Source organism: Vreelandella venusta (assembly GCF_007989605.1).
In the GTDB taxonomy this organism is placed as follows: Bacteria; Pseudomonadota; Gammaproteobacteria; order Pseudomonadales; family Halomonadaceae; genus Vreelandella; species Vreelandella venusta.
Window position 1 is genome coordinate 1 of sequence record NZ_BJUL01000005.1, and the last position, 57,671, is coordinate 57,671.

Annotated in this window: 44 protein-coding genes and 1 tRNA gene (1 of these 45 running past the window's edge); 26 read left to right on the plus strand and 19 right to left on the minus strand. The window is 52.4% G+C overall.

What is annotated here, in order from left to right; all coding sequences use genetic code 11:
• Nucleotides 1-103: 103 nt before the first annotated feature.
• Genes HVE01_RS06760 through HVE01_RS06780 form a run of 5 tightly spaced genes read right to left on the minus strand, consistent with a single transcriptional unit; the run spans nt 104 to nt 5,406 of the window.
• On the minus strand, nt 104-1,099 hold the full coding sequence (locus tag HVE01_RS06760; protein WP_125749762.1) for a Csu type fimbrial protein: 996 nt from the start codon (nt 1,097-1,099) through the stop codon (nt 104-106).
• 14 nt (nt 1,100-1,113) lie between these two features.
• Nucleotides 1,114-3,480, minus strand: a complete 2,367-nt coding sequence (locus HVE01_RS06765; protein ID WP_146943128.1) for a fimbria/pilus outer membrane usher protein — start codon at nt 3,478-3,480, stop codon at nt 1,114-1,116.
• 8 nt (nt 3,481-3,488) lie between these two features.
• Complete coding sequence (locus HVE01_RS06770) at nt 3,489-4,244, minus strand: fimbrial biogenesis chaperone (protein WP_146943130.1); 756 nt, start codon at nt 4,242-4,244, stop codon at nt 3,489-3,491.
• 41 nt (nt 4,245-4,285) lie between these two features.
• Complete coding sequence (locus tag HVE01_RS06775; RefSeq protein ID WP_146943132.1) at nt 4,286-4,807, minus strand: Csu type fimbrial protein; 522 nt, start codon at nt 4,805-4,807, stop codon at nt 4,286-4,288.
• A gap of 8 nt (nt 4,808-4,815) precedes the next feature.
• Nucleotides 4,816-5,406: a Csu type fimbrial protein gene (locus HVE01_RS06780; protein WP_125749746.1), complete on the minus strand. Its 591-nt coding sequence runs from the start codon at nt 5,404-5,406 to the stop codon at nt 4,816-4,818.
• A gap of 493 nt (nt 5,407-5,899) precedes the next feature.
• Here HVE01_RS06780 and gdhA point away from each other — a divergent pair, with 493 nt between their 5' ends.
• On the plus strand, nt 5,900-7,252 hold the full coding sequence (gene gdhA / locus HVE01_RS06785; RefSeq protein WP_146943134.1) for an NADP-specific glutamate dehydrogenase: 1,353 nt from the start codon (nt 5,900-5,902) through the stop codon (nt 7,250-7,252).
• Between the two features lie 128 nt (nt 7,253-7,380).
• A complete protein-coding gene (gene rnk, locus HVE01_RS06790) occupies nt 7,381-7,794 on the plus strand; it encodes a nucleoside diphosphate kinase regulator (RefSeq protein ID WP_125749740.1) in 414 nt (137 codons plus the stop codon).
• Between the two features lie 188 nt (nt 7,795-7,982).
• On the opposite strand, the gene HVE01_RS06795 is transcribed toward rnk, so the two are convergent.
• Nucleotides 7,983-8,660, minus strand: coding sequence for an IclR family transcriptional regulator (locus tag HVE01_RS06795; RefSeq protein ID WP_125749738.1), 678 nt, complete (start codon nt 8,658-8,660; stop codon nt 7,983-7,985).
• Between the two features lie 204 nt (nt 8,661-8,864).
• Here HVE01_RS06795 and HVE01_RS06800 point away from each other — a divergent pair, with 204 nt between their 5' ends.
• Together HVE01_RS06800 and HVE01_RS06805 are read left to right on the plus strand one after the other, a co-directional pair.
• A complete protein-coding gene (locus HVE01_RS06800; RefSeq protein WP_146943136.1) occupies nt 8,865-11,240 on the plus strand; it encodes a cytochrome P450/oxidoreductase in 2,376 nt (791 codons plus the stop codon).
• Between the two features lie 87 nt (nt 11,241-11,327).
• On the plus strand, nt 11,328-12,389 hold the full coding sequence (locus HVE01_RS06805) for a TRAP transporter substrate-binding protein (protein ID WP_146943138.1): 1,062 nt from the start codon (nt 11,328-11,330) through the stop codon (nt 12,387-12,389).
• A gap of 41 nt (nt 12,390-12,430) precedes the next feature.
• Here the strand turns inward: HVE01_RS06805 and rfaH are convergent, their stop codons facing one another.
• The 7 genes from rfaH to HVE01_RS06840 are packed head-to-tail and all read right to left on the minus strand — an operon-like array spanning nt 12,431 to nt 27,411.
• Nucleotides 12,431-12,952: a transcription/translation regulatory transformer protein RfaH gene (rfaH, locus tag HVE01_RS06810; protein ID WP_146943140.1), complete on the minus strand. Its 522-nt coding sequence runs from the start codon at nt 12,950-12,952 to the stop codon at nt 12,431-12,433.
• Between the two features lie 3 nt (nt 12,953-12,955).
• A complete protein-coding gene (locus HVE01_RS06815; protein WP_146943142.1) occupies nt 12,956-14,290 on the minus strand; it encodes an aminotransferase class I/II-fold pyridoxal phosphate-dependent enzyme in 1,335 nt (444 codons plus the stop codon).
• The gene (locus tag HVE01_RS06820; RefSeq protein ID WP_146943144.1) at nt 14,287-21,603 is read right to left on the minus strand and encodes a type I polyketide synthase; all 7,317 of its coding nucleotides are present in this window, start codon (nt 21,601-21,603) and stop codon (nt 14,287-14,289) included. The genes HVE01_RS06815 and HVE01_RS06820 overlap by 4 nt, the downstream gene beginning before the upstream one ends.
• Nucleotides 21,600-23,240, minus strand: coding sequence for an LTA synthase family protein (locus HVE01_RS06825; RefSeq protein WP_146943146.1), 1,641 nt, complete (start codon nt 23,238-23,240; stop codon nt 21,600-21,602). The genes HVE01_RS06820 and HVE01_RS06825 overlap by 4 nt, the downstream gene beginning before the upstream one ends.
• A gap of 1 nt (nt 23,241) precedes the next feature.
• Nucleotides 23,242-24,057, minus strand: a complete 816-nt coding sequence (locus tag HVE01_RS06830; protein WP_146943148.1) for an SDR family NAD(P)-dependent oxidoreductase — start codon at nt 24,055-24,057, stop codon at nt 23,242-23,244.
• A complete protein-coding gene (locus HVE01_RS06835; protein ID WP_146943150.1) occupies nt 24,054-25,289 on the minus strand; it encodes a capsule biosynthesis protein in 1,236 nt (411 codons plus the stop codon). Before HVE01_RS06835 ends, HVE01_RS06830 begins: the two co-directional genes overlap by 4 nt.
• Nucleotide 25,290: 1 nt before the next feature.
• Nucleotides 25,291-27,411, minus strand: coding sequence for a capsular polysaccharide biosynthesis protein (locus tag HVE01_RS06840; RefSeq protein WP_146943152.1), 2,121 nt, complete (start codon nt 27,409-27,411; stop codon nt 25,291-25,293).
• Between the two features lie 325 nt (nt 27,412-27,736).
• Here HVE01_RS06840 and HVE01_RS06845 point away from each other — a divergent pair, with 325 nt between their 5' ends.
• The 18 genes from HVE01_RS06845 (at nt 27,737) to HVE01_RS06930 (ending at nt 45,605) form a co-directional block, all read left to right on the plus strand.
• On the plus strand, nt 27,737-29,734 hold the full coding sequence (locus HVE01_RS06845) for a sensor domain-containing diguanylate cyclase (RefSeq protein ID WP_146943154.1): 1,998 nt from the start codon (nt 27,737-27,739) through the stop codon (nt 29,732-29,734).
• 138 nt (nt 29,735-29,872) lie between these two features.
• Complete coding sequence (locus HVE01_RS06850; RefSeq protein WP_125749705.1) at nt 29,873-30,820, plus strand: AEC family transporter; 948 nt, start codon at nt 29,873-29,875, stop codon at nt 30,818-30,820.
• Nucleotides 30,821-30,870: 50 nt separating this feature from the next.
• Nucleotides 30,871-30,947, plus strand: a tRNA-Arg gene (locus HVE01_RS06855).
• Between the two features lie 132 nt (nt 30,948-31,079).
• Nucleotides 31,080-32,321, plus strand: a complete 1,242-nt coding sequence (locus HVE01_RS06860; protein ID WP_146943155.1) for a tyrosine-type recombinase/integrase — start codon at nt 31,080-31,082, stop codon at nt 32,319-32,321.
• 248 nt (nt 32,322-32,569) lie between these two features.
• Complete coding sequence (locus HVE01_RS20160) at nt 32,570-32,752, plus strand: ogr/Delta-like zinc finger family protein (protein ID WP_422822486.1); 183 nt, start codon at nt 32,570-32,572, stop codon at nt 32,750-32,752.
• A 108-nt stretch (nt 32,753-32,860) separates the two neighbouring features.
• Complete coding sequence (locus HVE01_RS06870; RefSeq protein WP_146943159.1) at nt 32,861-33,427, plus strand: AAA family ATPase; 567 nt, start codon at nt 32,861-32,863, stop codon at nt 33,425-33,427.
• Between the two features lie 198 nt (nt 33,428-33,625).
• Nucleotides 33,626-33,931 carry a helix-turn-helix transcriptional regulator gene (locus tag HVE01_RS06875; protein WP_146943161.1) on the plus strand — a complete coding sequence of 102 codons (306 nt, stop codon included), beginning with the start codon at nt 33,626-33,628 and terminating at the stop codon, nt 33,929-33,931.
• Entirely contained in the window at nt 33,928-34,155 is a 228-nt protein-coding gene (locus HVE01_RS06880; protein ID WP_146943163.1) for a hypothetical protein, read from the plus strand. The genes HVE01_RS06875 and HVE01_RS06880 overlap by 4 nt, the downstream gene beginning before the upstream one ends.
• 139 nt (nt 34,156-34,294) lie before the next feature.
• The gene (locus tag HVE01_RS06885) at nt 34,295-34,852 is read left to right on the plus strand and encodes a hypothetical protein (protein WP_146943165.1); all 558 of its coding nucleotides are present in this window, start codon (nt 34,295-34,297) and stop codon (nt 34,850-34,852) included.
• Nucleotides 34,845-35,162: a hypothetical protein gene (locus HVE01_RS06890; RefSeq protein WP_146943167.1), complete on the plus strand. Its 318-nt coding sequence runs from the start codon at nt 34,845-34,847 to the stop codon at nt 35,160-35,162. The genes HVE01_RS06885 and HVE01_RS06890 overlap by 8 nt, the downstream gene beginning before the upstream one ends.
• Complete coding sequence (locus HVE01_RS06895; protein ID WP_146943169.1) at nt 35,155-36,147, plus strand: toprim domain-containing protein; 993 nt, start codon at nt 35,155-35,157, stop codon at nt 36,145-36,147. Before HVE01_RS06890 ends, HVE01_RS06895 begins: the two co-directional genes overlap by 8 nt.
• Entirely contained in the window at nt 36,140-37,930 is a 1,791-nt protein-coding gene (locus HVE01_RS06900; RefSeq protein ID WP_146943171.1) for a DUF927 domain-containing protein, read from the plus strand. Before HVE01_RS06895 ends, HVE01_RS06900 begins: the two co-directional genes overlap by 8 nt.
• Nucleotides 37,927-38,580: a hypothetical protein gene (locus tag HVE01_RS06905; protein WP_146943173.1), complete on the plus strand. Its 654-nt coding sequence runs from the start codon at nt 37,927-37,929 to the stop codon at nt 38,578-38,580. Before HVE01_RS06900 ends, HVE01_RS06905 begins: the two co-directional genes overlap by 4 nt.
• Complete coding sequence (locus HVE01_RS06910) at nt 38,580-39,557, plus strand: hypothetical protein (RefSeq protein WP_146943175.1); 978 nt, start codon at nt 38,580-38,582, stop codon at nt 39,555-39,557. The genes HVE01_RS06905 and HVE01_RS06910 overlap by 1 nt, the downstream gene beginning before the upstream one ends.
• Before the next feature lie 864 nt (nt 39,558-40,421).
• A complete protein-coding gene (locus HVE01_RS06915; protein ID WP_146943177.1) occupies nt 40,422-41,882 on the plus strand; it encodes a HEPN domain-containing protein in 1,461 nt (486 codons plus the stop codon).
• A gap of 94 nt (nt 41,883-41,976) precedes the next feature.
• Entirely contained in the window at nt 41,977-42,939 is a 963-nt protein-coding gene (locus HVE01_RS06920; protein ID WP_146943180.1) for an SIR2 family protein, read from the plus strand.
• Nucleotides 42,940-43,181: 242 nt separating this feature from the next.
• Nucleotides 43,182-44,756, plus strand: coding sequence for a hypothetical protein (locus HVE01_RS06925; protein WP_146943182.1), 1,575 nt, complete (start codon nt 43,182-43,184; stop codon nt 44,754-44,756).
• Nucleotides 44,757-45,125: 369 nt separating this feature from the next.
• On the plus strand, nt 45,126-45,605 hold the full coding sequence (locus tag HVE01_RS06930) for a CreA family protein (protein WP_146943184.1): 480 nt from the start codon (nt 45,126-45,128) through the stop codon (nt 45,603-45,605).
• Between the two features lie 6 nt (nt 45,606-45,611).
• On the opposite strand, the gene HVE01_RS06935 is transcribed toward HVE01_RS06930, so the two are convergent.
• The gene (locus HVE01_RS06935) at nt 45,612-46,175 is read right to left on the minus strand and encodes a CAP domain-containing protein (protein WP_146943186.1); all 564 of its coding nucleotides are present in this window, start codon (nt 46,173-46,175) and stop codon (nt 45,612-45,614) included.
• Between the two features lie 387 nt (nt 46,176-46,562).
• On the opposite strand from HVE01_RS06935, the gene HVE01_RS06940 reads away from it, so the two are divergent.
• The 3 genes from HVE01_RS06940 to csiR all read left to right on the plus strand — a co-directional run bounded on the left by HVE01_RS06940 (nt 46,563) and on the right by csiR (nt 50,298).
• A complete protein-coding gene (locus tag HVE01_RS06940; RefSeq protein ID WP_125749462.1) occupies nt 46,563-48,008 on the plus strand; it encodes an NAD-dependent succinate-semialdehyde dehydrogenase in 1,446 nt (481 codons plus the stop codon).
• 40 nt (nt 48,009-48,048) lie between these two features.
• A complete protein-coding gene (gene gabT / locus HVE01_RS06945) occupies nt 48,049-49,320 on the plus strand; it encodes a 4-aminobutyrate--2-oxoglutarate transaminase (protein ID WP_146943389.1) in 1,272 nt (423 codons plus the stop codon).
• Nucleotides 49,321-49,587: 267 nt separating this feature from the next.
• Entirely contained in the window at nt 49,588-50,298 is a 711-nt protein-coding gene (gene csiR, locus HVE01_RS06950; RefSeq protein ID WP_146943188.1) for a DNA-binding transcriptional regulator CsiR, read from the plus strand.
• A 98-nt stretch (nt 50,299-50,396) separates the two neighbouring features.
• On the opposite strand, the gene HVE01_RS06955 is transcribed toward csiR, so the two are convergent.
• From HVE01_RS06955 to dctP, 3 genes are all read right to left on the minus strand, one after another.
• Nucleotides 50,397-51,716, minus strand: a complete 1,320-nt coding sequence (locus HVE01_RS06955; protein ID WP_125749456.1) for a TRAP transporter large permease — start codon at nt 51,714-51,716, stop codon at nt 50,397-50,399.
• 107 nt (nt 51,717-51,823) lie between these two features.
• A complete protein-coding gene (locus tag HVE01_RS06960; RefSeq protein ID WP_125749453.1) occupies nt 51,824-52,366 on the minus strand; it encodes a TRAP transporter small permease subunit in 543 nt (180 codons plus the stop codon).
• Nucleotides 52,359-53,378: a TRAP transporter substrate-binding protein DctP gene (gene dctP / locus HVE01_RS06965; protein WP_146943190.1), complete on the minus strand. Its 1,020-nt coding sequence runs from the start codon at nt 53,376-53,378 to the stop codon at nt 52,359-52,361. The genes HVE01_RS06960 and dctP overlap by 8 nt, the downstream gene beginning before the upstream one ends.
• 667 nt (nt 53,379-54,045) lie before the next feature.
• On the opposite strand from dctP, the gene alr reads away from it, so the two are divergent.
• Nucleotides 54,046-55,305 (plus strand): alanine racemase, encoded by a 1,260-nt coding sequence (alr, locus tag HVE01_RS06970; protein ID WP_146943193.1) that lies wholly within the window; start codon nt 54,046-54,048, stop codon nt 55,303-55,305.
• A gap of 116 nt (nt 55,306-55,421) precedes the next feature.
• Here the strand turns inward: alr and HVE01_RS06975 are convergent, their stop codons facing one another.
• Both HVE01_RS06975 and hutH read right to left on the minus strand, forming a co-directional pair.
• Nucleotides 55,422-56,768, minus strand: a complete 1,347-nt coding sequence (locus HVE01_RS06975) for a Na+/H+ antiporter family protein (protein WP_125749444.1) — start codon at nt 56,766-56,768, stop codon at nt 55,422-55,424.
• Between the two features lie 107 nt (nt 56,769-56,875).
• Nucleotides 56,876-57,671: the 3' portion of a histidine ammonia-lyase gene (hutH, locus tag HVE01_RS06980; protein WP_146943195.1), read on the minus strand. Its footprint extends 755 nt past the window's final position; the window shows 796 of its 1,551 coding nt (coding positions 756-1,551); the start codon falls outside the window, past its right edge; its stop codon occupies nt 56,876-56,878.

The window sequence follows — 57,671 nt, forward strand, 5'->3', positions numbered from 1 at the left end:
ACCGCGCTACGGTAGGTGCCGTAGGCTGATTTAGCGGGTTTTGTAGCGCGGTGTAAGCGCCAGCGCACCCGCGGGGGAATTTGGGGTTCGAAAAGCACCTTGGCTAAAAAATAACATCGACCACAATCATATCGGTGTAGGTTCCTGCGGGTGGTGTATTTTGTCCCGGTAGAATGTCGCCTCGGTAAGTGAAGCCCTGGCTTGTTATGCCACTAGGCGTGCCGGGGTTGGTGTCGGCGAGGGAGGAGGGGCGTCGCTCGCTGCCGGTATTGCCCCAGCGATCGTTACCGGCAGTGCCTTTGTAAAGTTGGTATTCCAGGTAGTGACCATTGTTCTCCATGCGGCGGATGTTGGCAGCAGGATGCTGACCATCACTCAATCCTACTGAGTAGTCGCTGCCTTTTGTGCAGGTAATATCGATGGTTTGCGTTACTGGGTCGAACCCGGCGATCAGTGGGGAGCTTCCAAAGTTCAGGTCGGGCGCTTGAATGGCGCAATCAGGGGTGACGGTTAGATTTAAATTAATCGTACTGGTGCCTGAGCCAGTGCGAAAGTTTAGACATACAAGTGCGCCTAGATTACAGATGCGCCAGTTCCAGTTAACAGACAACGTATCCGTGTACGTCCCAGCGGCTATATTGGCCGTAGGTAGGGTGCGAAACTCCATGGGGATATTAGCGCTTTGGCCGCCAAGCAGGCCGAGCAGGTCGATAAGTACAGGGTTGAAATAGTTGTAGGTGGTGTTGAGAAAGATCTCTTCATTCTCTGAGGCCAGCGCGAAGATGCGAAAAGGAACGGTATCACCACTAGCGGCATTGACCAGCTCTCCTTGATTAGCGCTAGTGACCGTTGCGCGAATCCATTGGTTAGACACAACTGCGAGCCCTAACACAGATCCCTGGCAAACCGCACCGGCATTGGGTTGGGCGGAGGTGTCGTGTGGAGTATTTGCAATGGCAAAGGAGCTGATGTTGCCAAAGTTAGCGCTGGTGCTTGGGCTTATTGTGCATGCCCAAGCCGTCGGCGTAACCCATAGTAAAGCCAGTAATGTAGCTCCGGCCAGCCAGCGGTGATAGCAGCGAGCAGTGGAGAGTGGCATTGGTTGGCGCTCCTCTAAATACAGGGGTGAGACCCTAGCTGCTGGATATCATCGATATGGGTATCAATAGATAGGCTAAGCGCGCACGCGCTACCATTGGGCATTGTCACGTGTAGTTGGTTGTCACTCTGCAGGCCTTCGAGATACGTCAGTCCGTCCCAGCCCACCAGCGCGGTTGCACCGCTGTCAGTGATAACGCGAGAGCCTAATGGCAGTGGCTTGCCTTGTTTGTCTAGAATGGCCAGAGTGGCGGCAATAACCCGTTCAACTGGGAAGCGTAACAGGTAGCCGCTACCCGGGCTTACCGCTACGCGCTGCTCAACGGTTGGGACATTGAGGTTGGCGGAAAGAACCAGTGGGTCGATCTCGTATTTACCCGCGTAATAGGCACGGGCCCAGGGAACGAGCAAGTGGCCGCTGCCACGGGTATGGCCAACGAATTGATTTTCGTAGCGAACTGGCACGCCTGCCTGACCATCGGTACTGACGACGACAAATCCATCGCGCACGTAATTGGTCGCGAACCATTGGTTGTCCATGTGTACCAGCGATCCTCTAGCATCGACATAGCGTGTGTCATTGCCGCCGGTGCCGAAAATGCCACCGCGCAATTCAGTGGAAGCTCCCCGCCAAGCCACTTCAGCCTGACGGTAGCTGCTTTCGGTGTCGCGGTGTTCATAGGCGAGGTTCCAGCCCCAGCCACCTTGTATCGGTGGAGAGTGGGCATATTGGACTCTGCTGGCCATTTCTCCGTTATTGTCGCGGCGTACGCTAGTGCTTAATGTGCCGGGATGACTGCTTAGCGGCACCGTTATCTGAGCTAGGGTGTTCCAGCCGCCACCTATCTCACGGTTGGCAGTGAGCGAGAGGTGCGTGCGATTCCATAGAGGGCGGTTGTAAGACAGGTTAAACAGCCGAGTACGGCCGTCGTCGCCGGTCTTAATATCAAAGTAACCGCCAGCAAGTGACCCATGTGAGCCAAGGCTAAACCCTCCGGTGAACTGGGTAACTTTCCGCTGCGTATTTTCACGTGTCGCGTTGTGAATGTGGCGAGATAGATCAGTGAAATCAGCTTGTTCTAGTTGATGGCGCAGGGCGATGTTAAAGCGGCGACTCCGATAGCGGTATCCCGTTGTGTAGGCGTCACCGGTGACGCCTTCGCTGCGGCTTTGGCGGTAGGCTGTTTCTAGTGTTCCTAGCTGCCATAAGCCAAACGTGCCGCCAGCGCCTGCCGTGGTTAAATCGTCGCTGGCTTCGGTTTGTAATTCCAGGGTGAATTGATTGTTGATGCCGCGCCGATAGCTACCGGTGGCGGCCATTCCGCTATAGGCAAAATCACGCTGGCCAAAGTGGCGGCGCGGGGCACCTGCACTGAAACTGAAGGTGCTTAAACCAGGTTGAAGCAGTTCGCTGGAAACGTAAAACGGCAGGCGAGTGGAAACTCTGCGACCCAGGCTATCGGTGGTCACAATGGTGGCTTCGCCAGCACCAGTGACCATGGGCATATTGGTGACCGTGAAAGGGCCCGGTGCTAGCTCCATTGAGGATTGCTGCGCGCCATCAATGAACAGATCGAGGGTAGTGGGAAGCGCGACTTCGCCGCTGAATTCCGGTAGCGGGTGGGTGATGATATCGGGACGAAGGGCAAAGTTTCGAGAAATCTGGATGCCGCCAAGGCGCACTGCATTAGTCCAACCCAGTGGCCTTGTGATGACGTCTCCTGCACTGTACTGAATCATCCGCTGTTGATCTGCATACTCCCAGCGGGTGTCGAAACGCCGGTAGCCGTTGTCTTGGCCACTCTCTCCTGTCACTACCTCACGGTAAATACCTGAGGTGCTGAGTGTTCCCGCTGCACCAAACAGTCGCGCTTCGTGCCCTAAGCTGGCAAGTGTCGCGCCACCCTGAGTGTCACTGATATAAGCGTCGTAGTTAAGCAGTGCGCCAGGACTGGTGTTGAGTGCGAATGCTTCGTTTGGGGATAAATTAGTGTGCAACTGATGAGGTAGCCAATGGGGAGGGACTTCCAGGTAGAGCCGTTGGCTGGGACTATGATAGTGCACCTCTAAACCATTTAATTGGCTGATATTAATAATGTTATCTGACTGGTCCAGGTGTTCATTAGGAAAGCCTAGCTGTTGGAGTACCTCACGCTTGATGAACAGTTCGCCATTCTGTTGAGTAACGTGCTCGATACGCTGGGTAGAGCGTTGATTGACGATGACCTCTAGATAGAGTTCTGAAATTGCCTGAAAATCACCCGCGCGTGGCGGTGGCGGTAATGCCTGGCCGATAGCAGGAAAAGGCACCGCCGCTAAGAGCAAAGCGCAGCTGCTTAGCATTAGCCATGTCGGGAGATGCCAATGGATCCGCGGGAGCATGTTGGCGCCTACTCAGCCGCAATGCGATGGCTGACCCCCGAAATATGAGCACGCAGCTCGCCAGTAGGCCTTATGTGTTGTGGTAGTGGCCAGCGTCGTGCCTGCCTGGGCAACACATAGCCAAGCAGCCCGTTGGTGACTTCGTTGCGTTGTCCTGGTTGTGCAAAGATAACTTGGCTTAGGCGCACATGATGCTGACCCATGTTGCGTATTTCTAGTTGCGATTGCCCTTCATTTGTTACCAGTCTCCAGGTTAGACCAGGGTAAGGTATGTTACTGGAAGCGATACGTTCAGGGGGCAGTGCTCCTTCACCATAAACAAACAACGGTAGTGAGTAGCGCATTTGTAATTGCACCGCGGCGCGAGGCAAATTTTGACCTCTATCACTGGGTGCCAAGGTTGGAATTTCATCAACAATAACGCGATACGCTTGTTCTTGGCCGGAAGGTACTGGAGCTTGGCGAATCAGACGTACTAGCTGGCGCTCACCAGGAGCAATCGCCATCATGGGGGGGCTGCCGACAACGCCTTGTTGGGGGCGGTAGTGATTTTCTCCTCCTACCTGAGACCAAGCAAAAATCCGCACCTGCATGTTGACCGTTTCGCTACCTCGGTTTTCTAACCAAAGTGCGCTCGCCTGTTGATGGCTTTCGATCATCGGGTAAATGGGCCAAATCAGCAGAGAGTTAGCTGAGGAAGGTCCAGCAAGAAGGCTTAGCAGGGTGAAAATTGCAATGATGTGACCGAAGCGCCTTTCCCGCATGGCTATTCTCCTAAGTCGAACTTGTGCCCTTCGCTGCAGTGTTACCACTCCAGGGTTAGTACGAGTTCGTCGCGGTAACTACCTGCTGGGCGGTTGCCTGGCAGCGTTAACCTGCCCCAGATGGGGAGGGTAATATCATTAGGACTGGTCGTGGTATCTAAGGTGATGGGTTGGTCAATGCCAATCGCGTTCTGTGACGTGGCATCCTGGTAGAGTTGGTAGGCTAGCGTTTCGCTGCCATTTTCCCGCTTGAGCTGTCGATCACTATCTGGCTGAAGCCCGCCATCAATACGCATATTGAGTGTAATTCCTGGTGTACAGCTGAGCGTCAAAGAGCCAGAGGCCAGCAGCGCTACGTTGCGCGTTTCCTGGGAAAGTGCTGAGGCGGTGCCAAAGGCTAAGCTTCCCAGCACTCCAACTTGGGTGCCTTCAGGAGGAACGTCGTTATTAATTAGGCAGCCAGGTGTAATGGTCGCTGACACCATGAACGTGGCGGTGGGAGAGGCCTGTGCCAGTCCCGCCGCTATGATCATCGGGGCGACGAGTCGCAAGCGGCGAGCCATTCGAGAAGCTACCAGGACAGTTCAACATTTAGAGTGTCTTCGTAGGTGCCCGCCGGTAGGTTTCCAGGGTCACCAAAGGCACGCCCGTATAGATCGATTGCCTGCGGAGTGTTGGCGAATGCGCTGAGTACGATAGTGTCATTTACAGCCAGTGCCGTCGTTCGTGCTGAATCCGTATACAAGGTGTAGCCGACAAATGCCGTTTCGGCAGTATCTTGCATGGCATGGACAGCGGGGGAGGCTTGGTTGTCATGCAGGCCGCTGAGCAGAGTAAAAGTGGGGGCTACTCCAGGAGAGCAGAGTACTGAGATGCCGCCAGCACCAGCTACTTGAGCATCTGACTCATCGAACAGCGCAGAGTGGGTGCCGAATGCCAAGCTGCCGAAGTCGACTGCCGAGCCTTCCTCGTTATTAATTGAGCAGGCGTCTTCAAGAGTAATTGAAGCGTCGATAGTTCCGGTAACGGTCTGGGCTTCTAGTGGGGCAGAAGAGAAGGTGAGTGCAGCAATGACAGTGCTTAATCCGGTGATTCGAGAGTGGCTTGTGCGAGAGTAGTTTGTTTGAGAGTAGCTTGTGCGAGAGTAGCTTGAGGTCAGCATAATAAACTCCTTAGAGATTAACTGCTTACAGCATTGCCCATAGGAAAGAGCATTTCGCTTATTGACTCAAGGCCTCACTTAAGATCTGTCTCAAACACTAACTCAAGACCTAGCTAGATCTAACTCAAGGCCTAAAATGCTCAGTAGAATTTGGTAAAATTCACGCCTATTTTTAAGTTAGCACGTAATACTAAAAAAGCACTGCGAGTATTAAGAAGTTAAAAAGTGGGGGGGCAACATCAACTGTGTTTAAACACTTTTTGAACTGGCACCCAAGCGTGCGTAGCTATTTAAATACGTTTATTTTTCGTTTATTAGTGTTCGTTAATTGCACCAAAACGGGGCGATAAGGCTACCACTTTAGTCTATTTTTAATGTGTTTCTTGCCTATACCGAACCGGCATAGGGTATGCAGGTTTGCGTGCTCGCAGTTAAATACGTCATCGCTCTGGCCAGCAAATCGACGTTTTTAACTATAAAAGGGTATCTATATATGCCTTATGTTCACGATACGCTGACACGTTTAGCGAAAAGTAGCCCTGCACAAACTGAGTTTTATCAAGCCACTGAGGAAGTGCTTGAGTGTCTTCGCCCACTGTTCGAACGTGCGCCGCATTACCATCAGCACAGTATTATTGAGCGCATTGTTGAGCCGGAGCGTCAGGTCATGTTCCGGGTGAGTTGGGTGGATGATGCTGGTCGTGTACAAGTCAACAAAGGCTATCGCGTGCAATTTAATTCGGCGCTTGGCCCTTATAAAGGCGGTTTGCGTTTTCACCCCAGCGTGACGTCGGGCACCATTAAGTTTTTAGGATTTGAGCAAATCTTTAAAAACGCGTTAACGGGATTGCCGATTGGCGGTGGTAAAGGCGGCGCTGACTTTGACCCAAAAGGGAAGTCTGACAACGAAATCATGCGTTTCTGTCAGGCGTTTATGTCGGAGCTGTATCGTCATATTGGGCCGCATACCGATGTGCCCGCTGGAGACATTGGCGTTGGTGGACGAGAAATAGGCTATCTATTTGGTCAATATAAGCGCTTAACGGGACGTTACGAGGGCGTGCTGACGGGGAAAGGTCTAAACTGGGGTGGTTCCCTCGGCCGTAAAGAGGCCACTGGCTACGGTGCGGTTTATTTTGCCGAAAACATGCTAGAAGCCAAAGGCGACGCCTTGCGGGGTAAAACCTGCTTGGTATCTGGTGCGGGTAATGTGGCGATTTATACGATCGAGAAGCTCTATGAGCTGGGTGCCAAGCCCGTTACCTGTAGTGATTCCAAAGGGACTATTCACGACCCTAGCGGTATCGATTTAGGTTTGCTAAAACAGTTAAAAGAAGTCCAGCGTGACTCGTTGGAAAGCTACCTGCATGAGCACCCGGAAGCTCACTATATTGCGGCTCGGGATTACCCGCAGGATGGTCACGCGGTTTGGCGTATTGAAGGCGAGGCAGCATTCCCTTGTGCGACGCAAAACGAGCTGACCGAAGCTGATGCCAAAACACTGTTGGCGAATGGCGTTACCTGTGTGAGCGAGGGGGCCAATATGCCTTCCACTAAAGAGGCGGTAGATGTCTTTTTGGAAGCTAAGATTGCCTATGGCCCCGGCAAGGCGGCAAATGCAGGTGGCGTGGCGACGAGTCAGTTGGAGATGGCCCAAAACAGCAGTATGGAGCAGTGGCCGTTAGACAAAGTTGATCAGAAGCTTAAACAAATTATGGCGGATATTCATCGTCAGTGTGCAGATGCGGCAAGTGAGTTTGGTGAACCTGACAATCTTGTATTGGGCGCTAACATTGCCGGCTTCCGCAAAGTGGCCGATGCGATGATTGAACAGGGCGTTATCTAATCGCTTTTATTAGCTAAACCACATACACTGTCGTAATACAGTCCTTTCCCTCTGGGGAAGGGCTGTTTTCGTTGGTGCGTTTTATGCTCACTGACATCACTATTGATTGCTTTCCGAGGAGAGTAGAAATGGGGCAGCGTCCTCCTATTATCATTAATCGTCTTGATGCTGAACGACTTCAGCGCTTGATTGATAATGCAGCTGAAAAAGACATGATGGTGGCGGAGTTACTGGAAGAGGAGTTGACACGCGGAGAGATACTTGACCCTCAGGACATTCCTGAAGATGTGGTTAGTATGAATAGCCAGATACGTTTTACTGACCTGACCCGCGAACGGCAGATGATTCGAACGCTGGTATATCCTCATGCGCTTGAAAGTGTTGAGGATGGAATTTCGGTGATGGCGCCAATAGGCGCAGCGTTAATTGGCTTGCGCGTGGGAGATGTCATTGAGTGGCCGCTACCCAACAACACCGAAGTGCGCCTACGTATCGATGCGATTTTCTGGCAGCCCGAGCGGGAGAAGCAGTTTCATCGCTAAGTAGATAGTGACAAGTAGGTAGTGACAAGTAAGTAGTGGCAAGTAAGTAGTGATGACTCTCCGTTCTGGAGAGGAGTGCTGCATTACCGCTTTCAAGTACGAACCGATGCCTAATGGCGAACGGGTCGCAAAGCGTGCCAGTTCGCCGTGTCCTTATCACGTCTGTCCTTATACTACTGGTCTTATCACTACTGGCCTATCAGCTCAGCTAGCTGTATCGCGGAAATCTTTACCTCGCGAATTGCTCGCTCACTATCCAGGTCATCCATCGCGACGACCCCAACACACGCTTCCATGCCACTACGAGACCGGGTAGTCGGAATGTGGCTGGCTACGCCAACCGCACCGCGTTGCAGTTGCCCCCGCGTGAGGCTATAGCCATCAGCGCGGGCTTGCTTAACCTCAGGGCTGTCCTCTTCCTGGGGTGCTCGTCCTGCCAGAATTGCGATACCCGCCGCACCTAGTGTTAATGGATGGCGGCTGCCAACACGGTAGCCCACACGCAGCATTCCCTCTTCAGGCTCAGCGACCAGCGTCACCATGCACTCTTCCCCTTGGGCTAGCGAAATAAACGCGGTCGCGCGTGTTGCTTTGGCCAGGGTTTTTAACAGTGGCAGGGCGACCGTATGGAGCTGGGGTTCAAAACGAGAAGCTAGCAAGGTAATGCCTGCGCCCAACCTAAGGGTGCCTCCCTGTGTGCGGGTAAGCAGGGCATGTGACTCGAGCGTAGCGACGATGCGGTAGGCGATAGTCCTGTGTACTTCAAGCTCCTCAGCAAGCTTAGCAATGCTGATACCTTCATTATGCTCGGAAACTATTTTTAAGGCGAGCAGGCCGCGATCAAGCGTTTGAAGCGTGGACGACATCAGTAAAGAACCTCGAACAGACGTTTGCGTATGGACAATGAAGGATCGACAAGTATGGCGCAGTACCTTGGGGCTGCAAACATGTATTGACGGTGCGCGACTCTTCATCTATTTTTTTGTCTCTATAATAGATTATAGTTGTGCGTTAATAGATACAAAAAATAAAACAAGCATCTTGTTGAGCGTTCCCCCCTTGGAGACATCATGACCACACCTGTACGCCAGCCCGATGGAATGGCAGAAGGCTGTCCTTTTCATCAGCCCGCTCAAGCAACTAGCCATGGAGCTAGCCAAACAACGCTGACATCACCGACGGGGTGCCCCGTTTCGCGTGATGCTGCTGCCTTTGATCCTTTCGGCGCGTCTTACCAGCTTGACCCCGCCGAGGCGCTACGCTGGTCTCGCGAGCAGGAGCCGGTATTCTTCAGCCCCAAGCTTGGTTACTGGGTTGTCAGCCGCTATGAAGAGGTAAAAGCTGTTTTTCGTGACAATCTGACCTTTTCTCCCGCTATCGCGTTGGAAAAATTGACGCCAGCGCCACCCGAAGCGGTAAAAATTCTCGAAAGCTATGGCTTTGCAATGCGCCGCACCATGGTCAATGAGGATGAGCCAGACCATATGGAGCGCCGCCGCCTGCTGATGGAGGCTTTCTTGCCTGAAAACCTCGAGAAGCATGAGGCATGGGTTCGTGAGTTAGTGCGTAGCTATATGGATCATTTCATCGATAAAGGCCGCGCGGATCTGGTAGAGGAGATGTTTCGGGAAATTCCCATGACCGTGGCGCTGCGCTTTCTGGGGGTGCCCAGCGAAGATGCCAAAGAGCTTCGCAAATTCTCGGTCGCCCACACGCTTAACACTTGGGGGCGCCCCTCGCCAGAACAGCAGCTGAAGATTGCTGAAGACGTAGGGCAATTTTGGAAAACGGCGCAGACTATTCTCGATCGCATGCGTGAAGATCCAACCGGTGAGGGGTGGATGTATGATTCGATTCGTATGCACAACCAGCACCCCGAGGTTGTACCTGAGAGTTACCTGCGCTCAATGATGATGGCGATTTTGGTAGCTGCCCATGAGACGACAGCTTTCGCCACCACGAACGCTTTCCGCATCCTGCTATCGAACCGTGCTTCTTGGAATGATATCTGTGAGAACCCGACGCTAATTCCTAGTGCCATTGAGGAGTGTCTCCGGGCCGCTGGCTCGGTGGTGGCTTGGCGGCGTATCGCTACTGAGGATGCTGACGTAGGGGGTGTGACGATCCCTAAAGGCGGCAAACTGTTGTTGGTACAAGCGTCGGCAAACCGTGATCCACGAAATTTTGAAAACCCTGACGAGTTTGATATCTACCGCCATAACTCAGCAGAGCATTTCACCTTCGGTTATGGTGCGCATCAATGTATGGGTAAAAATATTGCTCGTATGGAAATGCGGATTATTCTAGATGAGTTTGTCCGCCGTTTACCCCATATACATCTTATTGAGGATCAAGCGTTCGAGTACCTGCCCAATACCTCTTTCCGGGGACCAACCTCGCTTTGGGTGGAGTGGGATCCTGAGCAGAACCCTGAGCGTCGTAACCGGGCGGTGCTTGAGAACCCGACACATTTCCATATTGGTGCGCCTATTAAAGAGGATATTGTGCGCCGGGTTTTAGTCGCTGAGGTAGAGCGTGAAGCCGAGGAAGTCGTTCGGATTGATCTTGTCGACCCCTATGGCCGTGAGCTGCCGGACTGGTCACCTGGCTCACATATCGAGCTGGTCTCAGGCGAATGGCGGCGCTATTACTCGCTGTGTGGCAAGCGCAATGACCGGCATCGTTTGTCTATTGCTATTCTACGTGAGCCGACGGGGCGTGGTGGTTCATTGTATTTTCACAGCACGCTCAAGCCCGGTGACATACTGCATATTGCTGGCCCGAAGAACCATTTTCACCTGGACCTGACTGCTGAGCGCTATACCCTCATCGCTGGCGGTATTGGTATTACGCCGATTCTTACCATGGCGGATCAACTTAAGGCATTAGGCAAGCCTTACACACTTCACTATTGCGGCGCCGGGCGGCAAACCATGGCCTTTTTGGAGCGCGTCGAGCGTGATCACAGCGCAGCGCTAACCGTTCATGCAAGCGATGAGGGCTGCCGGCTTGATATCTCAACCGCACTGAGTAGTGTAGCCAAGGGTGATCAGGTCTACTGTTGCGGCCCTGAACGAATGTTAGAGGCGCTCGAGGTATTAGTGCAGGGCTGGCCTGAAGGCGTCTTACATGTTGAGCATTTTTCGGCTCGCTCAAACATCCTTGATCCTGAACAAGAGCATGCCTTCGAGGTAGTACTTAGCGACTCTAACGTGACGCTTCAGGTCGGGAATGATCAGACCTTGCTTGAAGCACTGACGGCGTTTGGCGTTGATGTGCCCAGTGACTGCTGTGAGGGTTTGTGCGGTACTTGTGAAGTCGCTGTTGTCGAGGGGGATATTGATCACCGTGACTTGGTACTCAGCCGTGCTGAGCGGGCTGCCAGTGATCGGATGATGGCCTGCTGTTCGAGAGCTAAAGGGGAGCGTCTTGTTCTCGCTCTCTGACCGCTAGCAATTTACAAACAGCAACTAACAATATTAAAACGCATTACGTTGCACGCTAATTCTGTAATCAAAGAGAGGAAATTAATAATGAAAAAAATCGCCACACTGACAACCTTTTCTGCCTTGATGTCATTAGGCGCTTTACAGCATGCCATCGCCGCGACTGAACTGCAGATTAGTACTTGGGCAGGCCCTAATCACGGCGTGAACACTATTGTTTGGCCAACATGGGGAAGTTGGGTAGAGGAAGCAACCGAAGGGCGCGTCACTGTTAACGTTGTTCATGATATGGGCCCACCAGGCTCGCAAATGGAATTAATCGCAGATGGCGTGGCCGACGTTACCTGGCTTTTTCATGGATTAATGCCGGGTCGTTTCGAGCTGACCAAACTGCCCGAACTGCCCACGTTTGAAGACTTCTCGTCCGAGTCTGCGTCGGTGGCTTATTGGCGCACCCATAACGAGTTCCTAGCCGAGGCTAATGAGCACCGTGGGGTTGAGGTGATTGGGGTTGGGGTACATGGGCCGGGTGCGCTTTATCTTGGCGAAGAGATTGATAGCCTTGATGATCTAGACGGTAAGCGTGTTCGTATTGGTGGCGGTATCATGGCAGACATCTCGAATGCACTTGAGCTTACCGGCGTAGCACTACCTCCCGCCAGCACTTATGAGGCTGCTACACAGGGGGTTATTGATGGCGCGATGCTAACACTTGAAGGGCTCAAAAGTTTTCGTCTAGCGGAAGTGCTGCCCTACACCGTTCAGATGCCGGGTGGTTTTTATCGGGGCAGTTTCTCGCTGGTTATCAACCCTGATACATGGGCCTCGCTTTCTGAAGAGGACCGCACAGCCATTGAAAGCGTGTCGGGAGAACGACTTTCTCGTTTGTTTGGCTACATGATGGATGTGGTGGATGAGCGTGGCGTCGAGTTCGCGCAACAGCAGGGCAACACGTTTGTGGAACTGCCCGCCGAAGAGCTTGAGCGTTTCCAACAAATCGCCGCAGATCTGCCAAGTCAGTGGGAGGCCGCGGCTAATGAGCGTGGTGTTAACGGTGAAGCCGCACGCAGCTTCTTCCTGGAGCAGCTCGACGTGGTAGATAGTGAAGAGGGGTTGAGTGCTGAGGAAGTGGTTGACCAGAGCATGTGATGTGTCCCTGCCCGAGGCGCTGTTGTGCTTCGGGCAGCGGGTTATTTTTTCTGTAGATTATCGACAGAGATCTCAACATCCTGAGGGCGTTGTAGCACGTTAAGCAGCACGATAGCGCGCTCTTCGCCTTTGCAACGTTTAAAAACGGCTTCTAAATCTTTGAAGGGGCCGTCGGTGATCGTCACTTTTTCCCCAGCGCAGAAGTAGCTGTGGCTGCCTTCTTGATGATGCGGCTGTGCGCGAAGGGTATCTACCAGGGCATCCGGCACGGCGATGGGCGTGTTGCCAAAGGTGAGTAGTCGCAGCACGCCGCGGGTAGAGCGAATTGGCCGCCAGTTGCTGACGGTCTGATCCAGCCGAATAAACAGGTAATAGGGGAAAAGCGGCTCGGATACCAGCGTGAGTTTGCCTTGGCGCTTACGTTTAGCATTAAGCACAGGATGGAACACCTCATAGCCTTGGTTGGTGAGGTGCTCTGCGGCGCGAAATGATTCGCCGCCTTTGCATTGAATCACATACCAGCAGGGAGTAGCCCGCTCGGCTTGGGTTCCCAATTCCTCCATAAATCACCCTTTGGCGTTTGCAAGCAGTAGCGCGAGTGCATCCAGCGTTTGGTCAACGTGATCCTTGGTGTGCTCACAGGAAAGAAAAAAGCGTAGCCGAGCACTTTTTTCAGGGACCGCAGGATACAGAATAGGCTGCACGTTAATGTGCTGTGCAAACAGCGCATGGGAGAGGTGTGCCGCGAGCGGCGAGCTGCCCACAATAACGGGTACAACGGCAGAGCCAATGCTATGGCCGGTATCCATTCCCCGCGCTTGCGCCTGCTCCAGGAAGTAGCGCGAAATTGCCTGTAGCTGGGTAACGCGTTCGGTTTCCTGGGGCATTAATTCCAGTACTTTAAGCGAAGGTGCAGCCACTTGGGCGGGCATGCCGACACTGTAAAGAAAACCGGGTGCAAAGTAGCGCAGTGTTTCGACCAGCGCTTTATTGCCGGCAATATAGCCCCCGCAGCCTGATAGCGTTTTGCTCATAGTGCCCATCCATATATCAACATCGGCTGGGTCAATCGCAAAGTGTTCTCGTAAGCCTAGCCCGGTGTCGCCCATGACGCCAAACGAATGCGCTTCATCGACCATCAGCCACGCCTGATGGCGCTGCTTTAGCTCAATAAAGCGGGGCAGATCGGGGATATCGCCATCCATGCTGTAAAGCCCTTCAATGACGACAAGAACGCGTTCAAATTGATGGCGATGGCGGCTTAATAGGGCGTCTAGCGCAGCGGGATCGTTATGGCTGAAAGACATACGCTTGGCGCCGGAAAGCTGCGCGCCGACCAACGAGCTGTTGTGGATGTACTCATCATGCAGCACAAGATCTTTCGGGCCTAATAGATAGCCAAGGGTCGACACATTGGTTGCGTGACCACTGACAAAAACAACCGCGTCTTCAACCCCATAGATATCGGCGATCGCTTGCTCTAGTTGACCGTGAATAGGTCGTTCACCGGAGACTACGCGACTGGCGGAAACGGAGGTGCCGTAGTGAGCCGCTGCGTCGGATGCCGCTTGAACAACCCGCGGGTCACCGGAGTAACCCAGGTAGTTATAGCTGGCGAAATTAATGCACTCATGGCCATCAATCACGCTGGTGGCACCGGCGAGGCCGTCATGGACTTTAAAAAACGGATCAATCAGCCCGAGCTGTTTTGCGCCCTGGCGCATCATGACTAGCTGTTGATAGCCCGGGTGGGCATCAAATCGTGTAAAGCGCTCGGGAACAGTCCGAGTGGCTTCGGCGCCTGATATAGCAGGCGCCTGGGTGCTGGCGGCACGGGGCGTTGGGCGCTTGCGTGCCTGTTCCAGCAGCTGTCGTTTCAGTTCAGAGCGCTTTACGGTCATGGTGTCTCGGTGGTAGATGTTGAAGCCGGCTCATTATTGAGTCCGTCCGCCCCGTGGCGAGCGGCCAGAGAGGCTAACGCATCTTGTGGCGCTTCTTCAACATCATTGTCATGCTGATGTAACTTTTGAATCAGCACACCGGCCAGTTTGTGCAGCGTAGACGCTTCACTCAACACCATCACCGGTACTTGTACGTTCAGGCGATTCTCGATGGCGGTCATCAATTCAACGCCCATAAGCGAGTCAAAGCCCATATCGTATACTGAGCGATGAATGTCGATTTTCTCTTCATCAATCAGCAGGATACTGGCTAGCTCTGCGCGCAATAGATCGGTAATGGTGCTATGCAGCTCTTCTGGTGAAAGATCGGCCAGTAGCGCGCTGATATCGTCATCGTGGTCAACGCTGCCGTCATCATCGCTGGTGCGGGCAATTTCGTTAAACCGTGGTGCCTGGGCGGTGGGCAGGAAGCGCGCTAGTGCGCCCCATTCCAGCTCAAGTACACCAAGGCTTGGCCCGGGCGTCAGCAACATTTGTTCAAGCACTTTAAGGGCGTCATCAGAGCGCAGCGCAGAACCGCCTAAGCGCTCTTGCAACGCATCGCGGGTGCGCGTGTTGCGTGCCAAGAAACCGACATCTTCAATAGCCCCCCAGCGTACGCAGGTAGCGGGTAGACCAGCGGCGCGACGGCGGGCAGCAAAGGCTTCTAGCCAGTGGTTGGCAGCTACGTAATTGGCCTGTCCTGGGTTGCCAAATAGCGTCGTCGCCGAGGAATAGAGCACAAAGAAGTCGAGTGAGATGTCCTGGGTAAGGGTGTCCAGATGACGGGCACCGTCAATTTTAGGAGCCAGCACCTTGTGAATACGCTCGGCATCTAAATTGCGAATCAAGCCGTCGTCGATCACTGTTGCGGCATGCACGATGCCACGCAACGGGCTAAGCTCGCGTTTCGCGCGCTCCATAACACTGGCTAGCGCGTCGTGATCGGTAATATCACAGGCTGCAGCCAGCACCGTCACGCCTTGGGCTTCGAAGGCCGCGATAGCGGCTTGGGCTTCTTCGCTAGCGGGGCCGCTACGGCTTAACAGGATAAGCTGGCGTGCGCCTTTACTGACTAACCATTGAGCCGTTTTTAGGCCAAAGCCACCCAAACCACCGGTTACTAGATAGCTGGCGTCGGCTGTGAGCGTCATCGTGCCAGTGCCTAATAGTTCGTTACGCGGTGGCGCAATAGGCTGTTCGTAGGTGACCACTACTTTGCCGATCTGACGTGCTTGCTGCATGTAACGGAAGGCATCAATCACTTGGTTGTGACTGAACGCCGTGAACGGCAGCGGGCTGAGTGTACCGTCGTTAAATAGCGCCATCATTTCACCGAACAGGCGCTGGGTGAGGGCAGGCTGCACTTTCATCAACTGGTCAGAGTCGATGCCGAAGTAGCTTAAGTTGTTACGGAACGGGCGCAGGCCAATATGAGTGTTTTCATAGAAGTCCCGTTTACCTAATTCCAGGAAGCGACCAAACGGGCGTAGTGCGCGGAGGTTTTGGTTAATCGCTTCGCCTGCCAATGAGTTCAGTACGACATCCACGCCTTCGCCTTGCGTATCCTCTAGGATCTCTTCGGCAAACGTCAGCGAGCGGGAGTCGTAGATACGCTCTTCACCCATAAGGCGCAGGAAGTCGCGCTTCTCTTCAGAGCCAACGGTGGCGTAGATATCGGCACCCAGCCACTGGGCAATTTGCAGCGCGGCGATACCCACACCGCCAGCGGCACCGTGAATCAGCACTTTCTCACCGGGCTCCAAGCGCGCCAGATGTTTTAGCGCGTAGTACACGGTGAAGAACGTGGTCGGGATTGTCGCGGCAGCAGCATAGCTGACGCCTTCAGGCAGAGGTGCGACAGCATTCTGGCTGGCAATGAGACGGTCGCTGAAGCTAGCGGGTCCAAAGCCCACGACCGCCTGGCCAGGAACGACGTGTTGAACATTGGCACCAACAGCAAGCACCTCGCCCGAGAACTCAAGCCCCAGGGTCGGCCCAGCGAAGCCATTTTCAATCGCTTCATCAGACAATAAGCCCAGGGTGTACATGACATCGCGGAAGTTGAGTCCCGTCGCTTTAACACGAATTTCTACCTCATCCGCGCCAAGTTCAGGCAGTGGGCGTGGCCGCCACTGTAGCTGACGCAATTGCCCGGGTAGGGCAAAGCCCAGCGTCATTGCCTGATGAGGCGCAGCGCTTGCCTGCTTGACCGGGTGAGGTGCGGGCAGGGTGCGCAGACGGGTAGCAAACCGCTCGCCTTCAAGCGTTATGACCAGCTCGTTTTCGCTATCTGGCGTAGCTAGTGACGCTACAAAGGCATTTAACGCCGCATTGCTGGGCGCGTCGGGTAGATCGATCAGTGTGACGCTATGGCCAACCGCTTCATTGGCGAGCGAACGACCAAAGCCCCATAGCGCGGCGTCATCGCCTGTACTGGCAGCCTGGGTTGCTAGCCAAAGCGTGACACGGCTGCCTTGGCCTTCAAGCCCACTGGCTTCTAATGCCAGTGACCACTGCTGTGCTGTGTAGCAGCGCTGAGTTTGAGCGGCAGTTGTAGAGCCCTTAAGCCCACGCAGGTCAATCACATTGAGTGCCGCAGGTACGTCTTGGCGTTCACCTAGTGCTGAAGTCAACAGCGCTTGTGGGGATTCGTCGCTGACGGCTAGCCATGTATTGGCGGTGTCTAACCGCTCTGCGAGTTGGGCAGCAAGTGCTTCGTGCTCAGTGTCAGAGACAATTAATTGGTAGGCCGCTGCTGCCGTTTGTGTCTGCGAGTCATTGGTGACTGTGTACTGGCCATGCAGTAGGTAAGCGCCATTCTCTTCCAGCTCAATCGGTGGCGAAATGCTAAGGCCTTGTTGCGCTAACCACTCGACCAGATTGTCTTGTTCCAGGGCGGTTTGGTCGATGCCAGGTGTGGCCAGTAAGTCGTCAAGCCAACGGCTCGGCTGAATTCCAATCACCATTACCTGAGCGCCTGGCGCAAGTTGGCTTGGCAGCGCTTCAATCAACTGGCGGGTGCGTTCAGGTTGGGTCACGTCCACGCTGATAAACGCCAGCTGGGCTTTCTGTGCATTGCTAAGCGTCGGCAGAGCCTCTTCCAGCGGCTGGATATCCATCAGCGGGAAACGCTCTTGAAGCTGTTCCGCCTGATGGCGAGCCGTGTCGCTGGTAGTGATGGCACGGTAGTGGTACGCATCGTTAGCGATAGCCGTGTTCGCTAGCTGTTCGAGCAGTCGCTGGCCAAGGGCTGGGGTGCAAGGGCCCGCTTCTAACAACTGCAGCCGCTGACCGGTAGGCAGTGTAGCTAGCGTAGCTTCCATTAAGGCGCCCAGCTCGGCGGCTAATACTTGCCAGCCGCTTTCGCCAATCAGGACGCGATTAATGCCTGCAAGGTGCTCAGCGGTAATGCCTAGGCTTTCCAGAGTGTCGTTGCCGCTGGTCAATTGCTCTCGGTGTAGCCCTAAGCGACCGACCATATGAATCGGGGCAAAATAATCGGGATAATCCTGCACCAGTAGCTGCCAAATGGTTTCCGGTGCGAGCTGATCTTCGCCAGCGTTAACATTAACACCCGCAAAGGCTTCGCTAAGGCTATCAAGTAGCGGTGACACTTCTTGGGCATAGCGTTGACCGGTGATGGCGGTAAACGCCTCGCTTAGCCCGGCCAGTCGGGCGAGCGCATGGCCTGGCAGCGAAAGTGCCGCCGTGTTCAGCGGAGCAGGCGTTAATTCAACATCCAGGTAGCTAAAATGCTGGTGATGGGCGCGGTTTAAGCGAATCGCCTTGAAGCGGGTTTCACTAAGCACGGCCACAGCGTTACCGGCTGCGTCATAGAGTTCGAAGTCGGCGGTGAAGGAGTGAGGCGCGCGCTTACCCATGACAGCTCGCGCCAGTACTGGGGCACCGGCTTCAGCATTCACCTGAATGCGCCCAACACGAACCGGCACGAAGGCTAGCTGGGCGGCAAACTCGTTGTGTTGAGCCAGCAGCGGAATAAACATCTGGAAAGCACTGTCCAGAATGCCTGGATGCAGGTGTAGCGTATCGAGCTGCGATTGGACGCTATCGGATAGGGTGATTTCCCCCATGACGCTGTCGCCTTCAATCCAGCCATGGCTAATGGCTTGGAACGCAGGCCCGTAATGCAGTCCGATACGTTCGGCCATCTGCAGGTGCTCGGCCAGGGTATAGTCGGGCGCGCGGTTTGGCAGGCTTGGCGCTTTTCGATTGAGCAAGAAGCCTCGGCTTTCGCGCATGCGGCGGGCAACGGCATTTAGCTGCCATTCGCTACCGGTGGCTGGCTCGCGGGAGTGGATGGCTAAGCGGCCGTCATCTGGGTCCAGCGTTAAGCGCATAGTGCGCCCGTTGTGGCCATCCAGCAGTAAGGGTGCGCGAATTTCCAGCTCTTCAATATCTAAAAGCGGTGTGTCTTTCTGCTGCAGAGCGGCTGCTAGCGTTAGCTCTACAAACCCTGCGCCCGGGAAGACAGCGCCTTCGCCGACGACATGATCGGCCAGCCATGGCTGGCGCTTGGTATCCAGCTGGCTCTCCCAGGTGTGATCCTGCTGCGCCAATGGGTAGCCAAGCAGCGGGTGCTGGTAATAGCGGGAAAGCAACCCTTGGCCATCGTTGGTGCCTTGCACCCAAAGGTGAGTGCGTTGCCAGGCGTAGTGTGGCAGCAGGACGCGCTGGCCTTCGACGGGGAAGAAGTGGTGACTATCGAAGCTTAACCCGCTTAACAGCACTTGGCCGAGGCAGCGGGTTAAGCCATCTGCCCCTGACTTATGCCGTTCAATGGTGCCTAGCACTAAGCCGCTGCGCTCTTGCTGGCGTAGAGAGTCGTTTAGATAGCGGCGCAGGATGGGGTGTGCACCGACTTCCACAAAGACATTGTAACCCTGCTCAATCAGCACCGTCGCGGCGTTGTCAAATAGGACCGGCTCACGAATATTGAGCCACCAGTAATGGGCATCCAACTGTGTGCCTTCACTGATGGTGCCGGTCACGGTGGATACATAAGGTATCTGGGTGGCGCGTGGACGAATGTCAGCCAAGGCTTCCACGACGCCCGCTTTGATGCTGTCCATGGCGGGGCTGTGGAAGGCGTAATCCAGTGGCAGGCGCTTTGCGAAGGTGCTCTGCTCGCTAAGGGCGGCCTCGATGGCGCTTAGCTGGTCACGGTCACCCGCTAACGTAATGCCTTTGGGGCTGTTAATGCCAGCCAGACTAATGTTGCTAAATTCGGCTTTTTCAAGCCAGGGGGCGATCTCTTCCGCGCTGATGGCGACAGCCGTCATTTCCCCAAGACCACGGGTTTTGCCCTGGTAGAAGCTGCGGTAATAAATAACTTTAACGGCGTCTTCTAATGTTAACGCGCCGGATGCCCACGCAGCAGCAACTTCGCCCACGCTGTGGCCGAAGACGGCGGTGGGCACGATACCCTTGGATTTAAGCCATTCGGTTAACGCGACCTGCAGTGCGAACAGGGCGGGTTGAGCGATTTCTGTGCGCTCAAAGCGGCCTTCTTCGCTGGACGCTTCCTGATTACGGCCCGCAAGCTCGTCACGCAGCGAAAAATCCCCATACTTCTGGAACAGCGCATCTACACGGTCAATGGCGTCGCTAAACGCGGGCTCGCTGTCTAGCAGGTCATGCCCCATGGTTTCCCACTGGCAGCCGTTACCATCGTAAACAAACACCGGGCCACGGGCGTTAGCTAAGCGCTCCAGTGTCACAACGCTGCTAGCTTCACCTTCCGCAAATTGGCTGAGCGCATTGGCAGCGGCTTCCGCTGTTTGGGCGAAACACAGTGCGCCAAAGGTGTGTTGTTCGCGGTGGCTGTTCAGCGTGTGGGCGATATCATAAAAAGCATGGTCGCTTTCGCGTAGGAAATTAGCTAGCCCACGGGCATTCGCCGCCAATGCTTCCTGGCTACGTGCGCTAATGCGAACGGGTAGCGCAACATCGGGCACTTGGCGGGGGGTAGGTGCTTTTTCGGGGGCACTTTCCAGTATCACGTGAGCGTTGGCGCCACCAAAACCAAAAGAGTTAACGCCAATGACCAAGCGGCCCTGCTTTTTGAGCGCTTGGGCTTTGGTGACAACGCTAATATTCCACTCATCAAATTTGATGCGTGGATTAAGGTTGCGTATACCAATGGTGGCGGGCACTTCACGGTGCTGCAGGCTGTACAGTGCTTTAGCAAGCCCGGCAACGCCTGACGCTGTTTCTAAATGCCCCAGGTTGCTTTTTACTGAGCCAATCAGCAGCGGTGTTTTACGATGCTTGCCGAGTGCTTCACCGATAGCTCGGGTTTCAATGGGGTCGCCAACGGCGGTACCGGTGCCGTGGGCTTCAAGGTAGTCGATCTCATCCGGCGAAATGCCAGCCTGTTCGTAGGCACGACGCATTAAGTCAATTTGAGCGCTGGGGTTGGGCACCGTCAGGCCAGATTTGTGGCCGTCAGTGTTCACCGCTGAGCCTGCTACCACGGCCAGGATATTGTCGCCATCGGCCACGGCTTGATCATAATCTTTTAGCAAAAACAGCCCGGCACCCTCAGAGCGCACGTAACCATTACCGGCTTCATCGAAGACTTGGCAGCGGCCGGTGGGCGAGAGCATGCTGGCTTTAGAGAAAATAATAAAACCATAGGGGTGCAGGTGCAGGCTGATGCCACCTGCTAGCGCCATATTGGTTTCGCCGCTGCGAATCGATTGGCATGCCTGGTGGAAGGCCACCATGGAAGAGGAGCAGGCGGTATCCAGCGACATGCTGGGGCCATGTAGATCAAAGACGTAAGAAAGCCGGTTAGAGGCGATACTTGAGGTATTACCTGTCGCGGTCGAGGCATCAATCGCCGCCATGTCATCGGCAAGGCGATAGGAATAATCAAGGCTTGCGATGCCAAGGAAAACGCCGCACTGGCTACCGCGCAGGGTGCTGGGCACGATGCCCGCGCTTTCCATGGCTTCCCAGCTAAGCTCTAACAGCATGCGCTGTTGAGGGTCCATATTTGCCGCTTCACGGGGCGAAATACCGAAAAACTCTGCGTCGAATCCGCTTATGTCGCCTAGGCTACCCGCGGCAAAGGTGACGCTGGTGCCGGGATGGCGTTTGTCCGGGTGCTGGAAAGCATCAAGGCTCCAACGGTCGGCGGCCACTTGGGTGACGAGGTCTTTTTCGGCTTGCAGGTCCTGCCAGAACGTTTCAGGTGTGGTGCCGGGGAAACGATGGGCGGCGCCGATAATGGCAACGCGTTTAGTCATTCTTGCTCCTGAGGTTCTGGTTCTGCCTTGATCACATCGCTACTTATATCGCGTCCAAACGCTCGTTTAAATAGGTAGACGCCAAGTTCGTTTGCTTCCAGCGTGCACGACGTGCGCTCAATGGGCGTCTTATCATGCAAATTTCGATCTACTTCCGTTGACCATATCATGTACGGAGTGCTGCTAGCAGGAGGCGAAAAGTGCCTATATGCGGCAGGCAGTATGGGTACGTGGTCACCGTACCAGCCCAGCAGCCCTGGTCTTATAGCAGAGTTTAGCGCTGCTTTAACGCTTCCGAGCATTTTATCTGATTCACCTAAATGGTGCAGGTAAACGGCCAAATCACGTAAATGATGCGGTAGTGGCCACGGCGCTGCTGGTAATGTTGACGCTGCCGTGGCCTTTTCCGGTGCTTCTAAGTGTAAAGGGCCGTGATTCTCCATAGTAATCACAAACACAAAGAGTGGCCTATTATCGTTATCTTCAAGCAGTCGTCCAACTCTTCGTGCAACGGCTTGGTCGCCAATGTACTGACCATGCTTATCCTGGCTTTCGAATTCGCCAATGTCGATAAACGTCTCAAACCCTAGTTTGGGAATAACGCTGTCCCGCATATAGAAGGTAGCGGGATAAGGATGCACACAAACAGTTCGATAGCCTTGGGCTTTAAATGCGCTGGCAATGCTGGGCAGTGTGTGGCGCGACAGCGTGCGGTAAGGGTTAAATTGGCGTGGCCCCCAGGTATCAGGTGCTATGCCAGTTAAAACAGCACATTCGGTGCGCACTGTGTTTGCGCCCCATGCGGGCACATTCAGTGCTCCCTGCACAACAGCTTCCTTGCAGGTAGCATCATAATTCGGCAGTAAGTCAGCGGCAATCTCGCTACACCATGGGCGAGGATCAAAAAACGACTCGCTTTGTACCAGTACAACGTTTGGCTTGGCCGCATCGGCGTCTAGCTCAAGGCTGTGCTGATCAAGTGACTGATGTTGAGCAAGTGGCTGAAAGGGCGATGCATCGGCTGTGGGCGGTTGTGAGCGCATCAGGGCGATGCCGTATGCCCACAGGCTGGAAAATAGCCCCAGTCGATCTAGGTCAGTGGTCGGGTTAAGCGTAATAGACGGTAGCTTGCGCCACCCCAGCCAAACGAGCAGCGTACCGGTTGCTATCAGCATTAGGCTATTCACTAGAAACGCCGTGCCACCCCATTGGCCGATTAGCGATGGTTCAAAAACCAAAAAGCTCCCAATGGCAACCGCACCGGCGCTGCTGGCGGCAATGGCGAGACCAATGCCGAAAAAAGGCACATACAGGCGCGGGTGCAAAATAGCATCCCAAAAGTATTCAAAATCGTGGCAGATAAAAGGTTCGTTCAGCGTGCGTGATTTAGTATTGCTGGACTGCACGACCACGAGCTGCAGCGATAAGATGAAAACAACAGCAAACCAAGGGCGTAGCAGAAGCAGCATAAAGGCGCCAAACAGCAGTAACCAGCTACCAAAGTGCAGCGTATTTGCCGCTATGCCACGTTTCCAAAACGGTTGTGGGCGAGGGCTCAGCAGTGCCTCGAATAGCATACTACCTAACAAGCCTACTAACAGTGGGCTAAGAAACGTGGATGATAGAAAGAACGCCACGCTACGCGCCCCCGGTATGATTAAAGCCAAGACGTTTGATAAGCCATTGAGAAATGTTCGCCGGTAGCACGGCTAGCCACCAAGTACCGAAATTCAGCGGGAAGGGAAAGCTAATGCGAGCGCGGTTAGCGGCGATGCCTCGTTGTATGGCGTGAGCGGCTCGCTCTGGCGGCCACTCCCAAGGCTTCGGGCCGGGCATGGCGTTGCACATGGCGGAAGTAACATAGCCAGGCATTACCACGGTCACACCAATGCCGTGGGGTTCAAGCAAGCCTCTTAAGCCCTCTCCGTAGGCTTTAATACCTGCCTTGCTAGCGCTGTAGCTTGGCGTTGTTGGTAGCCCATGCCAGGCCGCTAACGAGCTAATAAACACCAATTGACCGCTGCCCCGTGCTTGCATAGCAGGAACTAGCCGCTGCGCCATTGCAATGGGGGTTTTCAAGTTGACATCGAGCAGCGCCTGAACCTCGTCCCAAGGTTCTAGCGTGCTTGCGCTGGGATGAGTATTGACCCCCGCATTGGCAATCACAATATCTGGAACGTGCTCGGCACATAGCGTATCGAGCCAGTCGTTGAGCTCGTTCTGGTCGGTTAAGCTGGCTGATGACAACGTCACCTGTGCACCTTTTTCGCGACATGCCATCGCCAAGCCTTCAAGCGCCTGCTGATTGCGGCCGTGTAGCACCAAGTGCGTAGCCGGAGCTGCATAAGCACGGGCCAGCGCCCCGCCTATTGCGCCAGTGGCACCGGTGATCAGCACGCAGCGGGAGGCATTAGCAGGGCAAGAGGTCGTTACACCGTTCGCAGCAACGTTCACAGCAACGTCTCCAGGGGTGAAGGGCAGGCTTCTAGTATACGCGCTGCGTTGTTCACCGCTAAATCGATACTGGGTTGGCAGTAAAAACCACCGTTGATTTGCGTAGTGTGCATCACCGTATTGCGAAAATAGCCAAACAGCGCTTGGCTGGGCAGCGGTGGTTGGTGCCAAAACTCGTCTAGCGAGCCTTCGTAGGTGAGGCCCGCTAAATTGTAGATGGGGTCGCTGAGGGCAAAGGTAGGGCACTGCTTTTCAAGGGACACAATGCCGACCGTGCTGTTCACTGTGACGGTGCCTGCGGCGTGTTTAAGCAATGGGTTGAGATTGCCTGATTCCAGGTAAACGATGCGCCCATGTAGGCCGTAAAAATCTTCCAGCCGTTTAATGATGTTCGGGTAATTAACCAGCCCCATATCCAGCGGGTGGTTTTTGATACATAACAGCGCATCGCTAGGGGCGTTTAGCGCAAATGACCCCATAACGTGATCCATCACCTCTTCCATATTGGCATAAGGTGAGTGGTCACGAATCTGTGCATCGGTGTTGAGCTGCAACGGCAACATAAAATAAGGCTTGCCGCCTTCGATAAGGTTTTTTATCCGCGTAGCATCACGCCTTTTCCAGTACTTAAGTAAAGTGAAGCGTTTGGCGTAGCCCGCATACTCCACCGGCGCAGTGATAGGCGCATGGTTACGATAGTGGGGAGCCACCAAGGGGTTCGCTAACCCCGCTAGGTGGTAGCACATGTCGTGAGCGGCACGGATTTTAAAAGACGAACGAAAGCGAACCGGGGCAGGGAGCTTGGGCAGCGCTTTGCCTGTTTCAAAAAACCACTTGGGATCTCGGGGCAGTAGCGAGTGGCCATTAACACCCTCGCGTTCAAGAGTAACCCAAAAAGGGCGAAAGTAGCCTTCTTCAAAAACGTGGGTACGAATGCCAGCCGCGGGTGCTAAGTCAACCGCTGGGCGGTGAATCGGACGCCGGTCACCAAATAGCACCTGATCGGTAATGCTGTAACGCTGCCACAACGACTGGATATAAGCCGGTAGCTCGCTTAGTGGGCCACGAAACAAATGGTTTTGGCTGTGGGTGCGCTGCCAGTAGGCGATATCGCCAGCGTTGAAGTTAACCTTTACCACGCGATGGCCATCGTCGGTTAGCCGACGGGCAAGACGCTGGTAAAAGGGCGAGCAGACGCCTTGGAGAAATAAGAATGCACGCTTTTGCTTCAACTTAATGACTTCCAATGAATAAGTTACGATAGCAGCGATATAGCCGCTGCTTCCATGTAAGCATATGTTTTTGAGACTTAACTTTTTCTAATTTAGCCTGCTCCAGCAGGCTGACTACTGTTTCAGCATTACACAGTTGCCGAGAGCCGGGATCGACGTAGCTTGGGTATAGAAGCAGTGTTCCTGCGACTAGCGCATCCAGCGACAGCACACGGTTGCGTCGCGAACACTGCATAGCATCCTGGGTTAGCCCCCAGCCAGCGTAAAACGGCAGGCCATAGGTGTATACTTGGCGTCGACGAAGTAGCGCTTCAAAGCCAGTCAGCGAACTCATGGTATGCACGGCATCAACGCGTGCTAACAACACGGTGATATCGATAGAACTAGCGTCGAGATCATACAGGCGTTTGGCGTTGGTATCGAGTGCTCCGACACGCGCGCCGGAAATCACATCAGGGTGGGCTTTGTAAACAATAAAAGCATCGGGGTTGCTGTCCCGCACGGCTTTTAACAGTGCACTGTTGGTACTTATCTCTGGCGAACCTGTTGCAATCGACGCATCGCTTTCCACTTGGCCTGGCACTAAAATAATGTGTTTGTTGGCGGGTAGTTCAATGGCTTCTTTGCCCGGTACATTATATTTGGAAAGCTTCAATGCGACCAATCGTTCGCGCAATCGTTCCGCTCGCTCTAACAAGTCATCGCTGAAATCAGCGGTATTCAGCAACGTTTCTAGCTCGCTGGGCTGGCTGGGATCGTAGTAGATGCCCTGTCGATCAATGACCAAAGAGAGCGGCTGAGCGAGATCCACCCCTAAACCTACGGAGCGTATAAAGCCGTCTTCCATTCGCCATAACGCCGCTATATGGTCACGGTGGCGGGCTTTAAAGTCATCGTTAATACGACTGGACCACACCAGTAAATTGGGTTTTTCAACATCCGCTGAGAAAGCGACTGGCAGCTCTTTTTGATAATTGACTTTTGCCGCTGGGCCCAGGAAGTGGCCAATGAAGCGCTTCTTCCATGAAGAGAAGCCACAGGCTAACCACTCACCACGCAGGCGCTCTTGCTGGCGCTTTTGATCGGCAATCAGGGCAATCGTTTCTTCCAGCGTTGTGGCCTTGCCCGTGTAGGGATTGGCATATCGGGGGTAACGAAGATAGGCGGCGGCAAATACCTCTTCCAAGCGCCGAGAGGCTTGTCTTCGTGTACAGCTAAGCTGATCGTGCGTTAACCCCCATCCTGCATAGAAGGGCAGGCCAAAGCAGTGTACTTGCTTACCTGCCATCAAGGCTTCGAAGCCTAACTGGCTAGTGACGACATAAACGGTTTGAACTCGGTCAAACAGTGCCCAAGGGTTAATGTTATCGCTGATGATATGGCAGCGAGGGTTATCGTGAGCGTCTGCGAGATGCCCGAGCTTTTTGCCTGCGATAACATCAGGGTGTACTTTAACCAAAACATCGGCATCAGGATGATTGGTTAAAGCGCAGGCTAACATTTGCCGAAAACTGTCTGCGTTAGCGCCGCCATAGTGAATAGAGGCATCGCCTGCCGTTTGATCCACCACCAACACGCTGTCAGCCCTAGCATTGTCAGCTCTAGCATTGTCAGCCCTAGCATTGTCAGCCCTAGCACCGTCAGTCTTAACACTGCCAGCTTCAACCGCGCTGCTTCTAGCAACGGGAAGCGGGTAATCAGGCGCGTGGTTGTATTTCGATAGGCGATAACGTGATAGTTGCTCAATGCAGCGCCTGGCCTGGGCAAGCTCTTCGGCGTCAAAGGTGGCATGATTGAGCCAGTTTTCTAAATCACTAGGGCGAGAGGCGTCATAATAGATACCCGTGTAATCAACGACTATGCTATGAGGCTGATAGCCTTCGACGCCTAATCCTAAAGAACGAAGAAAGCCATCCTCAAGAGCGACATACGGTAAGCGATGACGGGCGGCATAATGGCGAGCACCCTCACTCGTGGGCTTGAGCCCCCAGCCAATAACCGCACTCGGTTTAGAACTCAGTGGCCTAATGCGTGAAAAATGCGAATATTCGGGCAAAAAAGAAGCAAGCGCGTTGATCTTGGTAATACCGGGAGATGTATAGCCTGCCGTTAGTTTTGCCATGAAAGAGCCGAAATAGTGTCAAAAACATGCGTAAATATAAACGCAAACATTTAAAGCGGCGAACATACGTGAAAAGGTCTAGGTTATCAATTAAGCCTAAAGTGGTCTTACGGTAAGAGGGTTTGCTGTTACACAATGATACATATCAAAGGTGCAATCACGTTGAATTTCACCAACGCGCACTTCTTCCTCTATTTTGTTAAGTTGTCGGTTTATGGCGCAATTGGGACTGGCTCATTGGACGAGCAAGTAGCAAACGTTAATAACAAGGTGGTGATTGGTGCGTCTGGCTGCTGCCTGCAAAAGATTGATATTTAGGAAGTCGATGCTGAGTAAATCAATCGTTAGTTCTTTAAAAGGCCGGCTGCTGCTGGGGCTTTTGTGTGCGCTACTGATACTGGCTGGGCTGGTGTTGGGAATGGCGTGGCAGGTGGGGAAAACCATGGTGCAAGAAGCCAATATGGCCCACATGCGTTATGAAGCCGACCTGATTGCGGATGAAGTTACCCAGCAAATCGACCACCGTATCCAAGCGTTAGAGCGGCTAAACGACATTCTTGGAATGACCAATGATCCTGAATGGCTTGGCTATGAGCTGCGCAAAAACGACGCACTACTGGCATGGTTCGATGCCATTGTTGTGAGCAATAGCAGCGGCAGAATTGTGTCTGATTGGCCGGCAGTGGCGGGGCGTGTGGGCCTGGAAACAGCCGACCTTGAATACTATAAAATGCTGCAAGGTACGCAAAGGCCTTACGTTAGTGAGCCATTTGTGGGGCGGGCTAGCGAGATGCCCATGGTGCTAGTCAGTGTTCCCCGGATAGATAACGACGGGCGGTTCGCGGGCATGATTGGTGGTGTTGTCAGCTTAAATAGCAGTGGGTTATTCAAACGCCTAGCAACTATTCGATTGGGTAGCGAAGGCTATGCTGCGGTTTCTACTGCAACTGGCCGAGTCTTGTATCATCCGAATCGAGCGCTAATTAATAACGATAGCTTTGATGCAACGACTATTCCGCTGTTGGACTTAGCGCTCGACGGCTGGCAGGGCGATGGCGTTGGTAAGTTGCTTGATGGCCGAGTTGGCCTACAGTCCTATGCACAAGTGTGGTCAGCAAGCTGGGTGGTGGGGCTTTATCTTCCTTTGCAGCAAGCTCAATTACCGTTATCTGGTTTTATCCATAAGCTATGGTGGATTTGGTGCGCCGCTGCGGTATTAATGATGCCTCTTTTATGGTGGTTGCTGGCACGTATTTTAACGCCATTGAACCTGCTGGAAGCACAAATTGGTGACGTAGGGCTAGGCCGCCGTTCTGGCGTTGATCTTGCGACCAATATGCAAGAGCTACAAAAAGTAGCCAGTACCTTTAATCGTGTTGAGAACGAGCGTCAGCAGCTCGTTGGACACCTTCAAGAGCGTGAAGCATTTTTGGATTCGGTGCTTAATGCCTCGCCCCAAGGAATGTTTGTCGCTGACTTTGGCGGCGACATTACCTATATGAACCCCGCGCTACTCGATATCTTGGGTATTGAGCCTGATCTGCCTATGGAAGCCTGGCTTGAGCAAATCCATATAGATGATCGTTCCGGCGCGAAAGACATGTGGATACATAGCTTAAAAACCGGCAATGACTATGTGCGTCAGCTGCGCTTTATACGCAGTGATAATGAGATACTTTGGCTTGAGATTCATGCCCGTGTGGTCATGCTTTCCCAAGGGGGGAACTCGCTTGGCTTGGTCGGGGTGGTAAAAGACATTACTGAGCGCCGGGAGCAGGAAGCGCTTCAACGTTGGGAAGCCGAGCATGACCCATTAACTGGCCTGCTCAACCGCCGTGGGTTTGAGCGCCGTCTTGACGAAGCCTTTGCCGACTTTCAGAAAACCAGCACGCCGTCAGCGCTGCTGCTATTCGACCTTGATCACTTCAAGCCCATTAACGATGAAGGTGGGCATGCATTAGGGGACGAAATGCTGCGCCGTATTGCCCAGGTAGTCGCGTGGGAAGTCCGTCGCAGTGACCACGTAGCCCGCCAAGGTGGCGATGAATTTGGGGTGCTGCTGCCGAGCTGTACTTTAGGCCAGGCAGAACGTATTGCTGAATCGTTACGCCAAGCGGTGAGTGAAGTGTCGGTTTCCCACGAGGGTAAAGAGTACACCGTAACGTTGAGTATTGGGGTGACCTGCTTCGATGAGAACGACACTAACTACAACGTGGCACTTTCCCGCGCGGATGCCGCCAGTTACGAAGCCAAAGCCCATGGGCGTGATGATGTGGTGGTCAAGCTGTCCAAGGCACCTGATCCAATGTCGGTGTTTGATTAGCGGTGACATTGGCACTGCATTTGGTCTTTGCGTCTTCGGGGTAGCCTTCTGTTAAGGCCGTTATTTATTTCCATCAGTCGACAAACCTCGAATGACGGTAGAATATAAGCGCCTGCTTATTCGAATGAGAGTGCTTTCGTGAACCTACTTGAGCTGTTTTCCCGCACGCTGGATACCACGTTGCCTGTTTTTGCCATGGTGTTCGTCGGCATCGGCTTAAAGCGCCTAAAATGGATCGACAGGGAATTTGTCTCTACAGCGTCCGCTCTCGTTTTCAAAGCAACGCTCCCCACGCTGATTTTTTTGAGTTTAATAAAAGCCGATCTAAGCGTTGCATTAGATGTACCTTTGCTGCTGTTTTTTGCCGCCGCGACACTTGGCCAGTTCCTGATCAGTTGGCTATGGGCCAGCTATCGGGTGCCTAAAGCCGACCGCGGTATTTATGTACAGGGCGCGTTTCGGGGTAACTGCGGCATCGTCGGGTTAGCACTGGCGGCGGGAATGTACGGTAACTACGGGCTTTCGGCCGGTAGCCTGCTGCTTGGCGTAGTGATTGTGATGTATAACGCGCTTTCGGTAGTGGCCCTGGCGGCCTACCAGCCCGGGCAATCGACAAATTGGCGTAGCCTGTTAAAGCATATCGTCACTAATCCACTGATTATCTCTGTAGTCGCCGCGCTGCCATTTACAGCGTTTTCGATTCCACTGCCCAGCTGGCTGATTACCTCCGGCGACTACTTCGCCTCGTTAACGTTACCGCTAGCATTGATCTGTGTCGGCGCCACGCTCTCGGTTGCCACCATGCGCAGCGGCAGCCAAATCGCATTAAGCGCCAGTAGCATGAAAATGATTGTGCTGCCGCTGCTCTCCACGCTAGCCGCATGGGCGGTAGGGTTCTCTGGAGAAAAGCTAGGCTTGTTATTTCTATTCTTCGCCAGCCCAACCGCCGCCGCCAGCTTTGTGATGGTAAAAGCAATGAACGGCAATGTAGCGCTGGCTGCCAATATCGTCGCGATGACTACCTTAATGGCCAGTGTCACCGTCACCACCGGTATCTTTGCGCTGCGCCTGTTAGGCTGGATTTAACTGCGCGGTTGGCTGACACTCTCCAACGCGCTATACTATGCGCCCCATAAGTCCCTGTAGCTCAGTAGGATAGAGCAGCCGCCTCCTAAGCGGCAGGTCGCAGGTTCGACTCCTGCCAGGGACGCCAACGGCCATTCTTGAGACGTCCTGAGAAGGCCTAAAAAAGAGTACAATACTCTGAAATACAAGGTTTTTGGCTCCTCATTGTTCCTCGCTGTTCCTTCCAAATCCCGCTGCTAAATGGTATACAGAATGGTATATGCCTCCATTCGAAGATGCTCGGTATACCTCCATGGCACTAACTGTTCGACAGATAAACTCAACCAAACCTAGCACGAAAATTTTAGCGCTCAACGATGGCCAAGGATTAGAACTTAGGATCTGGCCCGATGGCCGCCGAGGGTGGCGTTTGCGCTACACACGTCCTAATGGCAAGCGCAACATGATTAGCCTTGGAAAATACCCGGAAGTAAGCCTTGCTGAAGCCAGAGAGAAGCGGGCCGATATCAGGCGGCTAGTATCCCAAGGTGTCGATCCCGTTGAGCAAAAGCAAAACGATAGGCGGCAGCAACAGTACGCAGCACAAAACACGTTTGAGGTGCTGGCCATGGAGTGGCACGCGAGCATGGTGCCGCGTTGGAAAGAGACCTCTAAGCGAGCCAACGATAGTAAGCGTGTGCTGGAAATGTACGTTTTCCCGAAGGTGGGTAGTCGCGCCATTGAGAGCATTTTGCCCCTTGAATGGCTGGAAATCCTGCGCACGCTGGAAGACTTGGGGAAATTTGAGCAAAGACGCCGCCTACACGCCTTCTGCAGGGATATCTATCGCTACGCCATCATAACGGGAAGGGCTAGTTTTAACCCTCTCACCGACCTCAATACAGCGCTTAAACCCTATAAACGAGGAAGCTTTCATCACATATCTCAGGAGGAGCTACCCGAGCTTGTGCGTGATATTGAGGAATACGATAAAAGCCCGATGGTGCGTATCGGCTTAAAGCTATTGTTGCTGACGGCTGTGCGCCCAGGTGAGCTGCGCATGGCTGAGTGGAAAGAATTCGACCTACAAGCCGCTGTTTGGAAGATCCCCGCCGAACGTATGAAGATGGGAAGGGCGCATCAAGTACCTTTGCCCACTCAAGCTATTCACGAATTGCGCTATCTGCACAAGTTAACGGGCACATTCAAATTACTGTTTCCTGGTCGCAACAACCCCCGTAAGCCGATATCCGATGCCGCCTTTAATATGGCATTAAAGCGTATGGGCTATGAAGGGAGACACGTACCCCACGGCACCCGCCATGTTGTGGCCACCGGCTTAAAAGAGCTGGGTTACCCCAGAGAATGGATAGAACTACAGCTATCGCACAAGCTGCCTGGCATTGAAGGCGTTTATACCCATGCCCAGCACATGGCACCGGATCAGCGGCCCGCCATGATGCAGTTTTGGGCGGATTATCTTTTTGGTACAGAAAGGCAAGAAGACGGTTTAGTAAAATGATGGGGTTAGGGGAGAAGTGTCTTAACTGCAAGACAATGATGCGCATCGAGGAGCGTATTAAACCATCCGATGATAAGCAGGTAGCTCTTTTAAGGTGCTTTGGATGTGGAGCATATTGGCGTGTTGATTTAACCCTTTCTTCCGTGCGCTCGTACAAATACAAAGAAAAGAAATATAAGAAAAGGCCCAGAAATGAGAAGCCAATTAGACCTAAATTTCCCTTTTTGCCCATCTACAGCGATGAATATATGGTCGCAGATGGACTGTATGGGTTAGGGGAGAAATGCCCTAAATGTGAGTCGGATATGCGGATAAGAACCAGTAGGCGCGTCTCGGAGAGTTTTAAAATCATTTACCTCAGATGTACCAATCGAAAATGCGGTACTGGGCAAAAAGTGGAATTAAGTGTTTCCCCATTCTACGAAGAATGAGCCAGCTTTGAACAACGCTGGCCTTTTGGGTGAATAGTATATGGGCTATGGATTAATTCGTTGACGAAAGGCGATGAGTGAAAGGAGTTAAGGAGCTTAAGCATACCCATGATTCAGAGAGTGAGCACGACGGCACAGCCTGTAAAACGCTTCGTCATTACCGGCGGCCCTGGGTCAGGAAAGAGTACCCTTCTTGAAGCACTTGCGGCTGTCGGCATTAAGCATATGCCGGAAGCCGGGAGAGCCATTATTCAGGATCAAGTGGCCATCGGGGGCGATGCATTGCCTTGGGGAGATAAAGAGGCCTTCGCCGATCTGATGTTGAGCTGGGAACTGCGCTCGTGGCATGAAGCGGCCGAGATCGAGGGGCCTGCGCTGTTTGATAGGGGCGTTCCCGATGTGATCGGCTATAGGCGAGTCGTGGGCCTATCGGTGCCGGATCACGTATGGCGCGCCGCCGAGCAGTTCCGTTATGCGCCAACTGTGTTTGTGGCACCGCCGTGGGAAGCTATTTTCGCTGGCGACGCCGAACGTAAGCAGAGCTTTGCTGAGGCGTGGGCTACTTGGGAGGCAATGGTCGCCACTTATGACGAGCTGGGTTATACCCTTGTCGAATTGCCCCGAGCCAGTACTGTCGAGCGCGTAGCTTTCGTGCGCGAAAAGCTAGATTGTTGAATTTTTAGATACACATCCAAGCCCGCTGTCACGCCCGTGGCAGCGGTTTTTTTTGGGCCTGTGAAAACTCAATGTTGTATTCCGTTGTGCGAGATTTTTCGCACAACGCGCCCTTGTGGCGGGCCTTTCCAATAACCGTCAAGCTTCATAGGGCCACTAGGGCACTTGCCTGGAATGACACCGCGAGGACACGAATCAATGCCTGAACTCACCACTCACACACCGCCTTTCAGAACGGTGAACAAGATCCAGCTAGGTAACCGCCTGCTGCGTCGCAAGGAGGTCGAGCAGAAAACCGGCAAAAGCCGTTCGGCCATTTATGACGGTATTCGCCAGGGCACTTTCCCGGCCCCGGTGCCGATTGGCGGCAAAAGCGTTGCTTGGCTAGAGGAGGAGGTGGATAGCTGGATTGCTAACTGCCTGGAAGAACGCAAGCGCCAAACCTTAGGAAGCCGCCCAGCGCCGTTACGCATGACCACACACCAACCGGAGCGCCACGCATGAGCCAGTTTGAATTCACCATTAACGGAACAACGCTAAAGCTCACCGCTGACGATGTGGTCAAGCTTGAAGCCGCCATGGTCGACGCCACCAAATCACCCAGCCGAAAGGCCTTCCGTAAAGGGTCGACCGGTGATATCAGCGCTAAATGGTTAGATGGCCAGCGTGATGGCCTGGAACGCTTCAGCCGCCACCAGCCCGCCACAGAAATATTGACCGACTGCTAACCCCCTAACCCCTTTCCGCAAGCGGTAACGCTGCTGGGCTAAGCCCAGCGGGTAAGGGGAAGTTTTGTCCAGAGATCGTAAAAAAGCCCCAGCGTGTGGAGCGCTGGGGCAAAGGGAACAAATAAACAAAGAGGGATGTATGAATAACTTTAGCAGAGTTTTTGCCGTTTTCGACCTGAAAGACTTGCGAGGAACGCTCGGGAATGCTTATCATGAACTTGCCGTAGCAAAATCTACGGTCAGGTTTGGCGACCTGAGATTATCTAGGCGCAGTAGCGCCACTAGCATTGCAGGCGCTTTTTTTGTGCCCGTAAAGCTATGTTATGGCGGGCTGCGTGGGGAGACCTTCGGGTCTGCCGGTTCCCTAGATAGCCGGTTCGCCAACCCTGCGCAGTCCGCCCCCATTCTGTTTGGCGACAGTCGGGGCGGTTCCGAAGAGATATCTAGGAGCTTACCCATGGCCAATCACAGCCAAGGTGCGTCTACGCACACCCACGTTTCCCCCTCGCATGTTGCTATCGCGCTAATCGGTGCAAAACTGATTGCCTACCGTGTTAACCGTAAGCCTGCACAGCTTCACCAGTTGTTGGGTATGGCACGTATGGCCACCGCGCTAAACCTCCTCTCTTACCAAGAACATGACCAACTTCTCGTCGAGCTTGAGCGCTTGTGTGCCGAGGAGGTGGCTCATGACTAATTCCACCACCTCCCTACGTCTTGACGATGCGGTTTGCCTCACCGAAGCCGAATGCTTGTTAGTCGATCCCCGCGCCGATGGCGACACGCTGTTTGAACACGCAGAAATGCGCCTGGAGGCCGTCAGCAATTTGATGCTGTCGCTTTGCCAACTGGATACGCCAGGGGCCAGCGCCGATGCGCGTGATTTAGCCAACGTGGCTATCGCAGCGCGTATTTTATTGGCCGATGCGTCTGATCTTTTCCTAGTGGCGCGCAAAACCGTCAGCCGCCAAATACCGCCTGCCAAGAGGGGGGCGAGTCATGGCTAAGACGACCGTTCAAAAGATCCAGCAAGTGGCCATCGCCGCATTAAACGACGCTGAAACATTACTCGCCGAATGGCTACCCGATGGGGCACGCCAGGGCAGTGAATGGGTAGCACGCAACACGGCCCGCGATGATCAAGGCAAAGGCTCGTTTGGTGTCTCGCTCACCAGCGGCAAGTGGAACGACTTTGCTGACTCAGACGCCCATGGTGGCGATTTGGTGTCGCTACTTAGTTACTTGCGCGGCTGTCGGCAGGTAGACGCCGCCATGATGATCGACCAGCGCTTAGGGTTGGGTATTTTTCATCGCAACGGTGAGGCGCAAGCCTCACCCCCCATTGCTGTTACTCCCACCAAGACCCAGCTACGCCAGCAGGCGGAAGCGCAACGCCTAGCGGTTCAACAAAAAGCCGCCCAACTGGCCAAGCAGCTTTGGCTCAATGGCCAGCCCGCTTGCCCTGGGCATGCGTATTTGGTGCGTAAGGGGATTAACCCTTACCGCCTACGCCAAACCCCCAAAGGGCAGCTAATGGTGCCCCTTTACGCCAACGGTGAATTGGTCAATGTGCAGTTGATCGATGCGCAAGGGAATAAGCGCTTTTTAAAAGGCGGGCAGGTGCAGGGGGCTTACTCACCCCTTGGCCATGTATTGCCAGGAAAAACGCTGTACGTCTGCGAGGGCTGGGCAACGGGAGCCACTATCCACGCCCATACCCGCGAACCCGTGGCGTGCGCCATGCACGCGGGCAACCTTGAGCCGGTGGCGCGTGCGTTATGTGAACGCTATGGCCACCTAGAAATGGTTATCGCGGGCGATGATGACCGCGCTACCCCTGGAAACCCTGGGCGTCATGCCGCCAATGCCGCCGCGCTGGCAGTGGGGGCACTGGTGCTGTTCCCGGCTTGGCCGAAAGAAGCCCCGCATAGCCTGACCGATTTTAACGACTTGGCGTGCTGGTATCGCCAACAAGGGGGCAGCCATGAGTGAGGTAAAACGTGAGCAGCAAAGCCACCTTGCGCTTGTTGGCCAACCGACTGCGCCGGAGATCGACACGTTAGAGCGCCCAAGCTATGCCGTTTACGAAGGGCAAACCCTGGTGGATGGCAAGCTGTTTCGAGCGGGCACATGGTTTCACGGCATCAAACAAGGCCAGGGTGATGATATTGGCCAACCGTTTGACCTATGGATCTGCGCACCGCTGCATGTGGATGCTGAAACGCTCAACAGTGATGACGGCAGTGTAGGCCGCTTACTGCGCTTTAAGCACCGGGGCAAGGTCATTGAATACGTCATGCCCATGGAAGCACTGGCTGGGAAGGGCGAGGAGATCCTAAAAGCCCTTTTCCGCCAGGGCTTAAAAGTGGAGTACCACCAGCGCCGCTATGTGCCTGCCTATATCGCCAGTCACCACGACTTAAAGCGCGTGCTGGCCACTACCACCAAACCGGGCTGGCACGATGCAAGCGGTGCGTTTGTACTGCCCAGCAAAATTTTAGGCGGTAAGGACGTGCGCTTTCAGGACAGCGGTAAGGGTGCCCACCTATTTTCCGAGCGGGGCTCGCTGGAAAGCTGGCAAAGCGAGCTAGCCCACTACTGCCAAGGCAACCCGGTGCTGATTCTATCGGTTTGCTGCGCGTTGGCGGGGCCGCTGCTTTCAAAAGTAGGCGTAAACGGTGGTGGTGTGCATTTGGTAGGTGACTCATCGAGCGGTAAGTCACTGGCTCAGGCTATCGCCGCCTCAGTATGGGGCGACCCCAGCCGTTTTGCCGCGTCTTGGGATATGTCGCGGGGCGGTATCGAGATTGAGGCATCGTCCCGTAATGACACGGTGCTGATTCTGGACGAGATAAAACGCGCCGACCCCAAGCGGGTACAAGAAATGGCCTACGCCATCGCTAACGGCACCGGCAAAGGCACCATGACGCGGGAGCGGGAAGGGCGGCCCAAGCTGTATTGGCGCGTTTTGGCGCTTTCCAGTGGGGAGCGGTCACTGTCTGAACATGCGGCCATTTCAGGTAATGCCGCCCACGCCGGGGCAGAGCTGCGCATGGTGGATGTAAACGCGGGCACCCGCGCCTACCGTGCCTTTGATGACGTTCACGGCATGAGCGGGGCTACCTTCCATAGAAAGCTAACCACGGCCACCGCACACCACTACGGCATGGTGGGGCCTGCGTTCGTGGAGCGCTTGATTAAAGAGACTGATCCCGACGTTTTCTATCAGCGCTTTGCACAAGTGCGGGACGGCTTCGAAGCCGAAGGGCCACAAGCGGGCAGGGTAGCGGATCGCTTCGCCATTATCGGATTTGCCGGAGAGCTGGCCATCACCTATGGGCTTTTACCCTGGAAGGCCGACACCGCCGCCAGTGCCTGCCGCCAACTGTTTGACGAGTGGTTACTTACCGTTGGTGATGGGAACGCAGAGGATAGGCAAATACTTAGCGCGCTATCGGATTTTATCGCCATGCACGGTGATAGCCGCTTTTCCGATATCGCCGCCAGCTTGCCTAACCCCAACGTTAAGCACCGTGCCGGTTACTACGAGATCGAGGGCTTAAAGCGCCTTTACCTATTCAACCGCGCTTCATTGAGTGAGGCCGCCTCAGGCTATGGCCGAGAGCGAGTGATACGCACCCTGGAAACCTACGGCGTGTTGGCCAAGGTGGATAGCGGGCGCAACCAGAAAAACTACCGCCTGCCAGGAGGAGGGAGCACGCGCTTTTTCGTCATTGATCCCGACAAACTGGAGACAGAGCGGAGGAACCCATGAAAAACCAAGCGTTCTGGGCGAATTCTGGCGTTCTCTCCCTAGCCGTTGCCGTCTCAAAAACAGCGGCTACAGGTGGCAGCCTACAAGGCACTGAAAATAATAGCCTTTATGGCTGTTGCCTTGTTGCCGCCTTTTTCGAGTGTCAGAGAGAGGAATTATATAGAGGGGAAAAACACGCCTGCCAGGAAAGAGGAGTTTCGGCTCATAAGCTCAAGAACCTAGTTACGCGTGAACCTAGTTTCTATGGCAACAGTGGCAACAAGGCAACGGCCAGTAACCACGCGGGTTTCAGCGTTGCCTTAGTAATAAGAGAGGTGGCAACAATGGCAACACATCTCTTTATATACCTATGTGGTTGTGTGTCTGTTGCCATTTCAAAAAACCGTGGCAACAGTGTTGCCACTAAAAACCCTATTAAAATCAGTGGAATAGCCCCTGTTGCCTTGTTGCCACGATTTTTGCGACCTAGAGGGTGGAAACACACAGGTGACAGAATTCTGTTCGTACTGCGAACAACTTCAAGCGGTCTAGTGACGCCGACCCCTTTCCCTTCCTGGCAGGCGTTTTTCACCCAGCTAAACATTTCTCGTTGGTGGGGCTTTGGCTCCACTGCATCACCCTGCACCCCAACCGCCCAATGGAGGGCCTGATGAACCAACCAGCCACAACCACTCAGCAAGCCGACAGTAATAGCCACGAGGGCCAAGCCATGGAAACCACCCAGCCAGAGGGACAAGCACCCGTCAAAGGAGGAAAAGTCCCCGGACGCAAATTCAACTACTTTTCGCCGCCAGATATTGCTGGCTATACCACAGAAGAAAAACTGACTTTAGCTTTCGAAAAAGAGCTTAAGAGCTACCATACGCGCCGCCAAAAATTAACGGAGGCATGCCGTGAGCTTGACCGGCTCAAAAAAACGCTAAGTGCCTTGGAGCAGCAGGAAAAAGCGGCAGATGGAGAGTGGAAGCTTAGCTTCGTCAAAGGGTTCGGTAAGCAGAGCAAATCGGTACGTGAAAAAATCAAGCAGAAAACCCAAACGAAGCTTGAGGCAGAGCAAATTCGAGAAATGATCCTACTGCTTGAGCCTCAAATACAGTGGCTCAAAATGCATACTTACCAGACGCGTAAATCGTTGGTGGCGTACCAAGGCCGCTTGCTGGAATTATCGGCGCACAACCGGCTTATCTCAGCCATCGATGAGCTGTCCCAAAACACGGACTGCATGGCCAAGCTGGCTGAAGTAGTGCCTAGTCTATTAGATCGCATCGCCACTGATACCTGTAACGATCACGGCCTTATGGCTACCCTGGGTATAGATGCCAGTATGCAGAAGGGGCAAGGGTACTTAGCAGTACTGTCTAGAGATGACACGGTGCAGTTGAGTCGTGAAATAAACAAGCGGCAGATGTCAGCGCTTGGTGAGCTTTTCCTAAGCCGTATACCAATCAATAAGAAAAGAATGACCATTCCAGGTATAGAGTTGCCTGAACGTCTAACGTATGAAGACTATGACGATGGTGGCTATTACTCACCTATCCGCTTCCCCCAGGAGCTAAAGGCGCTCGAAGCCCAAATGGGTTACGTGCCAAGCATGGAAGAGCTGGATAGCGACGATACCGCCGCCTAGCTCGATCACGCTTCTACAGTCAAAGCCCCGCCTTTTGTGCGGGGCTTTCTCGTTGCAAGCATGAATGGGGTCTACTGTGGCACACAGCGGCCTTCAACAGTGGTTGCCAGGGGCTATGCCCCGCAGCCCGCCGCGACCCACGGCGCGCTCTCGACACCCCGCCCCGCCCGCGCGCTAAATGGTGTGGTTTTTATGCACCCCTGCGCCCGCCGCCAAGCCTCGCCACTGCTGGGCTGGCTGGTCAAAAATGGGTGCATGGAAATCATGCGAATTCATGCGGAATTATGCACTTCCAACAGGCAAGAGGCAGAGATATATCCTAAAGCCAGGCCACAGGCTGGCCGATAGCTTAGAAAGACATTCCTGATAAGACCCTGTAGAGCCGAGGCCTTCCAGCGCAGAGTGGCCTAAAGTCGCAGCTAAACGGGTTGCATAGGCGTAAAGGAATGGGCAATACTGCTAAAAATAATTAAAGTTAAAATTGAGATTTATGAGTATCAATTTGCTTGCGGCTGGGAGTTGAAAATCACTAGCAATCGTAAGTGGTGCCGATGTCATCGTTTGATTACAGGTGCTAGTAGTTCTTTCTGTTTGGTGGCCTGTCCACTTTAACTGCACAGCAGCTACCGATCCAAACCGCACCTTGCTGGAAATACAGCATGCTGATTCAGTCGTGTTATGCAGATGGCACGATAATCAATGCTACATTGCCTATTTATACATATTTTTAATTGGAATTAGGGTGTGGATAATGGTTGTATAAATTCAATGGACGTGCTGCAAGGTTCACTGAGGTTATGTTGAGGGTGAAATCAGTGTTAGGTGCTTATCAAACGTCCTTGCAATACGGGCATGGGAGACACAATGGCAGAAAGCAGTAGTTTCTTCTCGGCTATCCAGAAATACAGAGCCGAGTATCACAAATTGTTCTTGGCTGCTTTTAAGGACGGATTACACCTTGTTAGAGAAGTAAACGATTCCGGCAAGTACATTGGCACTCACTTCAAGTTCCCAAGCCTTAGCTTTCGCAAGAATGGGCTTCCTCAGCTGTCTTCAACGATCGGTTCTGGGCCGGTTGATTACAGCGGATGTTTTTCTTCTTTCAGTGGAAAACCGCTCGTCGAAGAAGATAAAATTGAAAGCTTTGGCAAACTCGTCCAGTACGTCAGATCACAAGAGCTTCTACTAAAACGCTTTAGCTTGGCTGAAGAAACACCATCAATGCGGGAGCTAGAGATAGAAAAATTTCAAATATTGTCTTTTGTTAAACATTCTATAGATCGATATATCCATAGATTCAATACATTCGAATATCGGTACCAGTCCGTTGAGGACATTATCAAGCCTGCAATCTCTTATATTTTTGAAGAGAAACTAAGTATAGATATTTGTGTGCCAATACTATTTTTGAATTTTGAGATCGATGAGTACGAACTTACAGATGGCTTTTCGATTGTGCGGATTCCGGACAATCAGCACTTGTCTCGGTATGAGGTCAATTCATACAACACCAGTGCTCATGAATCGGTAGTTCATGCAGCTACTCATGCACTGGTTCTAAAAGACTGGTACGTTCCAAACACTGAGCGCCTGTGGGATTTCAATACTCTGAACAATGCACGGGCTTACCCTTTAAAGATCATTGACCGATTCTTTGGGGCAATAAGAGTCTGTTCAACGAGCAAGACTGGGTACGGCCAAATCTACTCCTTAGCTAAAGGCTGGGAGAATCACTGCAAAGCAAGTTTACCCTGCATCGAAGGTGCAACTGTACGAGCTTACCCATCTGATTTTGAGAACTATTACTGGAATATAGATCAAGTGCCACTCGTAACTAGTGCTCAACTTGAGCAGCTTAAGGAGGTTTTTGAACAACTTTCCAACGCTTCAGAGAATTCCATAAGTCTATCTCTTAAGCGGCTCAATCGGTGTCTGGTCCGAGACGATGAAGAGGATGCGGTGCTTGACGCTACGATTGCTCTTGAAGCACTTCTGTCTGATGACGGTAAGCAAGAAATGACGCATAAATTGGCTATGCGCATTGGTGCATTAGCTGGGTTTGATACATCATTTGAGCGAAATTCCGTGGAAGCATTCCATGATATAAAAAGTATCTATAAATACCGCTCTAACATCGTTCATGGTAGTCAGAATCTCGAAAAAAGCAGGATGGTTAAGCTAGATGACGAGACACAAAAGCCAGCCCACAATCTTTCAATTGACTATGTGAGACTGGTATTGAAAGTACTGTTGGCAAATGAGCGATTTCGCGATCCTAGGAAAATCGATCAAGAACTGCTTTTAGGTTTGATCACGGATGCTTAACAATCGCATGCACTGCGACGGCTTCTCCGTTACGGCTCCGCCTTCACTAAAAAGCTGCGCGTGTTAGCAGCGTTAAAACTACTAGGATAGTTATATGCCTAGATCTCTACTTATTTTTGGTAATGGAATAGGGTTGGCTTTGAATCCCGAGTATTTCTCACTTAAAAATGGTTTGACGAGCGTATGGAATGATACGGACCACTTGAGTGAGAAACATAAAGAACTCATTCTTAGTGCGATTGAAGGTACTACTGAGGAAAAACCTCCCTGCTCAGAAGATCAACTCGATCAGCTTCAGGTGGCCATTATTGCCACTGAGTATCTATGTAACTTCGAAGTATCTGGTACATCATGGGTATCTCCAGTAGCTAAAGAGTTACCATCTACTTTCAAAAAATATATTCACGAAGTTGCATTACACTTCCATCGTTCAGGTAATAAGCTGCCTGATGAATTTCTAGATCCACTTTCAGATTACATCAAAGATACAAAATCTCATGTGGTCACCCTCAACTATGATAACTTGCTATACGATGGTTTTAAGTCAAAGAATGTTCTTGATGGCTATAATGGACCTCTAGTTGATGGGTTTTGGGCATCAACTGGATTTGGTGAAAATCATCTAAATAGACATAATATCAGTCGTCACGGCTGGTATATGCATCTTCATGGATCGCCGTTATTCATTGGTAATAACAAGGTTATGGGAGCGGGGCGAGATTTTTTAGATCCCGAAAATGAATCTCATATAGTGTTAACTCATGTTGAACACAAACCACTAATCATTGGTTCCTCTCATATACTTTCTTCTTACTGGCGAAGACTGGAGAAGGCTTTTGAGGAGTCAGATAAAATCATATTATTTGGTTATTCTGGTCTGGATGTGCACCTAAACGAAAGGATAAAGCTAAGAAAAGAAGAGAAAGAACTTCTTATCGTTGAGTGGAGTGGCGCAGGAGAAGAAGACCATAGAAGAAATCACTGGGAGAAAAAGGTTGGCTTTGGCCGGTTTGAGCTAGTCCAGTTAGATAATATTTTAGAGTTTACCGCATGGTAGCTTTAATAAACGCGTCAATTATGATGCTCGCAAGATCGCGCATATTATACAGGCGTAAAGTGCTATATCAGTGGCTTCTGAAGTACCGCTCCTGGCCGAATGCAGAGCTTCAAACTATTCTGATGGCGAGATGACATATAACGACCCAAAGTGGACATTCCGGCGAAAGCGGCATGCTGGTTCAGCAGTGTTATGCAGCTGGCATAATCATCTATGTTAGGCTCTTCTACATGGGAAAATAAATGACTGTCGAAAAAGAAATAAGAGATTATTTGTTTGCGAATATTAGAGAGCGAGATACCAAGTCGAGAGATATAGATTTGGTTCTCTACTTTTATGGATTTGGAAAAGACCTATGGCCCACTTTAGAAGATGCAGCAATTAAATTTAACGTTGGGGATTCAGAGGGAAGACGGTCAGAACGCCCTCGGCAAATAATAAAATCTAAATTCAGGGAGGTGGCAGTTTTAAGTAAATTTTATTTATTAAGTGAATTCTCCAAATACTTAAATTCATTTTCAGTTCATTCCTCTGAAGATTTAAATAAATACTTGGAAGTGAATGGTCTGTTTGATGGGGATCAGAATATTGTTTCTCTTGTGAGGCTGCTCAATGATCTTGGTGAAGCTAAAGAATATAAAGTATATACTATTGATCTGAAAGAACTAACTAGGTCCAGGTATAACGAAAACAGAGAAATAATTGTTGGGAGAGAGTCAAGAGTTAAAGCTCTGCAAAAAGCCCTAAAAAAAGCTAAGACAATACCGGGCTTGCTTGGGATTGCTAGGCTTCAATATCTTATGGAAGAAGTTGGGCTGGAAGATATTGAAGCTCAAGTTCTATTGCACGTAATAAAATCAGATTCGGATTCTTGGTTTTATAGATACAATGGTGAAGACTATTACCTCTTTGAGTCTAGAGACAATGTGATCGTTAATAGTCTTGAGAAAATAAAAAACATAGCCAGCCAAGAAGAGCTAAATACCTTGGCAATAGTCTTGGAAAACTCGTTAAAAAGAAGAACTGCTCCAAAGAAAAGAAAGTATCCTCCAGTAGATGTGATTAAACAATATCTACAAAGCTCTAAGTATACACAGATTAAAGGATCCATCGTTCAGATAAATATTGAATTAGGAAAGCTCACTGATATAGAAAAGGCAGTCGGTAACTATCTTTCTGAATCCAATGCAAATGACTATCCCACAATATCAAATTATTTAATATCTTTAGGTTATGACAAGCCACTTGTTGATAAAACCGTATTTCACTCACCTTTGCTTTTCGTCGATAAGAGTGAAGGTAAGTTCCACTATAAGTATAGACTGATTGGGAGAAGTGTTAATAATGCCGACATGCCGAATATGTACGAAGTTTTTCGTCAAAAACTAATTAAAGCTTCATTAGATGGTACTGATGGAAGCGGCAGCGTGGCAACTAGAAAAGAGCATCATATTTTAAGTTTATGGCTATTTGAAGGAAAGGAAAAAGAAAAGTGCGCGATTTGTAAAAAAGAATTTTCAGTAAAATCATTAGTTACTGCGCATAAGAAGAAACGAAAAGACTGCGCCGAAAATGAAAGAACAGACCCATATATAGTTATGCCATTGTGCGTTTTTGGCTGTGACTATCTATATGAGAATAGGGTGATTTATGTTGATTTTGGTGTTGTAAAGTTAACGGATTGCCTCGAAGAAGGTTATGGTTGTGAATTAAGTTATATAGAGAACATTAAGGGTAATAGATTAGACTCTAAGTGGCTTAAAGGTGGTGACCTATATTTTCCAAAACCTAACAAGAAAAAGCAATCGGACGCATAAATGCACCGCTGTTTTGGCTTTATATCAGCGCTTGCTGAAAGCCGAACTTGGCCGTAAGCAGTCCATCTGTGCCGCAAACTGAATCGCGAGTGGTGTTATCCAACGATAAGCCGTTAGCGGGTTGCAGATGGAGGGGGCTGGTATACTGTGTGGTATATTGGTTTTTTGCATTCCATTTTAAAACCATATAATTCAATAGCTTAATGTGTTTTATAAACTCCTGCCAGGGCTCCATAACCTCCCACTCCATTCTCCCTTTACCATCTATTTCCCATTTCGACAGTTAGTCTCTCTTGGCTGCCCCGGCTCTGCCGGTATCAGGTATGCTCTTGTTTTGCCGTTTCTGCTGCACCTGCTAAGGACATTGCTATGCGTTTCCAACCCGCTATTGCCATTACGTCGCTTGCGATGATCTCTTCGTTGCTGCTGCCTACTGCGCTTCTGGCGCAGGATGCCCATATTGGCAGCGTGCGAACGGAGTTTAGGTTGATTGGCCCGAACAGTACGATTGAAGTGGAGCGCTTCGACGACCCAAAAGTGCAGGGGATTTCCTGCTATCTCTCTTACTCTCAGGTGGGCGGCTTATCGGGTGCGGTCGGGCTGGCTGAGGAAGCTAGCGAGGCGAGCGTGGCTTGTCGGCAAACGGGAGAAATCGTCTTCGACCCTGACGAGGTAGACGAGCAAGAAGTCGTTTTTAACCAGCGCCGCTCTGCGTTGTTTAAGAATATGCGCGTGGTGCGCATGCACGATGCTGAAACCGAAACCTTTGTGTACTTAACTTATAGCACCAAGCTGGTGGATGGTTCTCCAAAGAATGCGATTTCGGCGGTCCACTACGGTGGGTTTTAAGAGGGCTTAGCGGGGCTTCCCCAGCATCTGTGTCCAGAAGGTGGTATAGCGCGAATCGGCGTTGCTGGCCTTGGCCATGCCCATTTCGGTGAAGGTGCCATTCATCATATTGCGGCAATGGCCGGGGCTCTCTAGCCAGCCGTTTATCACGGCGGCGGCAGATGCGTGCCCAGCAGCAATATTTTCTCCCAAGGCTTGCCACGTGTAGCCATGTTGATTGGCGCGTTGCTCAATTCCTGCGCCGTTAGCATCGGTATGGCTAACGTAGTCGTTGTTGGCCATATCGCTGGCGTGCATTGCGGCAGCGGCCTCCAGTTGGCAGCTCCAGGTTAGTGGGCTGGCTGCTGGAAATGCTTGATCGCCACATTGACGAGCGTTGTTGCGTGCCTCGTTTACCAGTCTTAGCATTTCCTGTTGCTGCTCCATCAGGCCACACGCGCTGTTGGTGCTGTCGGCGTGGGAGTCACCCACGGCCTGCGTGCCGCTGCCTATCAACATCAGTGCTATCGCGCTGAACAGTGCCCAGCGGGTAGGGCGCTTTAAGGTGGAGTTAGCCGTTACGTTGTTCATTTTCGCCGATGTAGGGGCGGCCTCTTTTTCAGGTTGATTTTATCCGAAAGCGATACCCGATAAAGGCCTGCTTGCGGGTCGGAAATGCTGAGGCGCGCGTCTTAATCGCTTTTTGTACCAATCCTGCCCGCAGCCTAGCTACCATTTTCGGTGCCATCCAACCCCACCGTCCAGTTTTTAGTGTATATGCTAAAAATATATTTTGACGTTTTTTATAAATGTAGATATTTTTGTTAGTCATTACGGTTGATGCTGCCTATCTGAAAATGAAGAAGCTGGCTCGCTAGTGCTTTGGGAAGTACAGGCAATGGCGTTGTAGCGAGTTCGTGGGAGGCGCGGCCAGCGTTTGAGAGCACGCTCTAATGTCATGGCAAAAAGGAAAACAAGATGAGTGAGTTACCCGATATTTTGATACCTGACGCATTTATTGGCGGAGAGTGGTGCGGTGCTGACAAGCGCTTTGCGGTCACGAATCCGGCAAATGGTGAGCTATTAGCAGAAGTCCCCGACCTGGATGCTGATGGTGCACGGGCAGCGGTTGCCGCAGCAGAGGCAGCAGGGCCTAGCTGGAAAAAGCGTACTGCTAAAGAGCGTGCAACGCTGTTACGCGCCTGGTTCGATGCCATCATGGCGCATCAGGAAGACTTGGCTCGACTAATGACGTTGGAGCAGGGCAAGCCGCTGGCAGAGTCCCGCGGTGAAGTGGCGTATGGCGCGTCATTTGTCGAGTTTTATGCTGAAGAGTCCAAGCGCATGGCCGGTGAAACTTTGCCGGGCCATGGTGTCGATAAGCGCATTCTGGTGTTTCGCGAACCGATTGGCGTTGTGGCCGCCGTTACGCCCTGGAACTTCCCGCTGGCAATGATCACCCGTAAATGTGCCCCCGCTTTAGCGGCAGGCTGTACGGTGGTTATCAAACCTGCAGAAGCAACGCCACTGACGGCGTTGGCGGTGGCGCGTCTGGCTGAACTTGCTGGCCTGCCCGCTGGGGTAATCAATGTGGTCACGGCTAGCCAGCCTGCACCCATTGGCGAGGTGTTAACCACCGATCCGCGCGTGCGTAAGTTCTCTTTCACCGGCTCTACGCCAGTGGGTAAAAAGCTGCTTGCTCAGTGTGCCGGTACGGTCAAAAAAGTATCGCTGGAGTTAGGCGGTAACGCCCCTTTCATCGTGTTTGATGACGCCGACCTAGACGCCGCCGTTGAAGGGGCCGTTGCCTCCAAGTATCGCAACTCTGGCCAGACCTGTGTGTGCACCAACCGTTTCTTGGTGCAAAGCGGCGTTTACGAGGCATTTGTTGAGAAGTTTGCCAAGCGTGTGGCTGAACTGAACGTGGGCAATGGGCTGGATGATGGCGTTATGCAAGGCCCGTTGATCAATCAGGCTGCGGTTGAAAAGGTCGAGTCCCACATTGGCGATGCGTTGGAAAAGGGTGGGCGTTTGGTCTGTGGCGGCAAGCCGCACACGTTGGGCGGCACTTTCTTCGAACCGACGATTATTGCTGATGTGACCGACACCATGCGGGTTGCCCGTGAAGAGACGTTTGGTCCCTTGGCGCCTGTGTTCCGTTTCGAGACGGACGAAGAAGCCATTGCCATGGCGAATGCGACTGAGTTCGGGTTGGCAGCTTACTTCTATGCCCGTGACTACCGCAGAATTTGGCATGTAATGGAAGGGCTGGAGTACGGCATGGTAGCCGTTAACGAAGGCATTCTGTCTACCGAGCTAGCGCCCTTTGGTGGGGTGAAAGAGTCTGGGCTGGGCCGTGAAGGCTCACGTCATGGGCTTGATGAGTTTACTGAGTTGAAATACGTCTGTGTTGGCGGCCTATAAGCGATTTTCACTAATTAACTGAGGAATGCAGTAAATGAAGATGAGCAATGCACAGCTGAATGAGCTTAAACAGAAATATGTCGCTAATGGTGCCGCCAGCCCTGCAACGCAATTTGCGGACCGTGCTGAAAACGCGATTATCTGGGATGCGGATGGTAACCGTATTATTGATTTCGCGGGCGGTATTGGCGTGCTTAATATCGGCCATTGCCATCCTAAGGTAGTCGAAGCGGTTAGGGAGCAGTTAGGTCGGGTGATGCACACTTGCCAAACCGTTATTCCTTACGAAGGCTACGTGAAAGTCGCTGAAAAACTCAGCCAGCTCACGCCTGTGCGCGGCCATGGCAAAGTTATGCTGGTTAACTCCGGGGCTGAAGCGCTAGAGAATGCCGTTAAGATTGCGCGTGCCGCCACCGGCAAGAATAACGTGATCTGCTTCGATGGTGGCTACCATGGCCGTACCTTTATGACCATGGCAATGAACGGCAAAGTGGTGCCTTACTCGGCTGATTTCGGCAGCATGCCGGGGAATGTTTTCCGTGCGCCTTACCCCGTTCCGTTCCATGGGGTCAGCGAAGAAGACGCTATCCGCGGTCTTAAAATGACGCTGAAGACCGATGCTAACCCAAGAGACACCGCCGCTATCGTGATTGAGCCTGTGTTGGGTGAAGGCGGGTTCTATCCTGCACCGGCCAGCTTCCTTAAAGCGGTACGTAAAATTTGCGACGAGCACGGCATGCTGATGATCGTCGATGAAGTGCAGTCTGGCTTTGGCCGTACCGGTAAGCTGTTTGCCATTGAGCACAGTGGTGTTGAGCCTGACCTTATGACCATGGCTAAGAGTATGGCCGGTGGCATGCCGATTTCAGCCGTGGTGGGAACGGCTGAGCATATGGATGCGTGTGGCCCGAACTCGCTGGGTGGCACCTATTCAGGTAGCCCGGTTTCTTGTGCGGCCGTGTTAGCGGTACTTGAAGTATTCGAAGAAGAAAAGATTCTTGAGAAGAGCCAAGCCTTAGGAGAGGTTCTGGGGCAGCGCTTTACCCAGTGGCAGCAGCGCTTTGCTTGTGTCGAAAACGTGCGTCACTTAGGTTCGATGGCGGCATTGGATCTTGTTGCTGCTGATCAAACCCCCGACCCAGAGCTTGCAGCGGCCATGTGCAAACGTGCCCGGGAGAAGGGTCTTATCCTGCTGTCGTGTGGGCTTTACGGTAATACGCTCCGCTTCTTAATGCCGGTCACCATTGAAGACAGCATCCTTGAAGAAGGATTGGCGATTGTTGAAGAATTGCTCGAAGAGCTTACAGCGTAATATCTAGCGTCTCATTGGTTAGTTAAGCGCCAATTTGAAGCTTCTGTAGTCAGAAAGCTTTGGTAGCTAGAACGCTTTTGTAGAGGGCGTTGATAAGAGCGCTGAAAAGCGTATTGGTTAACGAGTTGATAGAAGCCGGTGCAGCTAGTCTGCATCGGCTTTTTTTATTGCTTGTTGCCGATGTTATTGAGTGCGGGGGAAGAACACGTTCAAACAGCTGTTACAAGGTGTGTTATTATTTTGACCCACTTTGCAAAATGCATACTCATGAATTCATCTTTCTTCCCAGACGAAAAGGCGGATGCCAAGGAAAACTTGGGTATTCGTGCCTACAAGCTACTTAAAATAGATATTATTAAAGGCACTTTTCAGCCTGACGAAAAATTGCGTATGAGTGTGCTTAAAGCGCGCTATGACCTGGGTATTGGCCCTCTGCGAGAAGCACTTTCCCAGCTTGTTGCTGAGTATTTAGTGGTGGCAATTAGCCAGCGTGGCTATCGTGTAGCGCCCATGTCGCTCGCTGAGCTTAACGATATTTACGATGCCCGGGCGCAGGTTGAAGCGATGATGTTGGGGCTTGCAATCGAGCGCGGCGATGATGCCTGGGAAGCCAATATCCTGGCAAAGTCTTATCAATTAGCAAAGCTGACGGAAATGAACTCGCCAGAAGGGCTGTTAGATAGTTGGGATCGTCGGCACAGTGATTTTCATACCGCGATGGTGGTTGGCTGTAACTCTCCTCACTTGATGAAAGTGCGCGCTGGGCTGTTTGATAAAGTTCAGCGTTACCGCTTTTTGTGGCTTAAAGAAACCGTGTTTTCTGCTCAGGCCCTTGAAGAAAAGCGCCAAGAGCATGCCGCCTTAGTAGACGCCACCCTTGAGCGCCGCAAGGATGAAGCAGTGGCATTGATGCATGAACACTTGATGTCTCCCGTGCCGATTATTGCCCAGGTGATGCGCCAACAAAGTGTCGCATAAGGCAACAGAAGGCAGCGCAGAAACGCTAAAAGAAAAGGCCCTAATGATTAGGGCCTTTTTAGTTGGGTTGCTGTTCGTTAGCCGTTTGATACGCCTGTTTAGAACAGTAAGTTGGGCAACCATAGCGCAATACTTGGGAATAGTACGATTATGGCTAACCCCACTATCTGTAGAGCAACATACGGCAGTGCTGAACGATAGATATCAACGATAGTAATGGACTTTGGCGCGACTGATCGCATATAGAACAGGTTATACCCAAAGGGCGGTGTCAGATAAGCGGACTGCATACTTATAATAAACAGCACCGCAAACCAAGTAGTATCGAACCCTAAGTCACGTACGATTGGCACATAAAGCGGAATCGTGATGAACAGGATCGCAAAGTCATCGAGAAACATGCCCAGTGCAAAGAAGCTAATTAGCATGATGATGATGACGGTATAGGGCGACAGCGAGAAGTCATTAATAAAATCACTGACGATCATACCGGCGCCTAAGCCCATATAGATACGGCTAAAGAATACCGCGGCAATGGCAATCCAGAGCAGCATACCGGTTATTTTGGCCGTGCTGAGCATGGCGTAGCGCAGCAGGCTCCAGTTAAGCCGACCTCTCAGCGCTGCAATCAGCATTGCCCCACCAGCCCCGACAGCAGACGCTTCCGAAGGCGAGGTTACCCCTCCGATAATGCAGCCCAATACGGCAGTGACCAAAAGGCCTGGGGCAATAACGTGGCGCAAAGACATCAGCTTTTCTTTGGCACTAAAGCGTTCTTCTACTGGCGCAGCAGGGCCTAGGGAAGGGTTGATACGGCAGCGTATTAATATGTATGCCATGTAAATAGCGGCAAGCATTAGGCCGGGTACTAAGCCAGCAGCGAATAGCTTTCCTACCGATTCACGAGCCAGAAACGCATAGACAATCATTAAGATACTAGGTGGGATGAGAAAACCCAATGCACCACCCGCCATGATCGTGCCGGTGACTAGCCGCTTGTGGTAGCCCCGCTTGAGCATTGCCGGTAGTGCAATGATCCCTAGGCTGACAGTAGCTGCCCCTGAGACTCCCGCCATGGCAGCGATAAGGGCGCAGATCAGAATGGTGCCAATCCCGAGCCCGCCTGGAAGGCTGCCCATCAGCTTATGCATCATCTCGAAAAGGTCATCGGTAATACCGGAACGTTCCAGTACCAGTCCCATAAAGATGAACAGCGGCAGGGCCACCAGGAGAAAGTTGTCCATGGTGCTGTATGCCGATGAGAGCAAGAAGTCTAAGCCACCAGGGCCAAACATCATGTAGGCACTTCCCATGCCCGATATCATCAACGCCCACGCTAGCGGAGCGCCTATTGCCATTAGGACGATCATGGAGAAAAACATGATCGCCGTAATTATCATGGGGTCTAAATTTAACATAGGGATACCCTTTGCATGGCATATCCGCCAGGACGTGCCGGGGTGTGTCTCTTATTTTTCACGGTAAAACCACGTTGAAATAGAACGAGGGTTAAACAGCACGATAGTTAATCAGCGTCGCTAATGTCGTCTCGCGGATCGTCATAGGGAATGCCAAGTAAACGCACGATGGCCCTCACTAGCTCTGCTATGCTCTGCAGAATTAGCAGCCCAACAGCAATTGGAATGGTCGCCTTTATCGGCCAAAGCGCAGGACGCCAAATGCTTCGGTTGGAATATTCGCCAATTAGCCAGGAGCGGTGGGCAAATTCCACGGCCATGGTGAAAAATATGCACAACACCAAAATACCCAGTGAGAACACAATCACGTCACACAACGCCTGCATGCGGAAGGGCAGCAGGCGATAAATGACATCACTGCGCACGTGGCTTTGGTGGCGTAAGGTATAGCTGCCAGCCAGGATGCTCAGTGCACCGAAGAACATCGTCGCTAGTTCGTGCCCCCACACCGTGGGGGCATTGAGTACATAGCGAGCGACTACTTCATAGAGCAGTACACCGATAATACCTAGCGTCAGCCAGGCGGTGACTCGTCCGACCCAGTCGGAAAGCCCATCCTGAAAGCGTAGATATCGGTTGATCTTACTCACTCAATCTTCCTTGCGCTTTGGCGTTGTTGATCAAGATTTCAACGGCTTGGGCATTTCGCTCAGAGCGTGCCGCTTCTTCTTCCCAAATCGGCAAAGATGCTTCCGCTAGGCGTTGTGAATCTTCTGCTGGCAGGGTGGCGAATTCAAACAGCTCACCTTCATCGATGATCCGTTGGTTGCCTTCTTCAAGCCAGTTGTGAACGTCTTCCAGGTACTGAGCCAGCTCATCTACCAAAATTTGCTGCTGCTCTTCGCTCATCCGTTCCCAAGTGCGAGGGTTGATGAATGCGTTTTCTGTCCAGCCTGGGTTGAGTAAGTTGATATCGGTGTAGTAGCCCGCTACTTCATTGATTCGTAGCTGTTCGTATTCAACAGGGCCACCGTAAATGGCACCGTCGATAACGCCAGTCGAAAGTGCGACGTAGAGTTCTTCACCGGGAATAAAGGCTGTCGGAATATCGAATTTTTCCAGCACCGTTGCAATGGAGCTGGTTGCGCGGATGCGCATGCTGGCAAGATCTTCCAGGCTGGAAACAGGCTCTCGGGTGACTAGACCATAATCGCTACCAAAGCCGCGGCCAATCAGCTTAACGCCTTGCTCTTCGTAAGCTTCTGCGATGAGTTCATCAAGGCCTTGGTTGGCAAATATATCGTGGGCTTCTTCAGCGCTTACCCATGCTCCTGGTAGGCCCCCTTCGATCGTGCCGATACCCACTGTGCCTGGCCAGTAACTACCCACACCATGGCCGATATCGATGCTCCCACGGGCAACGGCTTCGACAAACTGGTCGCTGCTGACTAGCTCGCCGCCACGGAAAAATTGAATGCTGATAGTGCCATCACTCGCTTCACTTACCCGTTCCCGCAAATCAGCTGCAATCTGATCCACTTCGGTGCCATAAAACGTGTGCATGCGTAAACGAACGGTATCGGCATAAAGCGCTTGGCTAGCCATGATGGAAGCGGCGATGGACGTCGCTAGAGCGCATTTCACGGATGTTGAGAGCTTCATAAAACCTCTTTCTTGATCGCGTTTAGAGTTATAGAGGGCATCCATGCTTCAGTTTCGAAACCATGTTGCGCCCCCAGTTTAATCACACGCATGGTACTCAGGCTATAAAAAATTTCTATAAAATCGTCTAACATCAACATTTTTGCATTACGTTGACTGATGTCAAACCAAACCGAAACTGCATCTATAAATTAACTTTTTATTAATTTTCATCGAGTTACTGTGTTTTTGAGCGATATATTGCCGATCAGGTGTATTAGGTAAGCGTTGATAAACGGTGTAGCCAACAGGTCGTCGAGTCTGCTATTGGCCTAAATCCTCTTTGGGTAAGGCCTTAAGACAGCACTTAAGACAGCGCTTGAGACAGCGCTTGAGACAGGGCTTGAGACAGAGCTTGAAACAGGGTTTGAAACAGAGCTTGGAATGCTTGCGGGTTTTAATGAGTTTTGGCGCTTGAATACACGCAGACTTGAATACATGCCAAGCAGAAGAGCTGCCCCGCCTACAGGCAGAGCAATCAGCGAAAGAGCTTTCCTTCTCTTCGGGTTATTGCGTCCTAGCGCTGCTTTTTTTAATAAACGCGGCACGCGCTATCGTTAAGAATTGTTTAGTAGGGGTAGTGTGAGCGGTGGGGTCTTAACAATGAAAACGAATCAAGGATCTGATAATGAAATATCCACTAACCCTGTTAGCTGCCGCTGTTGCTGCCACCGTTACCACAACCAGCTATGCGGCGCCGTTGCTGAGCGACCAAGCATTGCTCGTCGATAGCCCGGAACACTTGAGTGCCAATGCCTGGGTAGAAATCTCGCAATCGGCTTTTGAAGGGAACGTGCGCGGTGTTCTGGAATTATTGGGCGAAGAAGCGGAGCTTTGCGCCATTATGAAAGCCGATGCCTATGGTCACGGCATTGCTAATTTAATGCCTTCCGTGATTGCGTTAGGTATTCCTTGTATTGGTGTGGCGAGTAACGAAGAAGCGCGAGTTGTTCGGGCATCTGGTTTCGATGGGCGTTTAATGCGCGTGCGTAGTGCGACACCAGAAGAAGTGCGCGGTGCCTTCGATTACGGCATGGAAGAGTTATTTGGCGATATAACGGCTGCGCGCCAAGCCTCCAGCGATGCCGCTGAGGCAGGGGTGACACTGCGCTATCATTTGGGCCTTAATGCCGGCGGTATGGGACGCAATGGCATGGCGCTTGATAGTGAAGCCGGTCGCCAGGAAGCGTTAGAGCTTCAAGACTTAGCGTCGTTAGAGCTGGTGGGCATCATGACCCACTTTGCCTTTGAGGACGAAGATTTTGTTCGTCAGGGGTTAGCGGCGTTTCATGAACAAAGTGACTGGTTAATCGAGACGGCTAATCTGGATCGCGAGGCGCTAACGCTTCACGCCGCCAACTCATTTACCACCATGGAAGTGCCTGAAGCACGCCTTGATATGGTACGCCCGGGTGGCTTGCTGTATGGCGATCTACCCCATTATGAGCAGTTCAAACCGGTGATGTCGTTTCGCACGCGGGTAGCGTCGGTTAACGATTACGCGCAAGGCAGTGGCGTTGGTTACGATAATGTCAGGGTGTTGGAGCGCGATAGCTTATTGGCGAACTTGCCTGTTGGCTATTCTGACGGCTACCGGCGCGTTTTCACAGACGCTGCTTTTGTACTGGTCAACGGTGAGCGTGTGCCGGTCATGGGCAAAGTGTCAATGAACACGACCATGGTAGACGTGACGGATGTCGAGGGCGTGGCACCGGGCGATGAAGTGGTACTTTACGGACTTCAGGGTGACGAGCGAATTACCATTGGAGAACTTGAAGACCTTAATGGCGCGCTACTTGCCGATCTTTACACGGTATGGGGAAACTCTAACCCGAAGGTGTTGCGTCCAAGCGATAGCGATACAGGGACAGAGACAGATAGCGAGTAATTATTGCTAATACAGGTAGTAATGTACTGTGTTTGCTGACGACACCACCCCGCTCAACTGAGCGGGGTGGCTGCGTTTTGGGGAAGGATTATTGCGCTGAAAAGCGGGGCTGAGCGTTATAGGATCATCGCGGCTATCCAGCCAAAGGCAATCAGCGGAATATTGTAGTGCAGGAAGGTCGGAACAACGCTGTCCCAAATATGGTCGTGCTGGCCGTCGGCATTGAGACCGGCGGTTGGGCCAAGCGTTGAGTCGGAGGCCGGAGAGCCTGCATCGCCCAAGGCGGCTGCGGTGCCTACCAGCGCCACGGTAGCGAGTGGCGAAAAACCAAAGTTAAGTGCGAGTGGTACGTATAGCGATGCGATAATTGGGATTGTTGAGAAGGAGGAGCCAATACCCATGGTAATGAAAAGGCCCACAAGCAGCATAATCAGCGCTGCCAAGCCTTTATTATCACCAATGACTTCTGTAGAGCTGCTGACCAGCGCTTCAACCTCGCCACTGGCCTGCATCACACTGGCGAAGCCCGCCGCGGTGATCATAATGAACCCAACCAAGGCCATCATGCGCATGCCTTCAGTGAAGATGCCATCCTGCTCATGCCAACTAAAGACGCCGCTTAAAGAGAGCAGCGCAAAGCCAAAAATCCCCCCCAGCACCATTGAGCCGGTGTAGAGCTGAACGGCCACGGTGCCAACCAGTGCGATTGCCAGTACGGCTTTTTGCCAACCTTGCAAATGCTGGGCCGCTTGCGCTGGGGTTTCATCGCCCTTGGCCAGGTCTCGGTCTTGGTAGTTACGCCCTTTGCGATAGCTAAACAATACTGCTACGGCAAGGCCCAATGCCATGCCACCAATAGGAATCACCATTGCCATGGGCACCATCTGACGGGTGACTTCTAGGCCAAATTCGGCACCACTTTCATTGAGGTTGGTGAGCAAAATATCGTTCAGAAAGATAGCGCCAAACCCTACTGGTAACAGCATATAAGGGGCGGTAATACCGAAGGTAATCACACAAGCAACGAGTCGGCGGTCGAGCTTAAGGTGATTCATCAGTTTCAGTAACGGCGGAACCAGGACAGGAATGAAGGCAATGTGTACCGGAATAAGGTTCTGAGAGCTGACCGCCGCGGCTAATAGGGCGGCCAGTAGGGTATAGGTCACCATGCGGCGACTACTGCCAGAATCATCAACATGAAAACGCGCAATGGCGCGGTTTGCCATTACTTCGGTGATGCCCGAGCGTGAGAGCGCGACGGCGAAAGCACCCAGCACAGCATAGGCTAGGGCTACAGTGGCGCCGTTGCCAAGACCGTCGTTAAAGGCATCAAGGATGGCATTGATCGGCATGCCCGCATAAAGCCCACCCACCAACGTTGCGACGATTAAGGCAAAGACAACGGAAACGCGAGCCAAGCTGAGGCTGACCATTACTAAAATGGCCAAAACGATAGCATTCATGAATAGCTACTCTTGTCGTTGGAGTTAGAATTAGCTGGAATGTGATTTAGCTGGAATTGAATGCGGTGAAGCCCCGCAGCCTGTTGCTACGGGGCAGGAGTGACCGCTTAGTGCTGGCTTGGCAGGGTGCCAGGGCGAAGCAGGTGGCTCAGCGTTCTGGCTGACAACAAGCTGCTGGCGGCTTCAATGTCTGGCGCGAAGAAGCGGTCCTGTTCGTAGTGCGTGACATGTTCACGCAGCAACTGCTTGGCTTGCTCAAGTTGCTGTGTTGTCTTTAAGTCGTGGCGCATATCAAGCCCTTGGCAGGCACAGAGCCACTCGATGGCTAGAATGTCGCGTACATTATCGGCCATTTCCCATAACCGCTTACCCGCCGCCGGGGCCATGGATACATGGTCTTCCTGGTTGGCTGAAGTCGGCAGGCTATCCACGCTATGCGGGTGCGCTAAGGCTTTATTTTCACTGGCAAGCGCGGCTGCCGTTACCTGGGCGATCATAAACCCAGAGTTTACGCCGCCTTTCTCGACCAGGAAGGGCGGTAACTGAGACATGTGTTTGTCCATCATCAGCGAGATGCGGCGTTCCGCCAGTGAGCCAATTTCGGCAATCGCCAAAGCTAAGTTATCAGCCGCCATGGCCACTGGTTCGGCATGAAAGTTGCCACCGGAGATGATGTCGTCGGTATCTTCAAACCCTCTGTCAGTAAAAACTAAGGGATTATCAGACACCGCGTTGATTTCCACCGCCAATACGTCGGCAACATGGCGAATCTGTGTCAACGCTGCACCCATCACCTGGGGCTGGCAGCGCAAGGAGTAAGGGTCTTGTACTTTATCGCAGTTGGCGTGGGAGTTGCCAATGTCGCTGCTCTCGCCGAGTAAATGTCGATAGGCCGACGCCGCA

What these genes read in the sequence shown, in the direction of transcription:
- HVE01_RS06760 (WP_125749762.1), bottom strand. Translation starts at nt 1,099, where the DNA reads ATGCCACTCTCCACTGCTCGCTGCTATCACCGCTGGCTGGCCGGAGCT.
- HVE01_RS06765 (WP_146943128.1), bottom strand. Translation starts at nt 3,480, where the DNA reads ATGCTCCCGCGGATCCATTGGCATCTCCCGACATGGCTAATGCTAAGC.
- HVE01_RS06770 (WP_146943130.1), bottom strand. Translation starts at nt 4,244, where the DNA reads ATGCGGGAAAGGCGCTTCGGTCACATCATTGCAATTTTCACCCTGCTA.
- HVE01_RS06775 (WP_146943132.1), bottom strand. Translation starts at nt 4,807, where the DNA reads ATGGCTCGCCGCTTGCGACTCGTCGCCCCGATGATCATAGCGGCGGGA.
- HVE01_RS06780 (WP_125749746.1), bottom strand. Translation starts at nt 5,406, where the DNA reads ATGCTGACCTCAAGCTACTCTCGCACAAGCTACTCTCAAACAAACTAC.
- gdhA (WP_146943134.1), top strand. Translation starts at nt 5,900, where the DNA reads ATGCCTTATGTTCACGATACGCTGACACGTTTAGCGAAAAGTAGCCCT.
- rnk (WP_125749740.1), top strand. Translation starts at nt 7,381, where the DNA reads ATGGGGCAGCGTCCTCCTATTATCATTAATCGTCTTGATGCTGAACGA.
- HVE01_RS06795 (WP_125749738.1), bottom strand. Translation starts at nt 8,660, where the DNA reads ATGTCGTCCACGCTTCAAACGCTTGATCGCGGCCTGCTCGCCTTAAAA.
- HVE01_RS06800 (WP_146943136.1), top strand. Translation starts at nt 8,865, where the DNA reads ATGACCACACCTGTACGCCAGCCCGATGGAATGGCAGAAGGCTGTCCT.
- HVE01_RS06805 (WP_146943138.1), top strand. Translation starts at nt 11,328, where the DNA reads ATGAAAAAAATCGCCACACTGACAACCTTTTCTGCCTTGATGTCATTA.
- rfaH (WP_146943140.1), bottom strand. Translation starts at nt 12,952, where the DNA reads ATGGAGGAATTGGGAACCCAAGCCGAGCGGGCTACTCCCTGCTGGTAT.
- HVE01_RS06815 (WP_146943142.1), bottom strand. Translation starts at nt 14,290, where the DNA reads ATGACCGTAAAGCGCTCTGAACTGAAACGACAGCTGCTGGAACAGGCA.
- HVE01_RS06820 (WP_146943144.1), bottom strand. Translation starts at nt 21,603, where the DNA reads ATGACTAAACGCGTTGCCATTATCGGCGCCGCCCATCGTTTCCCCGGC.
- HVE01_RS06840 (WP_146943152.1), bottom strand. Translation starts at nt 27,411, where the DNA reads ATGGCAAAACTAACGGCAGGCTATACATCTCCCGGTATTACCAAGATC.
- HVE01_RS06845 (WP_146943154.1), top strand. Translation starts at nt 27,737, where the DNA reads ATGCTGAGTAAATCAATCGTTAGTTCTTTAAAAGGCCGGCTGCTGCTG.
- HVE01_RS06860 (WP_146943155.1), top strand. Translation starts at nt 31,080, where the DNA reads ATGCCTCCATTCGAAGATGCTCGGTATACCTCCATGGCACTAACTGTT.
- HVE01_RS20160 (WP_422822486.1), top strand. Translation starts at nt 32,570, where the DNA reads ATGGTCGCAGATGGACTGTATGGGTTAGGGGAGAAATGCCCTAAATGT.
- HVE01_RS06870 (WP_146943159.1), top strand. Translation starts at nt 32,861, where the DNA reads ATGATTCAGAGAGTGAGCACGACGGCACAGCCTGTAAAACGCTTCGTC.
- HVE01_RS06875 (WP_146943161.1), top strand. Translation starts at nt 33,626, where the DNA reads ATGCCTGAACTCACCACTCACACACCGCCTTTCAGAACGGTGAACAAG.
- HVE01_RS06880 (WP_146943163.1), top strand. Translation starts at nt 33,928, where the DNA reads ATGAGCCAGTTTGAATTCACCATTAACGGAACAACGCTAAAGCTCACC.
- HVE01_RS06885 (WP_146943165.1), top strand. Translation starts at nt 34,295, where the DNA reads ATGAATAACTTTAGCAGAGTTTTTGCCGTTTTCGACCTGAAAGACTTG.
- HVE01_RS06890 (WP_146943167.1), top strand. Translation starts at nt 34,845, where the DNA reads ATGACTAATTCCACCACCTCCCTACGTCTTGACGATGCGGTTTGCCTC.
- HVE01_RS06895 (WP_146943169.1), top strand. Translation starts at nt 35,155, where the DNA reads ATGGCTAAGACGACCGTTCAAAAGATCCAGCAAGTGGCCATCGCCGCA.
- HVE01_RS06900 (WP_146943171.1), top strand. Translation starts at nt 36,140, where the DNA reads ATGAGTGAGGTAAAACGTGAGCAGCAAAGCCACCTTGCGCTTGTTGGC.
- HVE01_RS06905 (WP_146943173.1), top strand. Translation starts at nt 37,927, where the DNA reads ATGAAAAACCAAGCGTTCTGGGCGAATTCTGGCGTTCTCTCCCTAGCC.
- HVE01_RS06910 (WP_146943175.1), top strand. Translation starts at nt 38,580, where the DNA reads ATGAACCAACCAGCCACAACCACTCAGCAAGCCGACAGTAATAGCCAC.
- HVE01_RS06915 (WP_146943177.1), top strand. Translation starts at nt 40,422, where the DNA reads ATGGCAGAAAGCAGTAGTTTCTTCTCGGCTATCCAGAAATACAGAGCC.
- HVE01_RS06920 (WP_146943180.1), top strand. Translation starts at nt 41,977, where the DNA reads ATGCCTAGATCTCTACTTATTTTTGGTAATGGAATAGGGTTGGCTTTG.
- HVE01_RS06925 (WP_146943182.1), top strand. Translation starts at nt 43,182, where the DNA reads ATGACTGTCGAAAAAGAAATAAGAGATTATTTGTTTGCGAATATTAGA.
- HVE01_RS06930 (WP_146943184.1), top strand. Translation starts at nt 45,126, where the DNA reads ATGCGTTTCCAACCCGCTATTGCCATTACGTCGCTTGCGATGATCTCT.
- HVE01_RS06935 (WP_146943186.1), bottom strand. Translation starts at nt 46,175, where the DNA reads ATGAACAACGTAACGGCTAACTCCACCTTAAAGCGCCCTACCCGCTGG.
- HVE01_RS06940 (WP_125749462.1), top strand. Translation starts at nt 46,563, where the DNA reads ATGAGTGAGTTACCCGATATTTTGATACCTGACGCATTTATTGGCGGA.
- gabT (WP_146943389.1), top strand. Translation starts at nt 48,049, where the DNA reads ATGAGCAATGCACAGCTGAATGAGCTTAAACAGAAATATGTCGCTAAT.
- csiR (WP_146943188.1), top strand. Translation starts at nt 49,588, where the DNA reads ATGAATTCATCTTTCTTCCCAGACGAAAAGGCGGATGCCAAGGAAAAC.
- HVE01_RS06955 (WP_125749456.1), bottom strand. Translation starts at nt 51,716, where the DNA reads ATGTTAAATTTAGACCCCATGATAATTACGGCGATCATGTTTTTCTCC.
- dctP (WP_146943190.1), bottom strand. Translation starts at nt 53,378, where the DNA reads ATGAAGCTCTCAACATCCGTGAAATGCGCTCTAGCGACGTCCATCGCC.
- alr (WP_146943193.1), top strand. Translation starts at nt 54,046, where the DNA reads ATGAAATATCCACTAACCCTGTTAGCTGCCGCTGTTGCTGCCACCGTT.
- HVE01_RS06975 (WP_125749444.1), bottom strand. Translation starts at nt 56,768, where the DNA reads ATGAATGCTATCGTTTTGGCCATTTTAGTAATGGTCAGCCTCAGCTTG.